Here is a 57671-nt window from a genome sequence, read left to right as displayed (position 1 = left end):
CGGTCAGCACCAGGCCACGCTCGGCGATGTCCGACGCCAGCTCCGGCGGCGACTGTTCCAGGGCGCTCTTGACGGCCTGGACGATGGTCGCCAGCGACTCTTGCAGCGCTTCGAGCACTTCGTTGGAATTGAGGGTAAAGGCCCGTGGAACGCCTTCAGCCAGGTTGCGACCGCGCACGTCGACTTCTCGCACTTCACCGCCCGGGTAGGCCGTACCGATTTCCTGCTTGATACGCTCGGCGGTGGATTCGCCGATCAGGCTACCGTAGTTGCGACGCACATAAGTGATGATCGCTTCGTCGAAACGGTCGCCGCCCACACGTACGGATTCGGCGTAGACCACACCGTTGAGGGAGATCAGCGCGATTTCGGTGGTACCGCCACCGATGTCGACGACCATCGAGCCGCGGGCTTCTTCCACCGGCAGGCCGGCACCGATGGCAGCGGCCATGGGTTCTTCGATCAGGAACACTTCACGGGCACCGGCACCGAGGGCCGACTCACGGATAGCGCGACGCTCTACCTGGGTGGACTTGCACGGAACGCAGATCAGCACACGAGGGCTGGGCTGCAGAAAGCTGTTTTCGTGAACCTTGTTGATGAAGTACTGCAGCATCTTTTCGCAGACGCTGAAGTCGGCGATCACGCCGTCCTTCATTGGGCGAATGGCCGCGATGTTGCCCGGTGTACGGCCCAGCATGCGCTTGGCTTCCGTACCGACAGCCACGACACTCTTCTGGTTACCGTGGGTGCGGATGGCCACGACCGAGGGTTCATTCAGGACGATACCGCGCTCGCGCACGTAAATAAGGGTGTTGGCAGTGCCCAGGTCGATGGAAAGATCGCTGGAAAACATGCCACGCAGTTTCTTGAACATGGGAAAGGGACCCTAGGCAACGCGTGGGTAAAAAAGTGCGGCAAACTCTAACAACGACAGGGATTTTGGGCAAGGCGCCAATATGTTAAATTGGCCGCTTTTCTGTGCACCAAACCCCACAATCGCGGCCGTAAGACCGTAGAAATGCGGTAGTGTTCCGACAATCTAACACACGGACAGACTGCGTCCGTTTTGTTTTCCACTGGAGAATCCCATGGCGCTTGAACGCTCCGACGTGGAAAAAATCGCTCATCTGGCCTGTCTGGGCCTCAATGAAGCCGATCTTCCACACATTACTTCTGCCCTGAACAGCATTCTGGGGCTGGTCGACGAGATGCAGGCGGTCGACACCGACGGTATCGAACCGCTGGCCCACCCACTGGAAGCCAGCCAGCGCCTGCGCGCCGACGTCGTGACCGAGTCCAATCACCGCGAGGCCTACCAGTCCATCGCACCAGCGGTCGAAAACGGCCTGTACCTGGTTCCGAAAGTCATCGACTAAAGGGAAAGAGCCTCTCATGCATCACATGACCCTGGCCGAGATCGCCCGCGGACTCGCCGATAAAAAGTTTTCCTCCGAAGAGCTGACCCAGGTCCTGCTGGCGCGCATCGCCCAGCTCGACCCGCAGCTCAACAGCTTCATCAGCCTCACCCAGGAACTGGCCCTGAGCCAGGCCAAGGCCGCCGACGCCCGCCGCGCCAACGGTGAAACCGGCGCCCTGCTCGGTGCGCCGATTGCCCACAAGGACTTGTTCTGCACCCAGGGCATCCGCACCAGTTGCGGCTCGAAGATGCTCGACAACTTCAAGGCCCCGTACGATGCCACCGTGGTCGCCAAGCTGGCCGCCGCCGGCACCGTGACCCTGGGCAAGACCAACATGGACGAATTCGCCATGGGCTCGGCCAACGAGTCGAGCTACTACGGCGCGGTGAAGAACCCGTGGCACCTGGAACACGTACCCGGCGGCTCGTCCGGCGGTTCCGCCGCCGCCGTGGCCGCGCGCCTGTTGCCGGCCGCCACCGCCACCGACACCGGCGGCTCGATCCGCCAGCCAGCGGCGTTCACCAACCTCACCGGCCTCAAGCCGACCTACGGTCGCGTCTCGCGCTGGGGCATGATCGCCTACGCCTCCAGCCTCGACCAGGGCGGCCCGCTCGCGCGCACCGCCGAAGACTGCGCGATCCTGCTGCAAGGCATGGCCGGCTTCGACCCGAACGACTCCACCAGCATCGATGAGCCCGTGCCGGACTACAGCGCCAGCCTCAACGGCTCGCTGCAAGGACTGCGCATCGGCGTGCCGAAGGAATACTTCAGCGCCGGCCTCGACCCGCGCATCGCCGAGCTGGTCCACAACAGTGTCAAAGAGCTGGAGAAGCTCGGCGCGGTCATCAAGGAAATCAGCCTGCCGAACATGCAGCACGCGATTCCGGCGTACTACGTGATCGCCCCGGCGGAAGCGTCCTCGAACCTGTCGCGCTTCGACGGTGTGCGCTTCGGCTATCGCTGCGAGAACCCGGAAAACCTGATCGACCTGTACAAGCGCTCCCGTGGCGAAGGCTTCGGTGCCGAAGTGCAGCGCCGGATCATGGTCGGCGCCTATGCGCTGTCCGCCGGCTACTACGATGCCTACTACCTCAAGGCGCAGAAAATCCGCCGCCTGGTGAAGAACGATTTCATGGCCGCCTTCAACGAGGTCGACATCATCCTCGGCCCGACCACGCCGAACCCGGCCTGGAAGCTCGGCGCCAAGAACAGCGACCCGGTCGCCGAGTACCTGGAAGACGTCTACACCATCACCGCCAACCTCGCCGGCTTGCCGGGCCTGTCCATGCCGGCCGGCTTCGTCGATGGCCTGCCGGTGGGCGTGCAACTGCTCGCGCCGTATTTCCAGGAAGGCCGCCTGCTCAACGTGGCTCACCAGTATCAGTTGAACACTGACTGGCACACCCGCACCCCAACCGGCTTCTGAGGAGAAACACATGCAATGGGAAGTCGTGATCGGGCTGGAGATTCATACCCAGCTCACCACCCGGTCGAAAATCTTTTCCGGTAGCTCCACCACATTCGGCTCCGAGCCCAACACCCAGGCCAGCCTGGTCGACCTGGGCATGCCCGGCGTGCTGCCAGTGCTCAACGCCGAAGCCGTGCGCATGGCAGTGATGTTCGGCCTGGCGATTGACGCCGAGATCGGCCAGCACAACGTGTTCGCCCGCAAGAACTACTTCTACCCGGACCTGCCCAAGGGCTACCAGATCAGCCAGATGGAACTGCCGATCGTCGGCAAGGGCCACCTGGACATCGCCCTGGAAGACGGCACGGTCAAGCGTGTCGGCATCACCCGGGCGCACCTGGAAGAGGACGCCGGCAAGAGCCTGCACGAAGAATTCAACGGCGCCACCGGCATCGACCTGAACCGTGCCGGCACGCCGCTGCTGGAGATCGTCTCCGAGCCAGACATGCGCAGCGCCAAGGAAGCCGTGGCCTACGTCAAGGCGATCCACGCACTGGTGCGCTACCTGGGCATCTGCGACGGCAACATGGCCGAAGGCTCGCTGCGCTGCGACTGCAACGTGTCGATCCGGCCCAAGGGCCAGGTCGAGTTCGGCACCCGCTGCGAAATCAAGAACGTCAACTCGTTCCGCTTCATCGAGAAGGCGATCAACAGCGAGATCCAGCGCCAGATCGAACTGATCGAGGACGGCGGCAAGGTTATCCAGCAAACCCGCCTGTATGACCCGAACAAGGACGAGACCCGTCCGATGCGCAGCAAGGAAGAAGCCAACGACTACCGTTACTTCCCCGACCCGGACCTGCTGCCGGTGGTCATCGAGGACTCGTTCCTCAATGACGTGCGCGCCACCCTGCCGGAGCTGCCGCCGCAGAAACGTGAGCGCTTCCAGGCGCAGTTCGGCCTGTCGAGCTATGACGCCAACGTCCTGGCCACCAGCCGTGAACAGGCCGATTACTTCGAAAAAGTCGTGAGCATCGGCGGCGACGCCAAGCTGGCGGCCAACTGGGTGATGGTCGAGTTGGGCAGCCTGTTGAACAAGCAAGGCCTGGAAATCGATGAGTCGCCGGTCTCGGCCGAGCAACTGGGCGGCATGCTGGTGCGGATCAAGGACAACACCATTTCCGGCAAGATCGCCAAGATGGTGTTCGAAGCCATGGCCAATGGTGAGGGCAGCGCCGACGAGATCATCGAGAAGCGCGGCTTGAAGCAGGTCACCGACACCGGCGCCATTTCCGCCGTGCTCGATGAAATGCTCGCGGCCAACGCCGAGCAGGTCGAACAATACCGTGCGGCAGACGAAGCCAAGCGCGGCAAGATGTTCGGCTTCTTCGTCGGCCAGGCCATGAAAGCCTCCAAGGGCAAGGCCAACCCGCAGCAGGTCAACGAATTGCTCAAAAGCAAGCTCGAGGGCTGATGGACATGGAGCCAGCCTTGCTGTCTGGCTCAATTCCCTGTGGGAGCGGGCTTACTCCCGCTGGGCTGCGCAGCAACCCCCTGTATCTGGCAGCAGATTGTTGGGGGCCGCTTCGCGCCCCAGCGGGAGCAAGCTCCCTCGCCACAACGCATTCCACAACCACATTGATGTGGGAATCCCCTACATGAAGCGTCTCCTCGGCGCCTGCGCCCTGCTGTCCCTGCTGGCCGGTTGCGCCAGCCAGAGCGGGACGGTCGATCCACACGGCTACGACCAGACCGGCGTCGCCTCTTATTACGGTGCCAGGCACCATGGCAAACGCACCGCCAGCGGCGAGCGTTTCGACCAGCGCGGCCTGACCGCCGCCCATCGCCAGTTGCCGTTCGGCACACGGGTGAAAATCACCAACCTGGGCAACAATAACAGCGTGGTGGTGCGCATCAACGACCGTGGCCCATACTCCCGAGGCCGTTTGATCGACGTGTCCCGCGAAGCCGCCGAGCGACTGGGCATGTTGCGCAGCGGCACCGCACGGGTGCGCGTGCAAGCCCTCGACGATTGATAGACGGAGCCCGGCCATTTCCCTACTCACCGCCCTACCGCTGCTCAGCCTGATCGAATTGTTCGGCGCCCTGCTGTTGCTGATCGGCGGCGCCGAACTGCTGGTGCGCGCCGCCGTGGGCCTGGCGGCACGCTTGCAGGTACGACCGCTGATCATTGGCCTGACCGTCGTCGCCTTCGGCAGCAGCGCGCCGCAAATGGCCGTCAGCCTGCAGGCGACCCTGGCACAGAACGCCGACATCGCCGTGGGCAGCGTGATCGGCAGCGGCATCTTCAACATCCTCGTCACCCTTGGGCTGTCGGCGTTGATCATTCCGTTGCGCGTCTCGCGCCAACTGGTGCGCCTGGACATCCCGCTGATGATCGGTGCCAGCCTGCTGGTGTTCGTGCTGGCCTGGAATGAAGAACTGACCCGGTTGGACGGCGTTTGGCTTCTGCTGGCCCTGGCGGTGTACCTCGGGCTGTTGCTGCGCCAGTCACGGCATTCGGGGCGACCGCACCCGATGGGGGGCGACGTGGCCCAGCTGTCCTGGATCAAGAGTGTGTTGATGATCGCGTCGGGCCTGGCGATGCTGGTTTTCGCCGGGCACCTGTTGCTGGGGGCGGCGGTGGAAGTGGCGACGGACCTCGGGCTCTCGGAACGCATCATCGGCCTGACCATCGTCGCCATCAGCACCTCGCTGCCGGAACTCGCCACGTCGCTGATCGCCGCCTTGCGGGGCCAGCGGGACATCGCGGTGGGCAACGTGATCGGCAGCAACCTGTTCAACCTGCTGGGCGTGCTGGGGGTCACCGCCCTCTCCGCGCCCATGCCTCTGTCGGTCTCGCCGAACGCCCTGGATTTCGACCTGCCGGTGATGCTCGGCGTGGCGGTGCTGTGCCTGCCGGTGTTCTATTCCGGTTATCGCGTCACCCGCGCCGAAGGCTTGTTGTTCCTGGGCTTGTACCTGGCCTACGGGCTGCACGTGGTGTCGTTCACCACCGGCATGCCCCTGGCCGGCCAACTGGAACGGCTGATGCTGTTCTATGTGCTGCCGGCCCTGCTCGCGTTTTTGCTGTTCACCTCCGTGCGCGCCTGGCGCCGCCAACACCACAAGAGGGATTTGCCATGACCGACACTCCAAAGACCGGCCTGGACATGCGTCGCCAGGTCATGGGCGACGCATTCGTTGACCGCGCCCTGGGCAACGCCACCGAGTTCACCCAGCCGTTGCAGGACTTCGTCAACGAACATGCCTGGGGCAGTGTCTGGCAGCGCAAGGGGCTACCGCTGAAGACCCGCAGCCTGATCACCCTCGCCGCCCTCACCGCCCTCAAGTGCCCGCAGGAACTCAAAGGCCATGTGCGCGGCGCGCTGAACAACGGCTGCACGGTGGAAGAAATTCGCGAAGCGTTGCTGCATTGCGCAGTGTATGCCGGCGTACCGGCGGCGATCGATGCGTTTCGGGCGGCGCAGGAAGTGATCGATAGTTATCAAAAACCGGAGTGACCGTTAGATCGCTATCGCGAGCAAGCTCGCTCCCACAGGGGGCATGGGGGAATTTGAATGCATCTGCAAACCACTGTGGGAGCGAGCTTGCTCGCGATTGGCCCTCCAGAACACCGCAAGCCCAAGCCTAGATCCACCCACCCCACTGCAACACAAAGATCCCCAGGTTGGTGGTAATCGCCGCCATCAAGGTGGTGATCACGATGATCGCCGCCGCCAGTTCATGGTTGCCATCGGCCGCCCGGGCCATGACGAAGCTGGCGGCGGCGGTGGGACTGCCGAAGTACAGGAACAGAATCCCCAGTTCCGCCCCGCGAAAGCCCCAGAGCCAGGCACCGAGGGTGGCCACCAGGGGCAGGCCGACCATTTTCACCAGGCTCGAACTCAGGGCCATCTTGCCGCTCTTGCGCAGGGCCGCCAGCGATAGCGTGCCGCCGATGCAAATCAGCGCCAGGGGCAAGGTCATCTGCGACAGGTACTTGGCCGAGGTCTCGAACCAGTTCGGCACGCCGATCTGCCAATAGGCGAACGGCGCGGCGACGATCACGCTGATGATCAGCGGATTGCTGATCACGCTTTTGCAGATGCTCCACGGATCGGACTTGATCACCGGGCTGTAGACCGCCAGCACGATGGTCGACAAGGTGTTGTAGAACAGGATCACCAGTGCCGCAAGAATCGCTCCCAGGGAAATCCCGTAGTCGCCATACATGCTCGCCGCCAGCGCCAGACCGATGACCCCGTTGTTGCCGCGAAACGCACCTTGGGTGTAGATGCCGCGATCTTCCCGCGGGCAACGCCAGATCGCCCAGCCCCAGGCCATCGCAAAGCTCACCAGGGTGGCGATAGAGAAGTAGATCAGCAGGTCAGGCTGCAACGCCGCGTGCAGGTCGGCATGGAGGATGCCGAGGAACAACAGCGCCGGCATGGTGACGTTGAACACCAGGGACGAGGCGATGTGGATGAAGTTGTCGTTGATCCAGTCGATGCGCTTGAGCAACACCCCCAGAAACAGCATGGCGAACACCGGCGCGGTGACGTTCAGGGTTTCGAGGAAAATTGCCAGCATGCCGGGGGACCTTGAGAAGGGTGTGTCGTTAGGTGGCTAATGATAAGCCACTCACGACACTGGCGTCTGGTGAAGTGCTATCGCGAGCACGCTCGCGTCCCTATTTTTTTGGTGAACACAGAACCTGCATTCACCACAAATCCCCTGTGGGAGCGAGCTTGCTCGCGATAGCGGTGTTTCAGCTTGCACTGGTATCGAATGTGCCGCCGCTATCGCGAGCAAGCTCGCTCCCACATTGGTTCTTCAGGGGTCAACAGATCAGGTAATCGGCGCCGGGTTGAACAACGTGATGTCGTTGTACAGCTTGTGCCGCTCAGCCCAGGTCTGCTCCTTGCCGCTGGCCACGTCCAGGTAGTAGTGGAACAGCTCCCAGCCCAACTCTTCGATGGTCGCCCGTCCGGTGGCGATCCGGCCGGCATCGATGTCGATCAGGTCCGGCCAGCGCTGGGCCAGTTCGGTGCGGGTCGAGACCTTCACCACTGGGGCCATGGCCAAGCCGTACGGCGTGCCACGACCAGTGGTGAAGACGTGCAGGTTCATCCCCGCCGCCAGTTGCAACGTGCCGCAGACAAAATCGCTGGCCGGTGTGGCGCAGAAGATCAGGCCCTTTTGCTTGAAGCGCTCGCCCGGGCCGAGCACGCCGTTGATCGCGCTGCTGCCAGACTTGACGATCGAGCCCAGGGATTTTTCGACGATGTTCGACAGCCCGCCCTTCTTGTTGCCCGGCGTGGTGTTGGCACTGCGATCAGCCTCGCCCTTGGCCAGGTAGCGGTCGTACCAGTCCATTTCCCGCACCAGCTCCTGGGCAACTTCCCGGGTTTGCGCCCGGGAGGTCAGCAGGTAGATCGCATCGCGCACTTCGGTGACTTCGGAAAACATCACCGTCGCTCCCGCTCGCAGCAACAGGTCCGAGGCATAACCCAGCGCCGGGTTGGCGGTGATGCCGGAAAACGCATCGCTGCCGCCGCACTGCATGCCCAGGATCAGCTCCGAGGCCGGCACGGTTTCGCGACGGCGCAGGTCGAGTTTCTTCAGGCGGGTCTCGGCCAATTCCATGATCTGCTCGATCATTTCGGTGAAACCGTGACTGGAATCCTGCAAGCGATACAACCACGGCTCGCTGAGGTCCACCGAACTGTCGCCCTCATGCATCACCTGCCCAGCCTGCAATTTCTCGCAGCCCAGGCTGATCACCAATGCCTCGCCTCCCAGGTTCGGGTTGCGTGCCAGGTTGCGCACGGTACGGATCGGGATGTACGCATCGGTGGCGGTGATCGCCACGCCACAGCCATAGCTGTGGGTCAGCGCCACCACGTCATCGACGTTCGGGTACTTGGGCAGCAATTCGTCCTTGATGCGCTTGACCGCATGGTCCAGCACCCCGGTCACGCACTGCACCGTGGTGGTGATACCGAGGATGTTGCGCGTGCCGACGGTGCCGTCAGCGTTGCGATACCCCTCGAAGGTGTAACCCTCCAGCGGCGCATCGGCCACCGGCACGTCGGTGGACAGCGGCAAGCTGTCCAGCGGCGGCGCGGTGGGCATGCGCAGCTGGTCTTCCTTGACCCAACTGCCACGAGGAATCGGTTGCAGCGCGTAGCCAATGACCTGGCCGTAGCGAATCACCTCGCCGCCCTCGGGAATATCTTCCAGGGTGACCTTGTGGCTCTGCGGTACAAAGTCCACGGTAACCAGGCCGTCCGGGAACTCGGTCCCGGCCGGTAAGCCCTGGTCATTGACGACGATCACCACATTGTCCCGCTCATGCAGGCGGATGTAACGGGGCGAATCGGCATGTTCAATCAGTTGCATTGACGCCGCTCCTTCAGGATTTCGCTTCAGACAGGCTGGAGATGCCGGCATCCTTGGCCGTCGGTTCCTTGAGGACCACACGCTTGATCGGCCCTACGATGACCAGGTAACTGAACACCGCCACCAGCGCGTTGCAACCGACGAACACCAGTGCCCACTTGAAAGAACCGGTGGCGCTGATGATGTAGCCGATGACGATTGGCGTGGTGATCGATGCCAGGTTGCCAAAGGTGTTGAACAGGCCACCGCTCAAGCCGGCGATCTGTTTTGGCGACGTGTCGGACACCACGGCCCAGCCCAGCGCACCAACGCCTTTACCGAAGAAGGCCAGGGCCATGAAGCCCACCACCATCCATTCGATGTCGACGTAGTTGCACGCCACAATGCTGCTGGACACCAGCAGGCCGGCGATGATCGGCGCTTTGCGAGCGAAGGTCAGCGAGTGGCCCTTGCGCAGCAGATAGTCGGAAATCACCCCGCCCAGCACGCCGCCGATGAAACCGCAGATCGCCGGCAAGGACGCGATGAAACCGGCCTTGAGGATGGTCATGCCGCGTTCCTGCACCAGGTACACCGGGAACCAGGTCAGGAAGAAGTACGTGATGCCGTTGATGCAGTACTGGCCCAGATAGACACCGAGCATCATGCGGTTGGTCAACAGTTGGCGGATGTAATCCCACTTTGGACCGTCGGTTTTCTTATTCTTGCCTTTGTCCTGGTCCATATCGACCATCGCGCCATTGGCGGCGATGTGATTGAACTCGGCTTCGTTGATCATCGGGTGCTGGCGCGGGCTGTAGATCACTTTCAGCCAGATCAGCGAGAACACGATGCCGATCACGCCCATCACGATGAACACGTGCTGCCAGCCGAAGCGGTAGACGATCCAGCCCATCAGCGGTGCGAACAGCACGGTGGCGAAATACTGCGCCGAGTTGAAGATCGCCGAGGCGGTGCCGCGTTCCGCAGTGGGGAACCAGGCGGCGACGATCCGTGCGTTGCCCGGGAAGGATGGCGCTTCGGCCAGCCCGACCAAGAAGCGCAGCATGAACAGCGCAACCACGGCCGTGGACATGCCGAATTCACCCACATAGCCTTGCAGCACGGTGAACAACGACCAGGTGAAGATGCTCAAGGCATAGATTTTCTTTGACCCGAAACGGTCGAGCAGCCAGCCGCCAGGAATCTGCCCGGCCACGTAGGCCCAGCCGAAAGCGGAGAAGATATAACCGAGGGTGACGGCATCGATGCCGAGGTCTTTTTGCAGGCTGGAACCTGCGATGGCGATGGTGGCACGGTCGGCATAGTTGATCGTCGTCACCAGAAACAGCATGAGCAGGATCAAATAGCGGACGTGTGTCGGCTTGGTCGCTTGCATGTAGATGTACTCCCACTATTTATTTTTATGCGGGTAAATGTCGTGTATGCCCTTGTAGGAGCTGCCGAGTGCAACGAGGCTGCGATCTTTCCCCAGACAATTGAGTCATGAGCGAACACCTCACAAATCAAGGTCAAAAGATCGCAGCCTTCGGCAGCTCCTACAGGGGTTCTGCGGTGTTTCAGGAGCCGATGTAAGAAGTTTTAACCACGGTGTAGAACTCTTGCGCGTAGCGACCTTGCTCACGCGAACCATAGGACGAGCCTTTGCGCCCGCCGAACGGCACGTGGTAATCCACGCCAGCGGTCGGCAGGTTGACCATCACCATGCCCGCCTGGGAATGACGTTTGAAGTGGTTGGCGTACTTCAGCGATGTGGTGGCGATACCGGCGGACAGACCGAACTCGGTGTCGTTGGCCATGGCCAGCGCTGCCTCGTAGTCGGCCACGCGCACGACGTTGGCCACTGGGCCGAAGATCTCTTCGCGGCTGATGCGCATCGACGCTTCGCTGTCGGCGAACAGGGTCGGCGCCAGGAAGTAACCTTCGGTGTCGCATGTCACCAAACCACCACCGCTCACCAGCCGCGCGCCTTCGCTCTGGCCGATGTCGATGTACTTCAAATCCTGGTTGAGCTGGGCTTCGGAAACGACCGGGCCGATGTCGGTGCCGGCCTTCAACGCATGACCGACCTTGATCGATTGCATGCGCTCGGCCATGGCCGCAACGAACTTATCGTGGATGCCGGCGGTGACGATCAGGCGACTGGAGGCCGTGCAACGTTGACCGGTGGAGTAGAACGCGCTCTGCACCGCCAGTTCCACGGCTTGCTTGAGGTCGGCGTCGTCGAGGATGATCTGCGGGTTCTTGCCGCCCATCTCCAACTGCACCTTGGCCTGGCGCGACACGCAGTTGACCGCGATCTGCCGGCCCACACCCACGGAACCGGTGAAGCTGATGCCGTCGACTTTCGGGCTGTTGACCAACACTTCGCCGACGACGCGGCCGCTGCCCATCACCAGGTTGAACGCACCGGCCGGGAAACCGGCGCGGGAAATGATCTCGGCCAGGGCCCAGGCGCAGCCCGGCACCAGCTCGGCGGGCTTGATCACCACGCAGTTGCCGTAGGCCAGGGCCGGGGCGATCTTCCACGCGGGGATGGCGATCGGGAAGTTCCACGGGGTGATCAGGCCGACCACACCGAGGGCTTCACGGGTGACTTCGACGTTGACGCCTGGGCGCACTGACGGCACGTAATCGCCCGACAGGCGCAGGCATTCACCGGCGAAGAATTTGAAGATGTTGCCGGCGCGGGTCACTTCGCCGATGGCTTCAGGCAGGGTCTTGCCCTCTTCCCGGGCCAGCAGTTGGCCGAGTTCTTCGCGGCGGGCGAGGATCTCGCTGCCGACTTTGTCCAGGGCATCGTGACGGGCCTGGATGCCCGAGGTCGACCAGGCCGGGAAAGCGGCGCGGGCGGCTTCGATGGCGGCATTGACTTGCGCTGCGTCAGCCTTGGCGTATTCACCGATGACATCGGACAGATCAGACGGGTTGATGTTGGTGCAATAGTCGGCACCGGCCACCCACTTACCGTTGATGTAGTTATCGAAACGCTTTGAATCTGCCACGGAGCTACTCCTTCTACAAAAGCTGTCTAGGGACGCAAAGCATCCCTGGTGGCATTCCCACGTGGAGCGCGGGAACGAACAAACCTTACGCAAAAAGCCGCTGATTACTCAGCGGCCTTATCGGGTTTGTTACTGCTTGCCTTGCTTGTCGATCAGCGCGGCCAGGGCTTCGTATTCTTCTGGCAGCAAGTCGGTCAACGGCGTGCGCACAGGGCCCGCGTCATAGCCAACGATCTTCGCGCCGGCCTTGACGATGCTCACCGCGTAACCGGCCTTGCGGTTACGGATGTCCAGGTAAGGCAGGAAGAAGTCGTCGATGATTTTGCCGACGGTCTCGTGATCGTCGCGGGCAATGGCGTGGTAGAAGTCCATCGCGGTTTTCGGGATGAAGTTGAACACCGCCGAGGAGTAGACCGGCACGCCCAGGGCCTTGTAGGCCGCGGCGTAGACTTCAGCGGTCGGCAGGCCGCCCAGGTAGCTGAAACGATCGCCGAGGCGACGACGGATCGACACCATCAGTTCGATATCGCCCAGGCCATCCTTGTAACCGATCAGGTTCGGGCAGCGCTCGGCCAGTTGTTCCAGCTGAGTGGCGTTCAGGCGGCAGACGTTGCGGTTGTACACCACCACGCCGATTTTTACCGATTTGCACACGGCTTCAACGTGGGCGGCAACGCCGTCCTGGCTGGCTTCGGTCAGGTAGTGCGGCAGCAGCAACAAGCCCTTGGCGCCCAGGCGCTCGGCTTCTTGAGCGTATTCGATGGCCTGGCGGGTGGCACCGCCAACACCGGCAAGGATTGGCACGCTGGTGGCGCAGGTATCGACGGCGGTCTTGATAACCTGCGAATACTCGCTAGCGGCCAGGGAGAAGAATTCACCGGTGCCGCCCGCTGCGAACAATGCAGAGGCGCCATACGGGGCCAGCCACTCGAGGCGCTTGATGTAGCTGTCGCGATTGAAATCGCCTTGGGCAGTGAAATCGGTGACCGGGAACGACAGCAGGCCAGACGAGAGGATGGACTTCAGTTCTTGTGGATTCATTATTCGAACACCCTGGGACGCAAAATGTGTATGAGATGGTTAAGCTTCGGCCAGAAGTTGTAGGTCATCGTACAACTTAAAATGTAGACGTCAACTGTATTTCGTCCTTTGTCAGGTGTGAGGGCATGGAGGTTGGTCGCGAAGCCTTGTAAATCGGGCCATCCGGCGAAATTGAGAGCCAATGAAACTTGGGAGCGAGTCCCCCGGACCGCTCATCGAGACTGTCAACTCTGTCAGTAGGCGAGATTGCGGGAAGGAGGCATAACGGCAGTGTGGCCGTGCGACGCCCGGCTATGGTCCTTTTCTGAAATCTTTAAAGTGAGTCGCCCGTACGCAACGATCAAGGCCGCCTCACAAGGAGTGACATCATGGCGAAGACGTATGCGAAACCGATGCTCAAGGATTTTCCAGCCACCGGGGAAGTCACGATCAGCTTGGCAAAGACAAAGACGTTAACCGTGAAAATTCCGGATGCAGCTTTCGACCCGTACTCGAACGCCCGACTGACTCTGGGCGTCGGCTCGACGCCTCCCACTCCGGTAGGCGCGTTTACACCTCTGACCGACGGCGAGGAAGGTACGCCACGCAAGGATGTGACAATGACGCTAACCAATACCGACTTGGCAGCTTACGTCGGCCAATTGGTTGAGCTTCGTTATGAGGTTAGCTACGAGAGCTGGGATCCCGATACATCCGAGCCGCAAATGTTGCGGATCAGCGCGTAGGGCTGGCGCTGCGATTTGTCAGACAGGCAAACAGATCGAAAACCGAACACCTTTCTCTTCGGCGAGGGATGTTTTATGTGGCGAGGGAGCTTGCTCCCGCTGGGGCGCGAAGCGGCCCCCTCATTTCCGATGCCAGATACAAGGGACTGCTTCGCAGCCCAGCGGGAGCAAGCTCCCTCGCCACAACAGCATCCCCCCGAACAGGGAGCGACTTCAGCCTTGCGCCTGCGCCTCTTCATGAGCCTGGCGTAGCCGCTCGCGGCTATTGGTCAGGTGCAAGCGCATGGCCGCACGGGCCGCGTCGGAGTCCTGGCGGGCGATGGCTTCGTAGATTTCCTCGTGCTCGCGGCTCAGGCGATCCATGTAGTGCTGGTGGTCGTCGTGGGCCAGGCGCGCCGAGTTCAGCCGGGTACGCGGGATGATGCTGGTGCCCAGGTGGGTCATGATGTCGGTGAAGTAGCGGTTGCCGGTGGACAGGGCGATTTCCAGGTGGAAGGCGAAGTCCGAGGCCACCGCGTCGCTGGCATGGGCGGCGCTTTCCTTCAAGGCGTCGAGGGCGGCGCGCATCGTCGCCAGTTGCTCTTCGCTGCGGCGCTGCGCCGCGAGCCCGGCGGACTCCACTTCCAGGCTGATGCGCAACTCCAGGATCGCCAGCACGTCCCGCAAGGTGACCACGGTGGCCGGGTCGATGCGAAAACCGCTCGGGCTGGGCGTGTCCAGCACGAAGGTGCCGATGCCATGGCGGGTTTCCACCTGGCCGGCGGCCTGCAACCGGGAAATCGCCTCGCGCACCACGGTGCGGCTGACGCCATGGGCTTCCATGATCGCCGACTCGGTGGGCAATTTATCGCCGCGCTTGAGCAGGCCGTCGCGAATCTGCTCGGTCAGCACCGTCACCAGCTCCTGCGCCAGGCTGCGGCGCTTGCGGGGAAGGCGGGGTACGTCGATCGGGTTTTCCATTGTGTCTGTGTCTCGGCAAGCGGCTGAATGACAACATCATAGCGCAACGTGGTTGTACGATCACCGTGGGTGCAGTGGCGTGTCGGGTACTGACACCGAGTCGCCTTCATCGCGAGCAAGCTCGCTCCCACATTGGATCGGTTATAGACATGAACATCCGATTCACCACAAACCCTTGTGGGAGCGAGCTTGCTCGCGATGGCGGTGGGTCAGCCGCTTCAATATCAACTGATACATCGCTATCGCGAGCAAGCTCGCTCCCACAGGTTTTGCGGTGTTTAAGCGGTCACGGTGCGCTCCACCAGTTGGCCATTTTCAATACGCACATGTCGCGGATGGAAACGTTTCAAACTGCTTCGGTGCCCGACGCTGACGATGCTCAAGCCCGGCAACTGGTCGATCAGCGCCTGGTACAGCGTCGCCTCGTCTTCTTCGTCCATCGCCGACGTAGCTTCGTCCATGTACAACCATTGCGGTGCATAAAGCAATGCGCGGGCAAAGGCCAGGCGTTGTTGCTCGCCGGGCGAGAGCATGCGCTGCCAGTGGTTGCTTTCATCCAGCCGCGGGATCAGGTGCGGCAGGCGGCAGGTTTCCAGCACCTGTGCATAACGTTCGTTGGGATAAACGTCGCCAGCCTGTGGATAACTCAACACTTCCCGCAGGCTGCCAATGGGCAGATAGGGCTTTTGCGGCAGGAACAGGTAACGCGCCGCCGGAAGCCGGATCGTTCCGTGCCCCGCAGGCCACAAATGCCCCATTGCGCGAAACAGGGTCGATTTGCCACTGCCGGAACGACCGCTGAGCATGACCCGCTCGCCCGGCGCCACACTCATATCAGCGTTGTCGAGCAGATGACGACCGTCGGCCAGATCCAAGCCGAGGTTATGAACCGCCAACGCGCTCCCCTGATTCTGCACATCGATGGCCGGCACGCGGTCTTCGTTGTCACTCATGGCCTGGCGGAAGCTCAACAGACGATCACAGGTGGCGCGCCACGCGGCAAGGTCGGCGTAGGCGCTGATGAACCAGCTGAAGTTTTCCTGCACATTGCCGAAGGCCGAGTTGATCTGCATGAGCTCGCCCAGCTGGATCTTGCCGGCGAAGTAGCGCGGCGCGGCAACGATGAACGGGAAGATGATCGCGATCTGGCCGTAGCCGGAGGTGAAGAACGTCAGGCGCTTGGACACCCGCATGATGTCCCAGAAGTTATGCCAGACCAGGCCGAAGCGCCCGCTCAGGCGGCGGTTCTCGTTGGGCTCGCCGTTGTACAGCGCAATGCTCTCGGCGTTTTCACGCACCCGGACCATGGAGAAACGCAGGTCGGCTTCGAAGCGTTGCTGGTTGTTGTTCAGGCCGATCAGACGTCGGCCGATCAGGTGCGTCAGCCAACTGCCCACCGCCGCGTACACCAACGCACACCAGAACATATAGCCCGGGATGGTATAGCCGAACACTTCGATGCTGCCCGACACGCCCCACAAGATGATCGAGAACGACACCAGGCTGACCACGGTGCGCAGCAATCCCAGCCCCAGGCCCAGGGTATTGGTGGTGAAACTGTTGAGGTCTTCAGAAATTCGCTGGTCCGGGTTGTCGGTATAGCCGCCCTGCTCCAGCCGGTAGTAATTCTTGTTGCCCAGCCAGCGGGCGAAATGCTGCTCGGTGAGCCAGGCCCGCCAACGAATGGTGAGCATCTGCGTGAGGTACAAGCGGTATACGGCGCCGAGGATCGCCACCGCCGCGATGCCGCAGAAATACAGGATCAACTGCCAGAACGCCGCGCTGTTCTTCTCCTGCAGGGCGTTGTAGAAATCCTTGTACCAACTGTTGATCCACACCGAGATCGCCACGCTGAACAGCGACAGCGCGATGACAGCGATCAACAGCGTCCAGGCCTTGCCCTTCTCCTCACTGCGCCAGTACGGCGTGGTCATTTGCCAGACACGGCGGAAAAACTGCCCGCGCACCGCGTCATTGACCGCGGAATATTCAGCGTTCTGATTCATGGTTAAGGCTCGATAAAGAAAAGAACTAGTGTCATGTTTCGCAAATACGTTTCTTTTTGACGAGTGGCTGTTGTCGTCAGGCAAGGCGCCGCGACGAGTCATAGCCCGCTATGGCGAGGAGCGGCAACGCAGCATGACGGCAACAGACGCCGTCAAAAAGGAACAGTATTTGTGATACATGACGCTGGGGCCGATCATAAAGCAACGGCCCGATGTGTCGCGAGGGTGGACAACACCTGTTCAGCGCAGGTTCAGCGACGCACGGGACGCTTCTGCAATTTGCGCTGCAAGGTCCGCCGGTGCATGCCCAGGGCACGGGCCGTGGCGGAGATATTGCCTTCGTGCTCGGTCAGCACCCGCTGGATGTGCTCCCATTGCAGGCGGTCCACCGACATGGGGTTTTCCGGTACCAGGGTGTCGAGGTCGGCGTGCTCGGACAACAGCGCCGCCAGAACATCATCGGCATCCGCCGGTTTGCACAGGTAGTTGCAGGCACCGCGCTTGATGGCCTCGACCGCGGTGGCGATGCTCGAATAACCGGTGAGGATCACCACACGCATCTCCGGATCCAGCTCCAGCAACTTGGGCAACAGCACCAGGCCCGAATCGCCGTCCATTTTCAGGTCCAGGGCGGCATAGTCCGGCAGGTCGGCCTGGGCGATGGTCAGGCCCTCTTCGGCGGAGCCTGCAGTGCTGACGCGAAAACCGCGGCGGGACATGGCCCGGGCCATGACGCGGGTAAACGTGGCGTCGTCATCCACCAGCAACAGGTGCGGCAGTTCTTCGCCGTCGACTTGGATCTCGTCACTCATGTTTCGTCTCCTCGGTCGGCATGGGGCAAGCGCAGCTCGGTGAGCGTGCCGCCTTCCTCATGGGGGTAGAGTTTCACCGAGCCGCCGGCGCGTGTCACGCTGGCTTTGCTCAAGAACAGGCCCAGGCCGAAACCTTTGCCCTTGGTGGTATAGAACGGCTTGCCGATCTGCTCGGCAATCGCCAGCGGCACACCGGCGCCGTGGTCGCGAATGCAGATGGTCAGCTCATAAGCGTTCCAGTCCAACGCCACTTCCAGGTTATCGGGACAGGCATCGGCGGCATTGTTCAGCAGGTTCAACAGCGCCTGGGTCAGGTCTGGCGGCGGTGCCATGCGCGGCACCACACCCTTGCCCAGGCACTGGAAGCGATAACTGGCTTCCGGGCGCATCAAGTGCCAGCGGTTCAGGGCATCGTCGAGCCAGAAGGTGACCGCCTGCATGTCGATGTCCAGCCGCCGATTGGCCTCGGCGGCACGCACCAGGTATTGCAGGGTTTCCTTGCAGAGCTTGACCTGGTCCTGAAGCACGCTGAGATCGTCCTGCAGTGCCGGGTCGTGATGGTCCTGGCGCATCTCCTTGAGCAGCACACTCATGGTCGCCAGCGGTGTGCCCAGTTCATGGGCGGCACCGGCTGCCTGGGTCGCCACGGCCAGCAATTGCTCGTCCCGCAGGCCCTCTTCACGACGGATGGCCCGCAGCTCTTCCTGGCGGCGCAGCTCCTCGGCCATGCGCGCGGCAAAAAACGTGATGACCGCCGCCGCCAGGGCGAAACTCAGCCACATCCCATAGATCTGCAGGTTTTCCCGGGCGATGGGGAAGGTTTCCAGCGGGTAGAACCGCACCAGCAACAAGGTGTACAGCGCCAGGGCGATGCCGGAAAGGATCAGCGAAAACCGCCACGGCAACGTCACGGCGGCGATGGTCAGCGGCACCAGGTAATAAGAGACGAAGGGGTTGGTGGAGCCGCCGGAGAAATACAGCAGCGCGCTGTGGATAAACAGGTCACACGCCAGTTGCACGGCATATTCCAGCTCGGTCACCGGCCACGAGGCACGCAGGCGAATCGCCGTCAGCGCGCAGAGCACGCTGGAACAGACCAGGGTGATCGCCAACTGCAGCCAGGGTAGCGGCAGCAAGTCGAACCAATAAGCGAGCCCCACGGAGCCGGCCTGGGCCGCCAGGACCAGAATACGGATGAATGTCAGGCGCCAGAGGTTCTGGCGGGAAGCGGAAGTCATTTGCAAAGGGGCGAGCATGAGCTCTCCTGATGAGCGCTCCAGGCGGATCGCACGGAGTATAACCAAGGCGGGGGTTGCAGCGGCAGATATGCGGCAAAGCGCCACAGCTCTCAATGCTGCATATACCCCTTGTGGCGAGGGAGCTTGCTCCCTCGCCACGGGGCTCTTCATTGGCTTCAGGACTCTGTATAGAAGTTGTAACTGTGCGAACCCACCCAGAAAAGCTAGAGTCTTATCCTTCACGCAGGCCCGGACATCACCCCTGCGCCTCATCCCAAGGAGCTTTCATGCACACGTTCAGTCGTCCCGCCGCCCTGCTCGCCCTAAGTCTCGGCACCGCCGCCAGCCTGCCGGCCCTGGCCGCCGATGAGCTTCATTACAACCAGATTTCCCTGCGCGCCGAAGTCAGCCAGGAAGTGGCCCGCGACCTGATGATCGTCACCCTCTACACCGAAGAACAGAACACCGACCCGGCCAAACTCGCCGCCACTGTCAGCACCACGGTGAACAAAGCCATCGGCCAGGCCAAAGAGGTCAAGGACATCACCCTGCGCCAGGGCAGCCGCAACAGCTACCCGATCTACGACAACAAGGGCCAGAAAATCACCGGCTGGCGTGAACGCGCCGAACTGCGCCTGGAAAGCGCCGACTTCGCCGCCCTGTCCAAACTCACCGGCGAGCTGCTGGGCGACATGAAGATGGGCGGCATGGACTTCACCATCGCCACCGCCACCCGCCAGGGCAGCGAAGATGCCTTGCTCAAGGATGCGGTCAACGCCTTCAAGGCCCGCGCTCAACTGGCCACCGAAGCCCTGGGCGGCAAGGGCTACAAGATCGTCAACCTGAACTTCAACACCAACGGCTACCCACAACCGTACATGCGCCCGCAAATGATGATGAAAGGCGCGTCCATGGATGCGGAGTCCGTGACGCCTGACGTGGAAGCGGGCACCAGCAAGGTGACGATGACGGCGGATGGGGTGGTTGAGGTGTTGTTGCAGTGATGGTGGCCTGACAGAGACATCAGCCCAGTGAAGCACCCTTGTGGCGAAGGGATTTATCCCCGCTGGGTTGCGCAGCAACCCCAAAAGCAGCGACTCAATCAACCTGACGCACCGAGGTCAGGTTTAGGTCTGCTTCGCAGCCCAGCGGGGATAAATCCCCTCGCCACAGGCCGGTGCCCGACGTTAAGTGGGCGGGCAGGCCGAACTGGCCGGCGCTTCGATCTGATCCAACGCCTTGTCCACCAGTAACTGGCACAACTCCACCAACTGATGAATCCCCAACGCCACGCTCCGACGCGTGCCCTCCACTTCAAAAGCTAGGTCTTCGGCCATGGCTTTTATCGAGGCCAGGGTTTCGGAAGTGCTGGTGAGCAGCGTATCGGGGTCGGCTTTGGCGGTGACTGAAAACAGGCTATCGATGCGCTGATCGGTGCTTGGCTCTGGTTTTTTTGGATTCAGGTAATGATCGAGGGCGCGCTCGGCGGCGGCGCGGTCTTTTAGGAGGTCTTCGATGGCGTCGAAGCCGGAAAGGGGATTGGTTTTGTTGAACGGTGGGTCGGGGACTGACTTATCCATATCTAATTCTCCTGCTTAAAATTGGAGCCATCCCTGTGTCGTTTCCACGCGACAATAAGGTGGCAGCGGTACGCGGGGTGGAAATACCGGTTAGCAGGACCCGGCCAGACCGAAGTCTGCCCACGCACAGCCGCCAAGACGCAGTTTGCAGACGAAACGAGACGTCGGCAACACGATGTTCAGCCATGCCACTACTAAAAGGTTCAGGTTTCCACACCCGGTCGCTGATTAGGCAGCGACGTTCAAAGGTTAGAGAACCCACTTCCGAGGGACAACCTTAAAAGCTTGTCGGATCTTTCGTTCTGAGGAGCAGATCCGTCCGACACCTCTGAATGATTTATACAGCCTTCCGACCCACCGCAAACCCCGTGGCGAGGGAGCTTGCTCCCGCTGGGCTGCGCAGCAGACCCAACCCAAGCGCCGCGTTGTGTCAGATAAATGGAGTCTCAGCTTTTAGGGCCGCTTCGCGCCCCAGCGGGAGCAAGCTCCCTCGCCACGGGATTAATGTTCGACGAGGACGAGGCGTGTTGCTTCAACCGGTGAATCGGGTACACCCGAAAGAAACAGGTCGGCTACAAGGCCGCCTTCGCGAGCAAGCTCGCTCCCACAATGGATCGACGTACGACCGGAGAACCAGGCCGGCTGTCAGGCCGCCTTCGCGGGCAAGCCCGCTCCCACAGGGGAAACGCGGTCCCCATCAAGAACCAGGTCGGCTATAAGGCCGCCTCGCGGTGGACGTTGATCTCGGCGCCCCGTTAACCACGCTGGCCGAACGCAGGCATTGCGCAGTGGGCATCCCGGCATGGATGCCGGGATAGCCGCGCTGGGCCATGGATGGCCCTTCGCGGCGGGCCCACGGAGCAATGCCGGAGTGAGGGCACACCGAGCCTAGGCGAGGTGCCGAGTGGTGGGGCAAAAAGCGTTTTGCTTACTTTTGCGCTTCTCAAAAGTGAGCCGCTGTAAGAGCGGAACCCTAAGTGGCCGTTACCGCAGCAATGGATATGTACCCGGTCAACAAAATCCAGGCCGGCTGTCAGGCCGCCTCGTAGAAAAGCGCTATACCCAAACCCAACAGCCCCCCTCACTTTTCGATATTTCCAACACCCCCACCCGCAACGCTACTCTCCTGAAAACCTCACCACCCCCCAAGGGATTTCATGGACAGAACCACCCTCAAGCCTTTCCTGCTCGCCCTGGCCCTGATCAGCAGCGCCCCAGTGGCCCAAGCCGCCACCACCCTGGTCTACTGCTCCGAAGCCAGCCCCGCTGGGTTCGACCCCAGCCAATACACCAGTGGCACCGACTTCGACGCCTCGGCCGAAACCGTCTTCAACCGCCTCACCCAATTCAAGCGCGGCGGCACCGAGGTCGAACCCGGATTAGCCACGAGCTGGGACGTATCCCCCGACGGCCTGACCTACACCTTCCACCTGCGCGAAGGGGTGAAATTCCACACCACCGACTTCTTCACTCCCACCCGCGACTTCAACGCCGACGACGTGCTCTTCACCTTCCAGCGCCTGCTCGACCCGCAGCACCCGTTCCGCCAGGCCTACCCCACCGAGTCGCCGTATTTCACCGACATGGGCCTGAACACCACGATCAAAAGCGTCGAGAAAGCCGACGAGCACACCGTGCGCTTCAACCTGAACAACGTCGACGCCGCCTTCGTGCAAAACCTGGCGATGAGTTTCGCCTCCGTGCAGTCCGCCGAATACGCAGCGCAGTTGTTGAAGGAAGGCAAGGCCGGCGACCTCAACCAGAAACCCGTCGGCACCGGGCCGTTCGTGTTCAAGCGCTACCAGAAGGACTCGCAGATCCGCTACGCCGCCAACACGGCGTACTGGAAACCCGAGGACGTGAAGCTCGACAATCTGATTTTCTCCATCACCCCGGACGCCGCCGTGCGCCTGCAAAAGCTCAAGCGCGGCGAATGCCAGGTCAGTGGCTACCCACGCCCGGCCGACATCGAAGTGATCGAACAGGATCCGAACCTGCAAGTGCTCAAGCAGCCGGGTTTCAACCTGGGTTTCCTGGCCTACAACGTGACACACCCGCCCCTGGACCAGCTCAAGGTCCGCCAGGCACTGGACATGGCCATCGACAAGCCGGCGATCATCAAGGCTGTGTACCAGAGCGCCGGGCAGTTGGCGCAGAACGCCTTGCCACCGGCCCAATGGTCGTTCGACCCGAGCATCCAGGACGCGCCCCACGACGTGACCAAGGCCAAGGCGCTACTGAAAGAGGCCGGGGTTGCGCCGGGTACCACCGTCAATTTATGGGCAATGACGGTGCAACGTGCGTCCAACCCCAACGCACGAATGTCGGCACAAATGATCCAGCAGGATTGGGCCAAGATCGGCATCAAGGCCAACATCGTCAGTTATGAATGGGGCGAGTACATCAAGCGTGCAAAAAATGGCGAACATGACGCAATGATCTACGGCTGGACCGGCGATAACGGCGACCCCGACAACTGGCTGGGGGTGCTGTACAGCTGCGCGGCGGTCAAGGGCAGCAACTACGCCAAGTGGTGCGACCCGGCCTACGACCGCTTGATCCAGCAGGCCAAGGTCTCGACCGACCGCCAGCAACGGATCGATCTGTACCGGCAAGCGCAGAAAATCCTCAAGCAACAGGTGCCGATCACGCCCATTGCCAACTCCACGGTCTTCCAGCCAATAAACAGGAAAGTGGTGGATTTCAAACTTAGTCCATTCGGACTGACACCCTTCTACGGCGTGGGTTTGACGAAGTAACACCCGCGCCAAACCGGTGCACCACGATTATCCGGCGCACCGGCAAGGGGCGCTTTTGGCGCCAAAAAAACACCCGCAAACGGTCAACTGCGTCAGAAGTTACACGAATGCGACATTAAGGTACGTTCGTGCCACTGTTTCAGACTTGCAACCGCTCTGGATCTTGCATTGGGTATGGGGCCTGCATAAGTATCCGCAGGACGACTCACGAGGTCGCCCTCAAATCCAAAAATGACAACAAATCATGAGGCCAACATGCTTAAACAAGCGGTCATTCCGTTTTTAGTCGGCGCAAGCTTATTAGCCAGCGCACCTTTCGCCCAAGCCGCGACTAACCTGGTGTTCTGCTCCGAAGGGAGCCCGGCCGGTTTTGACCCGGGTCAGTACACCACCGGAACCGACTTCGACGCCTCTGCAGAGACCATGTTCAACCGTCTGACTCAGTTCGAACGCGGCGGCACCGCTGTGATTCCTGGCCTGGCGACCAAGTGGGATATTTCCGAAGACGGCCTGACCTACACCTTCCACCTGCGTGAAGGCGTCAAGTTCCACACCACCCCGTACTTCAAGCCGACCCGCGAATTCAACGCCGATGACGTGCTGTTCACCTTCAACCGCATGATCAACAAGGACGACCCGTTCCGTAAGGCCTACCCGACCGAATTCCCGTACTTCACCGACATGGGGATGGACACCAACATCACCAAGATCGATAAAGTCGACGACCACACCGTCAAGTTCACCCTCAAGGATGTCGACGCCGCGTTCATCCAGAACATGGCCATGAGCTTCGCCTCGATCCAGTCCGCCGAGTACGCCGCCCAACTGCTCAAGGAAGGCAAGGCACCGGACATCAACCAGAAGCCAGTGGGCACCGGCCCGTTCGTGTTCAAGAGCTACCAGAAAGACTCCAACATCCGCTACACCGGGAACAAAGACTACTGGAAGCCTGATGACGTGAAGATCGACAACCTGATCTTCGCCATCACCACCGATCCGTCGGTGCGCATGCAGAAACTCAAGAAAAACGAATGCCAGATCACCCTCTTCCCACGCCCGGCCGACCTCAAGGCCCTGAAAGAAGACAAAACCCTGAAGATGCCTGACCAGGCTGGCTTCAACCTGGGCTACATCGCCTACAACGTGATGGACAAGATCAAGGGCAGCAACGAGCCGAACGTACTGGCCAACCTGAAGGTCCGCCAGGCGCTGGACATGGCGGTCAACAAGCCGCAGATCATCGATTCGGTCTACCAAGGCGCAGGCCAACTGGCCGTCAACGCCATGCCGCCGACCCAATGGTCCTACGACACCACCATCAAGGACGCCAAGTACGACCCAGAGAAAGCCAAGGAGCTGCTTAAGGAAGCCGGCGTCAAGGAAGGCACCAACATCACCCTGTGGGCGATGCCGGTCCAGCGTCCATACAACCCGAACGCCAAGCTGATGGCCGAGATGCTGCAGTCCGACTGGAAGAAAATCGGCCTGAACGTCAACATCGTCAGCTACGAATGGGGCGAGTACATCAAGCGTTCCAAGGGCGGCGAGAACCAGGCGATGATCATCGGCTGGAGCGGCGACAACGGTGACCCGGACAACTGGCTCAACGTGCTGTTCGGCTGTGATTCGCTGGCCGGCAACAACTTCTCCAAATGGTGCGACAAGAAATTCGACGGTCTGGTCAAGGAAGCCAAGCGCACCACCGACCAGGCCAAGCGCACCGAACTGTACAAACAGGCACAACACGTCCTCAAGGATGCCGTGCCCATGACACCTATCGCTCACTCGACGGTGTATCAACCCATGCGCGCCAACGTGCAGGACTTCAAGATCAGCCCCTTTGGCTTGAATTCCTTCTACGGCGTCAGCGTCAGCAAATAAGGTGACCTGTGGCGAGGGAGCTTGCTCCCGCTGGGCCGGTCCGACGCTTCGGGCGTAGCGGCCTCTCCTGTGAGCGCGATGGCGGTGTACCAACAACGCCATCGCGAGCAGGGCTCGCTCCCACGGCATACCGTTGCTTTGCGCCAGACCTAGGAAAACGCCTACATCCAAAAGCACTGCGTACCACAGCAGTTGGTTTGGGACGTATCGCCTTTTCCCACGAGTCTTTCAGGCATTACGCATTTACCGCCCGGCCCACGGCTCATACCGTCGGCACTTGGACGACTTGCCAGCCCTGCGGCATCGCTACGCAATGGAATGAACCCAGTGCCCCAGACCTGTCCCCGGAAGGACGCCGGTTCACTGTTAAAACACCCCGAACGAGAGAGGGAGCGTCATGCGCCATACCTTGGTTTTATCCGCATTGCTGGGCACCGGCCTGTTGGCCGCGACGTCCGCAGCCCAGGCCGCCGGCGGTAGCCTGGTGTTCTGTTCCGAAGGCAGCCCCGCCGGTTTCGACACCGCGCAATACACCACGGCCACCGACAACGATGCCGCCGAGCCGCTGTACAACCGCCTGGCCGAGTTCGAAAAAGGCGCGACCAACGTCGTTCCAGGCCTGGCAACCCGCTGGGACATTTCCGAAGATGGCTTGAAGTACACCTTCCACCTGCGCGAAGGGGTGAAGTTTCACACCACCGACTACTTCACGCCGACCCGGGATTTCAACGCCGACGACGTACTGTTCACCTTCAACCGCATGCTTGATCCGCAGCATCCGTTTCGCAAGGCCTACCCCACCGAGTTCCCCTACTTCAACGGCATGAGTCTGAACAAGAACATCGCCAAGGTGGAAGCGACCGGGCCATTGACCGTGGTCATGACCCTCAACAGCGTGGACGCCGCATTCATCCAGAACATCGCCATGAGTTTCGCCGCGATCCTGTCGGCCGAATACGCCGACCAGTTGCTCAAGAGCGGCAAGCCGAGCGACATCAACCAGAAGCCGATCGGCACCGGGCCGTACGAGTTCAAGAGCTACCAGAAAGACTCCAACATCCGCTACGTCGCCAACCAGCAGTACTGGGCCCCGGAGCGGGTGAAGCTGAACAATCTGATCTTCTCCATCAACACCGATGCCTCGGTGCGAGTGCAGAAGCTCAAGGCCAACGAATGCCAGATCACCCTGCATCCGCGTCCGGCCGACGTGCCGGCCTTGAAGAATGACCCCAAGCTGCAACTGATCGAGAAGCCCGGCTTCAACCTCGGCTACATCGCCTATAACACCCGCCACAAACCGTTCGATCAGGTCGAAGTGCGCCGGGCGCTGGACATGGCGGTGAACAAGCAAGGCATTCTCAATGCCGTGTACCAGGGCGCGGGTCAACTGGCGGTCAACGCCATGCCGCCGACGCAGTGGTCCTACGACGACACCATCAAGGACGCCGCCTACAACCCGGAAAAAGCCAAGGAGTTGCTCAAGGCCGCCGGGGTCAAGGAAGGCACCGAAATCACCCTCTGGGCCATGCCCGTGCAGCGTCCGTACAACCCCAACGCCAAGCTGATGGCCGAGATGCTCCAGGCCGACTGGGCGAAGATCGGCTTGAAAGTGAAGATCGTCAGCTACGAATGGGGCGAGTACATCAAGCGCACGAAGAACGGCGAACACGACATCAGCCTGATCGGTTGGACCGGTGATAACGGGGACCCGGACAACTGGCTCGGCACCCTGTACAGCTGCGACGCCATTGGTGGCAACAACTACTCCATGTGGTGCGACCAGGACTACGACAAGCTGATCAAGCAGGCCAAGGTCGTCACCGACCGCGACCAGCGCACCGTGCTCTACAAACAGGCCCAGCAATTGCTCAAGCAACAAGTGCCGATCACCCCTATTGCCCACTCCACGGTCAACCAGCCGCTGAGTGCAAAAGTCGAAGGGTTCAAAGTCAGCCCCTTCGGTCGCAATGTCTTTTCGGGCGTCAGCCTGAACCCATAACCGTTAGCCACACAGCGCGGGCTTCCTATGGAAGCCCCACGCCGACGTCTTGCCGTAATTCGCCAATCAGGCATCAAGCAAACGTTTGCAGGCTGTGAATGAGTTGTAAAACCGATAGCCGTATCACCAAAAAAGAACGGCATGAAAAAGAAAGCAAAGGAGCGTTACCGATGAAACTGAGCAACACCGCAATACTGGCCTTGGCCATCAGCAGCATTAGCGCAACAGCTTTTGCAGAATCCCAGAGCCAGGCGGTCACTCCAGTGACCCTCAAGACCACCAGCGAGCAAAGCGAAGCCAAGGGTTTCATCGACGGCCAGTCGATCACTGGCAGTACGCGCAACTGGTACGCCAACGAGCAATTCAAACGCGGCACCAAGCTCACCTATCGCAAGAACGGTGAAGCACGCGAGACCGACCGCCGGATCAACTGGCTGCAAGGCACCATCATCAAGTACAACTCGGGCTTCACCGAGGGCACCGTGGGCTTCAGCACCGAACTGGCCGCCTACAACGCCATCGCCCTGGACCAGGACCGCAAGGACCTGGCGTCCAACAACGGCGGTGCACCGACCACCCGTCCTGGCGCCGGCAACAACCGTACCCTGACCCGCGAAGGCGGCGACGCCGTGGGCCAGTGGAGCAAACTGGGCCTGGCCAACCTCAAGGCTCGCATCTCCAATACCACCCTGACCGCCGGCCGCCAGAATTTCAGCAGCCCGATGGTCGACGTCATCGGCAACCGTGCCCTGCCCTCCAGCTTCCAGGGTGTGAGCCTGCACAGCGAAGAATTCGAAAACCTGGCGTTTGACATCGCCACCTTCGACCGCAACTCGCCGCGTACTGAAGAGAGCCAGCGCAAGTTCCGCTCCGAATACGGTGACAGCAGCGTCGAGACCGATCACGTCAACACCGCCGGTATCACTTACCAGCCACTGGCCAGCCTGAAGACCAGCCTCTGGGCGACCCAGGCCGAGGACATGTGGAACCAGTACTATTTCGGCGCCACCCATGAGCTGGGCGACAGCTCGGTGCTGAGCCTGACCACCGGCCTGAACTACTACAAGACCGTGGACTCGGGCAAAAGCAAGCTGGGCGAGATCGACAACGACACCTACTCCCTGTCGTTCGGCCTGACGCACCAGGCCCACAGCCTGACGTTCTCGTACCAGGAAGTGAACGGTAACGAGTACTTCGACTACCTGCACGAAACCAACGGCATCTACCTGGCCAACTCCCTGCTGTCGGACTTCAACGGCCCGAACGAGAAATCCTTCCAGATCGCCTACGGTCTGAACATGGCTGAATACGGCGTGCCGGGCCTGAAGTTCAACATCTACCAGGCGCGCGGTTGGGGTATCGACGGTACGCACTACAACAGCACCGGCTACAGCGATGTCCGGGCGATGGACGGTGAGCACCACTACGAATACGGCGTCGGTGCGTCCTATGCCGTACAGAGCGGCCCTCTGAAAGCCACCGCTATCCGTGCCACCTACACCGCACACCGCGCCAGCGAAAACCAGGCCGATGGCAGCCTCAACGAGTTCCGCCTCGTTACCACCATCCCGTTCAACATTCTCTAAACTGCCACCGGGCGGTCGACTCACAAGGTTGACCGCCCGGTCTTTTGCCATTGACCCGATTGCAGAGGATTGACGATGAACATGACCCCCCTACGCGCCGCCATCGCCGCCGCATTGCTGAGTGTCGCCGTTGGCGCCACGGCCAAACCCCTGGTGGTTTGCACAGAAGCCAGCCCGGAAGGCTTCGACATGGTCCAATACACGACTGCAGTCACCGCCGACGCCGTGGCGGAAACCATTTTCAACCGCCTGGCCGACTTCAAGCCCGGCACCACCGAGGTGATTCCGGCCCTGGCCGAATCCTGGGACATCAGTGACGATGGCCTGACGTACACCTTCCACCTGCGCAAGGGCGTCAAGTTCCACACCACCGAATACTTCAAGCCGACCCGCGACATGAACGCCGACGATGTGGTCTGGAGCTTCCAGCGCCAGCTGGACCCGAATCACCCGTGGCACAAACTGTCGAGCGTGGGCTTCCCCTACTTTGAAAGCATGGGCTTCAAGGAACTGCTAAAAAGCGTCGAGAAAGTCGACGAGCACACGGTCAAGTTCAGCCTGACCCGCCGCGAAGCGCCATTTTTGGCCGACATCGCCATGGCCTTCTCCTCGATCTACCCGGCCGAATACGCCGACCAGTTGCTCAAGGCCGGCAAGGCCGGCGATCTCAACAGCAAGCCGGTCGGTACCGGGCCGTTCGTCTTCCAGCGCTACAACAAGGACGCCCAGGTGCGCTTCAAGGCCAACCCGGACTACTTCCGTGGCAAGCCACCGGCCGATGCGCTGGTATTGGCCATCGCCACCGACAACAACGTGCGCATGCAGAAGCTCAAGACCAACGAGTGCCAGATCGCGTTGTACCCCAAACCCGATGACATCCCCAGCATCAAGAAAGACCCGAACCTGAAGGTCGCTGAACTGGACGCGATGACCGTCTCCTACACCGCCCTGAACACCAGCCACAAATACATGAGCGACGTGCGGGTGCGCAAAGCCATCGACCTGGCCTTCGACAAGGAAGCCTACGTCAACGCGCTGTTCGGCAAGGGCAACGCCACCGTGGCGGTCAACCCGTACCCGCCGACCCTGCTGGGCTTCAACCACGACCTGAAGAACCCGCCCCGCAACCTCGACAAGGCCCGCGAGCTGCTCAAGGAAGCCGGCGTGCCGGAAGGCACCGTGTTCACCCTGTTCACCCGCAACGGCGGCGGCCCGACCAACCCCAACCCGATGCTCGGCGCGCAGATGATGCAGGCGGACCTGGCGAAGGTCGGGATCAAGGTCGACATTCGCGTGATGGAATGGGGCGAAATGCTCAAGCGCGCGAAAAACGGCGAGCACGACATGGTCTCCGCCGGATGGGCGGGCGACAACGGCGACCCGGATAACTTCCTGACGCCTATGCTCAGTTGCGAAGCGGCCAAGAACGGCGAAAACTACGCGCGCTGGTGCAACGAGAAATTCCAGGCCCTGATCGACCAGGCCCGCGCCACAGTGAACCCTGAGGAGCGTACCAAGCTCTATGAGCAGGCCCAGGTGATTTTCAACCAGGACCAACCGTGGATCAGCATGGCCCACACTCGCATGTTCACAGCAATGCGCAACAACGTAGAGGGTTATGTAATTAGCCCGCTCACCACCAATAACTTCGCCACCACCCAGGTGAAGTAGATAAGAAAACGCCCGGTGGCCCTTACCCAAGGGCTGCCGGGCACGCCTAACCGGCTGATGAGGTACACCTGAAGATGTTTAGTTTTATTGCCCGCCGACTGGGATTATTGATCCCCACGTTCTTCGGCATCACCTTGCTGACCTTCGCGTTGATTCGCATGATCCCCGGCGACCCCGTGGAAGTGATGATGGGCGAACGTCGGGTCGATCCCGAAATGCATGCACAGGCAATGGAACGCCTTGGCCTCAATAAACCGCTGTATGCCCAGTACCTGGACTACATCGGCAAGCTGGCCCACGGCGATCTCGGCGAATCGCTGCGTACCCGTGAAAGCGTATGGACCGAGTTCAGCTCCCTGTTTCCCGCGACCCTGGAACTGTCCATGGCCGCCCTGTTGTTCGCCGGTATCCTGGGCCTGCTGGCCGGGGTGATCGCGGCACTCAAGCGAGGATCCCTGTTCGACCATGGGGTGATGGGCATCTCCCTGGCGGGGTATTCGATGCCGATCTTCTGGTGGGGCCTGATCCTGATCATGTTCTTCTCGGTATCCCTGGGCTGGACGCCAGTGTCGGGACGGATCGACCTGCTTTACGACATCGAGCCGAAAACCGGCTTCATGCTGATCGACACGCTGTTGGCCGACGAGCCGGGCGCGTTCCTCGATGCCCTGCACCACCTGATCCTGCCCGCCATCGTGCTGGGCACCATTCCGCTGGCGGTGATCGCCCGCATGACCCGTTCTTCGATGCTCGAAGTGCTGCGTGAAGACTACATCCGCACCGCCAAGGCCAAAGGCCTGTCGCCGTCGCGCGTGGTGTTCGTGCATGGCCTGCGCAACGCACTGATCCCGGTGCTGACCGTGGTCGGCCTGCAAGTCGGCACGCTGCTGGCCGGTGCGGTCCTGACCGAAACGATCTTCTCCTGGCCGGGCATCGGCAAGTGGCTCATCGAAGCCATCGGCGCCCGGGACTACCCCGTGGTACAGAACGGCATCCTGTTAATCGCCTGCCTGGTGATTCTGGTCAACTTCGTCGTGGACATCCTCTACGGCTTTGCCAACCCACGCATCCGTCACCAGCGCTGAGATCAAAACCATGAGTACTCCAACTACCGCGGTAGCAGTCGATCAAAGCCTGCTGTACCCATCCCCCTACAAAGAATTCTGGCACGCGTTTTCCCGCAACAAGGGCGCCGTGGCCGGGCTGTTGTTCATGATCCTGATCGTGTTCTGCGCGATCTTCGCCCCGTGGGTCGCGCCCCATGACCCGAGCGAGCAATATCGCGACTTCCTGCTGACGCCGCCGGCCTGGCTCGAAGGCGGGCAGATCCAGTTCCTGCTGGGCACCGACGAACTGGGCCGCGATTTGCTGTCGCGCCTGATCCAGGGTTCGCGCCTGTCGCTGCTGATCGGTTTGTCATCGGTGGTGATGTCGCTGATCCCGGGCATCCTGCTGGGGCTGTTCGCCGGGTTCTTCCCGCGCATCCTCGGCCCGACCATCATGCGCCTGATGGACATCATGCTCGCCCTGCCTTCGCTGCTGCTGGCCGTGGCGATCGTCGCCATCCTCGGCCCAGGCCTGATCAACACCGTGATCGCCATCGCCATCGTGTCGCTGCCGTCCTACGTGCGCCTGACCCGTGCCGCGGTGATGGGCGAACTGAACCGTGACTACGTCACCGCCGCCCGCCTGGCCGGTGCCGGCCTGCCGCGCCTGATGTTCATCACCGTGCTGCCCAACTGCATGGCACCGCTGATCGTCCAGGCGACGCTGAGCTTTTCCTCGGCCATCCTCGACGCCGCCGCCCTGGGCTTCCTCGGCCTCGGCGTGCAGCCGCCGACCCCGGAGTGGGGCACCATGCTGGCCTCGGCCCGGGACTACATCGAACGCGCCTGGTGGGTCGTGAGCCTGCCTGGCTTGACCATTTTGCTCAGCGTGCTGGCAATCAACCTGATGGGCGACGGTTTGCGCGATGCGCTGGACCCGAAACTCAAGAATGCCGCCTGAGGAGATTCCCATGTCACTGCTAGAAATCAAGAATCTCAACGTTCGCTTCGGCGATGCCACCGCCGTGCCGGTAGTCGATGGCCTGGACCTGAGCGTGGAAAAAGGCGAAGTCCTGGCGATCGTCGGCGAATCGGGCTCGGGTAAATCCGTGACCATGATGGCGCTGATGGGCCTGATCGAGCACCCCGGCATCGTCACCGCCGATGCGCTGAACTTCGACGGCAAGAACATGCTCAAGCTGAGCAACCGCCAGCGCCGGCAGATCGTCGGTAAAGACCTGGCAATGGTCTTCCAGGACCCGATGACCGCGCTCAACCCCAGCTACACCGTGGGTTTCCAGATCGAAGAAGTGCTGCGCCTGCACCTGAAAATGTCCGGCAAGGCCGCCCGCAAGCGCGCCATCGAATTGCTGGAAAAAGTCGAGATCCCGGGCGCTGCCAGCCGCATGGACGCCTACCCGCATCAGTTGTCCGGCGGCATGAGCCAGCGCGTGGCAATTGCCATGGCCATTGCCGGCGAGCCGAAGTTGCTGATCGCCGACGAACCGACCACCGCCCTCGATGTGACCATCCAGGCCCAGATCATGGACCTGCTGCTGGCCCTGCAAAAAGAGCAGGACATGGGCCTGGTGCTGATCACCCATGACCTGGCCGTGGTGGCTGAAACCGCCCAACGCGTGTGCGTGATGTACGCCGGCCAGGCCGTGGAAGTGGGCCAGGTGCCGCAACTGTTCGACATTCCTGCCCACCCCTACAGCGAAGCGCTGTTGGCGGCGATTCCGGAGCACAGCATGGGCGCCGAGCGCCTGGCGACCCTGCCGGGCATCGTGCCCGGTCGCTACGACCGTCCGCAAGGCTGCCTGCTGTCGCCGCGCTGCCCGTACGTGCAGGACAACTGCCGTCAACAACGCCCGGCCCTCGATCCGAAATCCAACAGCCTCGCCCGCTGCTTCTACCCGTTGAACCAGGAGGTGGCGTGATGGCCGTCGTACTTACCGCCCGTGACCTGACCCGTCATTACGAAGTGTCCCGTGGCATGTTCAAGGGCCATGCGACCGTGCGCGCCCTCAACGGTGTGTCGTTCGAACTGGAAGCCGGCAAGACCCTGGCCGTGGTGGGTGAATCCGGTTGCGGCAAATCCACCCTCGCCCGGGCCCTGACGCTGATCGAAGAACCGTCCTCCGGCTCCTTGAAAATCGCCGGCCAGGAAGTGACCGGCGCCAACAAGGCCGAACGCAAGCAATTGCGCAAAGACGTGCAAATGGTCTTCCAGAGCCCTTATGCGTCCCTCAATCCGCGGCAGAAGATCGGCGATCAACTGGCCGAGCCGTTGCTGATCAACACCAACCTGTCGGCCACCGAGCGGCGGGAAAAAGTCCAGGCGATGATGAAGCAGGTGGGTTTGCGCCCCGAGCATTACCAGCGCTACCCGCACATGTTCTCTGGCGGCCAGCGCCAGCGCATCGCCCTGGCCCGCGCCATGATGCTGCAACCCAAGGTGCTGGTGGCGGACGAACCGACGTCGGCGCTGGACGTGTCGATCCAGGCCCAGGTGCTGAACCTGTTCATGGATTTGCAGCAGGAATTCAACACCGCCTACGTGTTCATTTCCCACAACCTGGCGGTGGTGCAGCACGTGGCCGATGACGTGATGGTGATGTACCTCGGCCGCCCGGTGGAGATGGGGCCCAACGAGTCCATCTACAGCCGCCCGTTGCACCCGTACACCCAGGCGCTGCTATCGGCCACACCGACCATCCACCCGGACCCGAACAAGCCGAAGATCAAGATCGTCGGTGAACTGCCCAACCCGCTCAACCCACCGTCCGGCTGCGCCTTCCACAAGCGTTGCCCGTACGCCACCGAGCGTTGCAAGACGGAAGAACCGGCCTTGCGGCCGCTCGATAACCGCCTGGTCGCGTGTCACTACGCCGAGCGGTTCCTCGACGGCGCGGCGTAAGGCAAAAGGCAGACAGAACACTTGTGGCGAGGGAGCTTGCTCCCTCGCCACAAGGGTACGTTTTCGCTTTTGGTTATGCACTCGTATAAAAAAACCCCTCCAGCCCCGACTGAGTCTCAGTCGGGGCTGGAGGGGTTTTCTTCAGGGCAGAAGTCTACGTCTGGCTATCACCTTCGTCGGCATCGTCGCCCTCACCACTCTCCCCGCCGTCGTCGGGGTCCTGTTCGATCGTCGAGTCATCGCCATCCTGATCACCCGACTCCTGTGTGGTGGTCGCGGCAAGCATCATCTCGCCTTGCGCCACTTGCCCAGTCGACGCCTGCTTCTCATGCTCATCGCATTCGGCCCATGCGGCGGTAGAGCCCAGGGACAGCATCACCAAAACCTTCAGCAAAAACATCATGCGTAGAAGCTTGTTCATAGCCAACTCCTTCTTTTCCGGATGAAGCCGAGGCCGACGGCGCTCAAGAAATCTAGTTCTGAACAGGCCGGTTCACCAGATAGGACGCTGCATGACAGGCAGAAATGCCGCTGCCCGACAGATTGGTTTCGAATAAGGGTTATCTCCAATCCAACTAACCCCCAAAACCCAGTGTGGGAGCGAGCTTGCTCGTGATGACGACAGCACATCCAACATCCAGGCAAGCTGACCCACCGCTATCGCGAGCAAGCTCGCTCCCACAGGGGTTTGAGTGACCGAGAGCTTGAGGATTGGCACAAAACCAATGTGGGAGCGAGCTTGCTCGCGATGACCACAGCACATCCGACATCCAGGCAAGCTGACCCACCGCTATCGCGAGCAAGCTCGCTCCCACAGGGCTTTGAGTGACCGAGAGATTGAGGATTGGCACAAAACCAATGTGGGAGCGAGCTTGCTCGCGATGACGACAGCACATCCAACATCCAGGCAAGCTGACCCACCGCTATCGCGAGCAAGCTCGCTCCCACAGTGGGTCACACTTGATGCTTAGTGGTGCTCGCGAGTCGCGCGGAATTTCACATCCGGCCAGCGCTCTTCCATCAGCGCCAGGTTGACCCGGGTTGGGGCCAGGTAGGTCAGGTGGCCGCCGCCGTCCAAGGCGAGGTTTTCCACAGCCTTGTTGGAGAATTCCTCGAGTTTCTTCTTGTCACCGCATTCAACCCAACGGGCGGAGTACACGGTGATCGGCTCGTAGGAGCATTCGACCTTGTATTCCTCTTTCAAGCGGCTGGCGACCACATCGAACTGCAGCACACCGACGGCGCCGAGGATGATGTCGTTGCTGCGCTCCGGGAAGAACACCTGGGTGGCGCCCTCTTCGGCCAGTTGCTGCAGACCCTGGCGCAGTTGCTTGGACTTGAGCGGGTCCTTCAGGCGTACGCGGCGGAACAGTTCCGGGGCGAAGTGCGGGATGCCGGTGAAACCCAGGGTTTCGCCTTCGGTGAAGGTGTCGCCGATCTGGATGGTGCCGTGGTTGTGCAGGCCGATGATGTCACCGGCGAAGGCTTCTTCCAGTTGTTCGCGTTCCGAGGAGAAGAAGGTCAAGGCGTCGCCGATGCGCACGTCCTTGCCGGTGCGCACATGGCGCATCTTCATGCCCTTGTCGTATTTGCCGGAGCAGATGCGCATGAAGGCGATGCGGTCGCGGTGTTTGGGGTCCATGTTCGCCTGGATCTTGAACACGAAGCCCGAGAATTTCTCTTCCACCGGTTCCACGGTGCGCTCGTTGGCGACGCGTGGCAGCGGGCGCGGGGCCCAATCGACCACGGCGTCGAGTACATGGTCCACGCCGAAGTTGCCCAGGGCGGTACCGAAGAACACCGGGGTCAGTTGGCCGTCGAGGAATTCCTGCTGGTTGAACTCATGGCAGGCGCCCTGCACCAGCTCCAACTGCTCGACGAAACGATCGTATTCATCGCCCAGGTGCGCGCGGGCCTCGTCGGAGTCGAGCTTCTCGATGATCTTGACGTCGGTGCGCTCGTGCCCGTGACCGGCGGTGTAGACGATGATGTAGTCGTCGGCCAGATGGTACACGCCCTTGAAGTCGCGGTAGCAACCGATCGGCCAGGTGATCGGCGCCGCCTTGATCTTCAGGACCGCTTCGATCTCGTCGAGCAGTTCGATCGGGTCACGGATGTCGCGGTCGAGTTTGTTGATAAAGCTGACGATCGGCGTGTCCCGCAGGCGGCAGACGTCCATCAGCGCGATGGTCCGTGGCTCGACGCCTTTACCGCCGTCGAGGACCATCAAGGCCGAGTCCACTGCCGTCAGGGTGCGGTAGGTGTCTTCGGAGAAGTCTTCGTGGCCCGGGGTGTCGAGCAGGTTGATCATGTGATCGCGATACGGGAACTGCATGACCGACGTGGTAATGGAGATACCCCGTTGTTTTTCCATTTCCATCCAGTCGGAGGTGGCATGGCGGTCGGACTTGCGAGACTTCACCGTGCCGGCGACCGCAATCGCCTTGCCCATCAGCAAGAGCTTTTCGGTGATGGTGGTCTTACCGGCATCGGGGTGGGAAATAATGGCGAAAGTGCGGCGTTTCGCGACTTCGGCGGCCTGTTTGGTCATGGGAAATCGCCTGGCAGGTGATTCAAAAAAGGGCGGCGATTATAGCTCAACTTGTGCCAGGAACCGAACCGTTGAGCACATCCAAGGTGGCCAGATCATCCCTTCCATGGGAACCTTTTGCCGCGTGGAGGCGTCCACCCCCCTGATACGAGCAACCGTCAGGGTCTGAAAAATCAGCAAGTTAGCCTGACGAGGCTGCGCTCATGGCTCACTTCGACGGCCGTTTACCGGCCTCGAAAAGAGCTGCTTCTCGCGAACGTTTTTCCGGCAACCAGTGATGGTTTGCCGCCCGGGAAAGCGTGCGCCGACTGAAAGACAAAGGAGTCCGCCTGTGGCTATCCGCTATGGCAAAGGGCTTATCGGGGGTGCGGTCGTCGTCGCGCTCCTGGCCCTGTTGATCCACTGGATCGGCATCGATACGATCCAACGCTACCGCGACGATCTGCTGTTTTACCTGCAAGCGCACCTGATGCTTGTCTTGGCCTCCATGCTGGCGGCCCTGGTTGTCGGCATCCCCGCCGGCATCGCCCTCAGCCGCCCCAGCCTGGTCGGGCGCGCCGAACGCTTCATGCAAGTGTTCAACATCGGCAATACCGTACCGCCCCTGGCCGTGCTAGCCATCGCCCTGGGCATCCTGGGCATCGGCAGCGGGCCTGCCATCTTCGCCCTGTTCCTTGCCTCGCTGCTGCCCATCGTGCGTAACACCTATGAAGGCCTGAAGAATGTCCAGGGCTCCCTCAAGGAGGCCGCCGTCGGTATCGGCATGACCCCACGCCAGGTGCTGTGGAAAGTCGAGTTGCCCAACGCCGTACCGATCATTGTCGGTGGCGTGCGCGTGGCCCTGGCGATCAACGTCGGCACCGCGCCCCTGGCGTTCCTGATCGGCGCCAACAGCCTTGGCAGCCTGATCTTCCCCGGCATCGCCTTGAACAACCAGCCGCAGCTGTTGCTCGGCGCGGCCTGCACCGCCCTGCTGGCGTTGTTGCTCGACGGCCTGGTGACACTGGCCAGCCGCCTCTGGCTGGAACGCGGTCTGCGACCGTCATAAGCCGGCTGGAAAAAGGAAATCGTTTATGAAGAAGTTGAGCTTGATATTGGGCTGTGTCCTGCTGTTCGCAGGGTTCGCCCAAGCCGCTGAAAAACCGCTGATCCGCCTCGGCGCCCGGGTATTCACCGAGCAGACACTGCTGGCGGAAATCACTGCGCAATATTTGCGCGCCAAGGGCTACGACGCGCAGATCACCGGCGGCCTGGGCAGCAACCTGGCCCGCAGCGCCCATGAAACCGGGCAACTGGACCTGTTGTGGGAATACACCGGCGTGTCGCTGGTGGCCTACAACCACGTCACGGAAAAACTCGACAGCGCCCAGTCCTACGCCCGGGTGAAGGAACTCGACGCCCAAAAGGGCCTGGTCTGGCTGACACCGTCGAAATTCAGCAACACCTACGCCTTGGCGCTGCCGGAAAAAGTCGCGAAACAATACCCACAGATCAACTCTATCAGCCAGTTGAACACGGTGTTGCAGGCCGAAGCCGATGACAATCATCTGGTGGCCCTGGACACCGAATTCGCCAACCGTTCCGACGGCCTGGCGGGCATGGTCGAGCAGTACGGCATGAACCTGACCCGCAAGAACATCCGGCAGATGGACGCGGGCCTGGTCTACACCGCCCTGCGCAACAGCCAGGTGTTCGCCGGCCTGGTCTATACCACCGACGGCCGGCTGAACGCGTTCAAGTTGAAGTTGCTGGAAGATGACAAGCACTACTTCCCCGACTACACCGCCGCGCCGGTGGTGCGCCAGGCGTTCCTCGACGCGCACCCGCAACTGGCCGCGCAGCTCAAGCCCCTGGCCGAGCTGTTCGACGATGAAACCATGCGCCAGCTCAACGCCCGCGTGGACGTCGATCATGAAAGCCCCTCCGCCGTTGCCGCCGATTTCCTGCGCCAACATTCGCTGCTCTCAACCCAATGACCTGGAGGAAAAGCCATGGATTTTCTTGACGCCTTTTCCCATCTGGACTGGCCGCTGGTGCTGCATCTGACCTGGCAGCACATCACCCTGGTGGGCATCGCCGTGACCCTGGCGATTGTCGTCGGCGTGCCCCTGGGTATTTTCATGACCCGCTTCCCGGCGCTCGCCGGCCCCTTGCAGGCCAGCGCCACGGTGCTGTTGACGATTCCGTCGATCGCGCTGTTCGGCCTGTTGTTGCCGTTCTACTCCAAGTTCGGCCAAGGCCTGGGCCCGATGCCGGCGATCACCGCGGTGTTTCTCTATTCGCTGTTGCCGATCATGCGCAACACCTACCTGGCCTTGAGCGGCGTCGAACCGGGTATCCGTGAAGCCGCCCGCGGCATCGGCATGACCTTCGCCCAGCGCCTGCGCATGGTCGAACTGCCCATCGCCGTGCCGGTGATCCTGGCCGGCGTACGCACCGCCGTGGTCATGAACATCGGCGTCATGACCATCGCCGCCACCATCGGCGCCGGTGGCCTGGGCGTGCTCATCCTCGCTTCCATCAGCCGCAGCGACATGTCGATGCTGATCGTCGGCGCCGTGCTGGTCAGTCTCCTGGCCATCTTCGCCGACCTGCTTCTGCAATGGCTGCAACGCTCGCTGACCCCAAAAGGACTATTGAAATGATCGAACTTCAAAACCTCAGCAAAACCTTCAAGAGCAACGGCAAGGACGTCAAGGCCGTGGACTCGGTGAACCTGATCGTCAACGAAGGCGAGATCTGCGTGTTCCTCGGGCCGTCGGGTTGCGGCAAAAGCACCACGCTGAAGATGATCAACCGCCTGATCCCGCCCACCTCGGGCAAGGTGTTGATCAACGGCGAAGACACCACCGGCCTGGACGAAGTGACCCTGCGCCGCAACATCGGCTACGTGATCCAGCAGATCGGCCTGTTCCCGAACATGACCATCGAGGAAAACATCACCGTGGTCCCGCGCCTGCTGGGCTGGGACAAGCAGAAATGCCACGACCGTGCCCGCGAATTGATGAGCATGATCAAGCTCGAGCCCAAGCAGTACCTGCATCGCTACCCTCGCGAGCTGTCGGGCGGCCAGCAGCAACGGATTGGCGTGATCCGGGCCCTGGCGGCCGATGCGCCGTTGTTGCTGATGGACGAACCGTTCGGCGCGGTGGACCCGATCAACCGCGAGATGATCCAGAACGAGTTCTTCGAGATGCAACGGGCGCTGAACAAGACCGTGATCATGGTCAGCCATGACATCGACGAGGCCATCAAGCTGGGGGACAAGATTGCGATCTTCCGCGCCGGCAAGCTGGTCCAGTTCGATCATCCGGATACCCTGCTGGCGCATCCGGCCGACGAGTTCGTCAGCAGTTTCGTCGGCCAGGACAGCACGCTCAAGCGCCTGCTGCTGGTCAAGGCCGAAGACGCGGCCGACAACGCGCCTTCGGTCAGCCCCGAAACCCCGGTGGGCGAGGCGCTGGAGCTGATGGACGAACATGACCGTCGCTACGTGGTGGTCACCTGCGCCGAGAACAAGGCCCTGGGTTATGTGCGACGGCGCGACCTGTACCGTCAGAGCGGCACCTGCGCGCAGTACTTGCGTGAATTCAACGCCACCGCGGCCTACGACGAACACCTGCGCATCCTGCTGTCGCGCATGTACGAGTTCAACCGCTCGTGGCTGCCGGTGATGGACGCCGAGCGGGTGTTCCTCGGCGAGGTGACCCAGGAATCCATCGCCGAATACCTCAGCTCCGGACGCTCGCGCGGCGGCAAGACCAGCATTGTCTCGCCGGCCGAGACCGCGCAGGCCTGATCGCCCCAACGAACCCTGTGGGAGCCGAGCTTGCTCGCGATAGCGGTGGGTCAGTTGGCGGTAGTGTTGGCTGTGCCGCAGCTATCGCGAGCAAGCTCGGCTCCCACAGTTTCCGGGGCGGTCACCAAAATGTCTCTGCCCGAAACGCCCCGATTTTCCATCCAGCGGGAACATCAATCTGTCACGCAGGTCGGTTACATCATGAGCTGTCGCGGGCCGCACGACGGATGTGTGCAAAAACGCGACATTTTTAGTTGATCTCAGGCCCCTCACGCCCTAAAGTTCGCGCCGAACGTCCATGCTGGAAACGATCCATCCGGCTCAAGTACTGACGACGAGACAGCAAGGCCAAGGGAATCATGTATCCCATGGCCTTTTTGCTTTCGGCGACATGCCTTGGGAAGTAGGCGAACCAAAGTGGGGATACGGAGGACGTTCACGAGGGCTGCTTGCCCTCACACCCATTGATCCTGATGTTTGCCAGTAGGAGTCCCAAGTATGTCGATCCAGGTCGAAGATTATTTCGCGCGCGAAACTTTCCAGAAAATGAAAGCGTTCGCCGACAAGCAGGAAACCCCGTTCGTGGTGATCGACACCGCGATGATCTCCCAGGCCTATGACGACCTGCGCGCCGGTTTCGAATTCGCCAAGGTCTACTACGCCGTCAAGGCCAACCCGGCGGTGGAAATCATTGACCTGCTCAAGGACAAAGGCTCGAACTTCGACATCGCCTCGATCTATGAGCTGGACAAGGTCATGAGCCGTGGCGTGGGCCCGGACCGGATCAGCTACGGCAACACCATCAAGAAATCCCGCGACATTCGCTACTTCTACGAGAAGGGTGTGCGCCTGTACGCCACCGACTCCGAAGCCGACTTGCGCAACATCGCCAAGGCCGCGCCGGGTTCGAAGGTTTATGTGCGGATCCTCACCGAAGGCTCCACCACCGCTGACTGGCCGTTGTCGCGCAAGTTCGGCTGCCAGACCGACATGGCCATGGACCTGCTGATCCTGGCCCGCGACCTGGGCCTGGTGCCGTACGGCATTTCGTTCCACGTCGGCTCGCAACAGCGCGACATCAGCGTCTGGGACGCGGCCATCGCCAAGGTCAAGGTCATCTTCGAGCGTCTGAAGGAAGAAGACGGCATCGTCTTGAAGCTGATCAACATGGGTGGCGGCTTCCCGGCCAACTACATCACCCGCACCAACAGCCTGGACACCTACGCCGAGGAAATCATCCGCTTCCTCAAGGAAGACTTCGGCGACGACCTGCCGGAAATCATCCTGGAGCCGGGCCGTTCGTTGATCGCCAACGCCGGTATCCTGGTCAGCGAAGTGGTATTGGTGGCGCGTAAGTCCCGTACCGCTGTCGAGCGTTGGGTGTACACGGATGTGGGCAAGTTCTCTGGCCTGATCGAAACCATGGACGAAGCCATCAAGTTCCCGATCTGGACCGAGAAGAAAGGCGAGATGGAAGAAGTGGTCATCGCCGGGCCGACCTGCGACAGCGCCGACATCATGTATGAAAACTACAAGTACGGTCTGCCGTTGAACCTGGCCATTGGTGATCGCCTGTACTGGTTGTCGACCGGGGCCTATACCACCAGCTATAGCGCGGTGGAATTCAATGGCTTTCCGCCGCTGAAATCGTTTTACGTGTAATGCGTTCGGGCGCTTGAACGTCCATCGTTCCGGCCTTGCTGCGTAATAGAAAAACGGCGCTTTTCCAGAAATGGAAAGCGCCGTTTTTTTGTTTTTGTTCTCGATGAAACCGCGTTTCCCCTGTGGGAGCGAGCTTGCTCGCGATAGCAGTGGGTCAGCCGACAGTGATGTGGCTGGCAGGCCGCTATCGCGAGCAAGCTCGCTCCCACAGGACTTTGTCGCTCACCTCATCACAGATCGGCACCTTTTAGGCGTGTTTATGAATGCTTCTCGATAACACACGGCATAATGCGCACCGTGATGAACAGTAATAGATGAACAAGGCGGGCGACGTGTTGAAGAAAACCCTGTTCCAGTTGCACTGGTTTTTCGGCATCAGTGCCGGGCTGGTCCTGGCGTTGATGGGCGTTACCGGGGCGGTGGTGTCGTTTCAGGATGAAATCCTGCGGGCCTTGAACCCGCAGGTGCTGACGGTCGAGAAGCAACCGGCCGGCGTCTTGCCGCCCGCCGAGCTGGTGGAGCAGATCGAAGCCGCCTCCGGCAAGACCGTCGCCCTGCTCTGGGTCGAGACCGACAGCGGCAACGCCGCGCGGGTGATCTTCGCGGCGCCTCCCGGAGAAAAACGTGATGCCATGCGCTATTTCGACCCCTACACCGCACAGTTCATGGGAGAGGTGACCGGCCAGGATTTCTTTGGCCTGATGCTCAGGCTGCATCGCGTCCTGACCCTGGATGACGTGGGCCGGCAAATCACCGGGGCCTGCACGCTGATCCTGGTCTTCTTCTGCCTGTCCGGGCTGTACCTGCGTTGGCCGCGCCAATGGAAAAGCTGGCGCGCCTGGCTGACCCTCGACTGGAGGAAAAAAGGTCGTAGCTTCAATTGGGACCTGCACTCGGTGGCGGGCACCTGGTGCCTGGTGTTCTATCTGCTGGCGGCACTGACCGGGCTGACCTGGTCCTACGAGTGGTACAACAAAGGCGTGACCCGCCTGCTCTCCGATTCGCCGGAAGAGGAGCGGGTACGCAGTCGCGGCCCGGCGCCAAGCGGCCCACTGCCCGTGGCCGATTACCGGGCCATGTGGAGCAGCATCTACAGCGCCGCCGGCCCGGGCCTGTCCGCCTACAACGTGCGCATGCCGCCCGTGGCCGGGCAGCCGGCGACCGTGTTCTACCTGCTGAAAAACTCACCTCACGACCGGGCGCTGAACCAGCTCATCCTCGACCCGACCACCGGCGTCATCAGCCGGCATAGCCGCTACAGCGACAAGAGCCTCAAGGCGCAGTTGCTGACCAGTGTCTATGCCCTGCATATCGGCAGCTACTTCGGCCTGGTCGGGCGGATCCTGGTGACCGTCGCCGCGCTGACCATGCCACTGTTCTTCATCACCGGCTGGTTGCTGTACCTGGACCGTCGCCGCAAGCAACGCCAGGCCAGAAACGCCCGCCAGGCCCTGAGCGCCAACCCGACCGATGCGCCGGCCTGGCTGATCGGCTTCGCCAGCCAAAGCGGTTTCGCCGAGCGACTGGCCTGGCAGACTGCCGGCCAACTCCAGGCCGCCGGCTTGCCCGTGAAGGTCCAGCCATTGGCCGGTGTTCGCGAGCACGACCTGAACACCGCCACCCACGCGCTGTTTGTGGTCAGCACCTTTGGCGACGGCGAAGGGCCGGACAGTGCCCGCGGCTTCGAACGCAAGGTGCTGGGCCAGGCCTTGAGCCTGGAGCGCTTGCAGTATTCGGTGCTGGGCCTGGGTGACCGGCAATATGAACACTTCTGCGGCTTCGCCCGGCGCCTGCACGCCTGGCTGGCGGAACACGGCGGCAAGACGCTGTTCGCGCCGGTGGAAGTCGACAGCGGCGACCCTTACGCCCTGCGTCACTGGCAACAACAACTGGCCGAGCTGACCGGGCAGGCGCCTGCCGACACCTGGCAGGCCCCCAGTTTTGAAAACTGGACCCTCAGCCAACGCACCCTGCTCAACCCCGACAGCAGCGGCTCGGGCGTGTACCTGCTGGGCCTCACCGCCCCCGGGCCGAGCAGTTGGCTGGCCGGCGACCTGGTGGAAATCCTGCCGCGCAATGACCTCTGGGCCATCGAACATTTCCTCGATGGCCTCGGCCTCTCCGGCCAGGCGCGTGTGCAAGTCGATGGCCTGCCCCAGAGTCTCAATCAGGCCCTGGCAACCCGCCAACTGCCGGAAAACCGCGCCCACCTGGTCGGCCTGCATGCCCAGGCGCTGGTGGAGGCGCTGGCACCGCTGGCGATGCGCGAATACTCCATCGCCTCGATCCCGGCCGACGGCGTGCTGGAGCTGATCGTGCGCCAGGAACGTCACGTCGACGGCAGCCTGGGCGTCGGGTCCGGCTGGCTGACCGAACACGCGCCGCTGGGCAGCGCCATCAGCCTGCGGCTACGCCGTAACAGCAGCTTCCATCTGCCGCCCCAGGGCGTGCCGATGATCCTGCTGGGCAACGGCACCGGCCTGGCGGGCCTGCGCAGCCTGCTCAAGGCTCGCGTCACCGAGGGCATGCAGCGCAACTGGCTGCTGTTTGGCGAGCGCAACCGCGAGCACGACTTCCACTGCCGCGATGACTTGCAGGAATGGGTGACCTCCGGCGACCTGGAACGCCTGGACCTGGCCTTCTCCCGGGATCAGAAGCAGAAAATCTACGTCCAGGACCGTCTGCTGGAATCGGCCGCGCTGCTCAAGCAATGGGTGGCCGACGGCGCGGCGATCTATGTTTGCGGCAGCTTGCAGGGCATGGCATCCGGGGTGGATCACGTGCTCAACAACGTGCTGGGGCGCGAGGAAGTGGAGCGCCTGATCGAGCAGGGGCGGTATCGGCGGGATGTCTACTGATCCTGACCGCAACATCAACCCTGTGGGAGCGGGCTTGCTCGCGATAGCGGATCTTCAGTCAACACTTCATTGACTGACACACTGCTATCGCGAGCAAGCTCGCTCCCACATGGGTTTTGTGGCGGGCTTTAGATTCAAACCGGCTGCAACTTCTTCTCGAACACCGCCACCCCTTCCAGATCCCGCAACACCACACTCATCTCCCCGCTCGGCCCATCGATGTTCACCTCGCCAAAGAATTGATACCCGGCGAACGGCGAGCTGTTCTGGGTCGGGGGCGCTTTCTGGAACACCACCTCAGGACCGAAGGTCTTGTCCAGGGTGTTGGGCCCGAAGCTGCCGGCGTTCAAGGGCCCGGCGACGAACTCCCAGAACGGTTCGAAATCCTGGAACGCGGCGTGTTCGGGGTGGTAGTGATGGGCGGCGCAATAGTGGACGTCGGCGGTGAGCCAGACGTAGTTGCGCACCTGATGCTTGCGCAGGTAACCCAACAGTTCGGCGATCTCCAGTTCACGCCCCTGGGCCGCGCCCGGGTCACCGTTGGCGACCGCTTCCCAACGCGGCACGCCGGGGCTGACCTCGCCATCCGGCACACCCAGGCCAATAGGCATGTCGGCGGCGATGACTTTCCACTGGGCGCGGGATTGCTTCAACTCATGCTTGAGCCAATTCAATTGCTCACGCCCCAGGAACGGTTTGGCCGCGCCGAGGTTGGCGTCGTTGGCTTCACGGTAACTGCGCATGTCCAGCACGAACACATCCAGCAGCGGCCCGTAACCGAGCTTGCGGTAGATCCGCCCGCCGCCGTCGGCCTTCTGCCGGCGCATCGGCGCGTATTCCAGCCAGGCCTGCCGCGCACGCCCCACCAGGCTGTGGATATCCTTGGTCTGGTAACGCTCGTCCAGTTGCTTGCCCGGCGACCAGTTGTTGACCACCTCGTGGTCGTCCCACTGCCAGATCTGTGGTACTTCGGCATTGAAGCGGCGTACGTTTTCGTCCATCAGGTTGTAGCGATAGTTGCCGCGATACTCATCCAGGGTTTCGGCGACCTTGCTCTTGGCGTCGGAGGTGATATTGCGCCAGATGCGCCCACCCTCGACGGTGATTTGCGCCGGCACCGGGCCGTCGGCGTAGATGGTGTCGCCGCTGTGTATAAAGAAATCCGGCAGGCGCAGACGCATGGCTTCGTAAATGCGCATGCCGCCGATGTCCGGGTTGATCCCGAAACCCTGGCCGACGGTATCGCCACTCCAGACAAAACGGATGTTGCGCTTGAACTGCGGCACGCTGCGCAGGTGGCCAAGCCAGGGCTCGCTGGCAACCCCGCTTTGGACATCTTCGAAATGCACACGGTAGAAAATCGCCTGGTCGCGGGGCAACCCGGTCAGTTCGACCCGGGCAGTGAAATCACTGCGGGCGTCGGCCACGGGCGAGACGAAGCGACGGGGATTGCTGAACTTGCTGCGGGTGTCCCACTCCACCACCATTCGCGCCGGACGGTCGCTGCGGCTCCAGATCATCGCCCGGTCGCCCTGCAGGTCGCCAGACTGCACACCGTCGGTGAGCACCGGACGATCCTTGACCGAAGCCATCACCGCCGGCGCCAGCCCCGGCAACAACAACCCCGCCCCTACGGCTTGCATCACCCGACGACGTCCCAGGTCGAATTCGCTCATGGTGTTCTCCCTTGAAATGGGAAAACTTAAGCATGGCTGTGTGAAGTGGGTGTGACAGGGATTTTATGCCCGCCCCAGCCCCCCCTGTGGGAGCGAGCTTGCTCGCGAAGGCGGAGTGTCAGGCAACCAAGTGGTCGACTGATACACCGCTATCGCGAGCAAGCTCGCTCCCACAGGGGGATTTCATTGCTTCAAAGAAGCGATCAGGCCTTGGCCGGCTCCAACGCCATCTCCACCACCTCAGGCCGCTTGAGCAGTGCGTACGCCACTGCCGTCAGCAGGCTCCCCGCCACGATCGCCAGCAAGTACAACAACGCATGGTTGATGGCGTTGGGGATCAGCATCACGAACAGGCCGCCGTGGGGGGCCATGAGCTTGCAGCCGAAGTACATCGACAGCGCGCCGGTCAGCGCCCCGCCGGCGATACTCGCCGGGATCACCCGCAGCGGATCCTTGGCCGCGAACGGGATCGCGCCTTCGGAGATGAAGCACAGTCCCAGCACCAGTGCCGCTTTGCCGGCCTCGCGCTCGGTCTGGGCAAATTTTCGCCGGGCGATGAACGTGGCGATGCCCAGGCCAATGGGCGGCACCATGCCGGCGGCCATGGCCGCGGCCATCGGTGCATAACTCTGCGAAGCCAGCAGCCCCACCGAAAACGCATAGGCGGCCTTGTTGATCGGTCCACCGAGGTCGACGCACATCATCGCCCCCAGCAGCACGCCCAACAGAATCGCATTGGTGGTGCCCATGCTGTCGAGGAAGTGGGTCAAGGCTTCGAGCATGCCCGCCACCGGTTTGCCGACGATGTAGATCATCACCAGGCCGGTGAACAGGCTCGCCAGCAGCGGGATGATCAGGATCGGCTTGAGCGCTTCCAGGCTCTGGGGCAAGCGCGCGTAGCGGTTGATCGCCTTGGCCGCGTAACCGGCCAGGAAACCGGCGATGATCCCGCCAATGAAGCCGGCGCCCAGGGTGCTCGCCAGCATCCCGCCGATCATGCCTGGCGCCAGGCCCGGCCGATCGGCGATGGAATAGGCGATGTAGCCGGCCAGCAACGGCACCATCAACTTGAACGCGGTCTCGCCGCCGATCTGCATCAGCGCGGCCGCCAGGGTGCCAGGCTCCTTGAAGGCCTCGATGCCGAACACGAACGACAAGGCGATCATCAAACCACCAGCCACCACCATCGGCAGCATGAAGGACACGCCCGTCAGCAGGTGCTTGTAGGCGCCGGTCTTCTCCGACTTGGCCGGGGCGCTGGCGCCGCTCGACGCGCTTTCCTGGCGACCTTCGACCAGCGCTTTGTTCAGCGTCGCCTCGGCCTGTTTCAGGGCGACGCCCGTGCTGCAACGATAGATCTTCTTGCCGGCAAACCGCTCGGTGGCGACTTCAATGTCGGTCGCCAGCAGCACCACGTCCGCTTCGGCGATGGCCTCGGCGCTCAACGGATTGCGGGCACCGACCGAACCCTGGGTTTCCACTTGCAGGTCGTAGCCCAGTTTCGTCGCCGCCTGCTGCAAAGCCTCGGCGGCCATGAAGGTATGGGCGACACCCGTTGGACATGCCGTGATGGCGACCAGGCGCGGGGCTCGCTCGGCCGACGCCGCCGGCTCTTGTGCGAACGCGTCTGCCTCGCCCAGAACCTCAGCCTCTACGGCGCCACGACGCAGCACCGCATCAACGTCCTGGAGGGCCAGGGCCGGTGTGCTGCGGAACACCCGCTTGCCGACGAACCGCGACAGATCCACCGGGCCGCTGGCGACCAGCAACACCCACTCGGCCGCCTCGAGGGTCGCCGCCGACAGCTGGCGTTCCGGATGGGCCGCGTCATGGACCTCGACACTGGTGCTCCAACCCTGGCGCTGCGCCGCGGCGTCCAGCAGGCGGGCGCACAACACACTGGTAACCATGCCGTTCGGGCAGGCCGTCACAATGGCTAGTTTCATTCTTGCGAACCCTCTTATTGTTCTGTCAGGGGGCGCACGCGCACGCCCTGTTCAAGCGACGCCAGCAACGCGGTGTCGTGGATGCCAAAACCGATCTGCGTGACCGCCATGGCGGCGATGGCCGTGGCAGTGCGCAGTGTCTGTTCCGGGGTGTCGGCGCTGAGCAGACCGTGGAGCATGCCCGCCAGCAGCGAATCCCCGGCGCCCACGGTACTGGCGACGCTGACCTTGGGCGGCGAGGCATGCAACGCCGCACCGACACTGAACCAGTTCACGCCATCGGCACCGTGGGAAATCACCACATGCTCGACACCCTGGGCATGCAGGCGCTGCGCCGCTTGCGCCTGGGCCGCTTCGCTCACCACCTCGCACCCCAGCGCATCGGCCAGTTCCTCGGTGTTCGGCTTGATCAGCCACGGCCCCGCCGCCAGGGCAACGCGCAAGGCTTCGCCGCTGGTGTCGAGGGCCACGTTCAGGCCGAGTGTCTTAAGACGGACGATCAACGCCTGCAACCACTGCGGGCTGACGCCCCGGGGCAAGCTGCCCGCCACCACGACCACGTCGTGGCCGGGGGCGATCTGCTCCAAACGCGCCAGCAACGCCTGCTGTGCGGCGGCATCGACCACCGGGCCCGGCCCGTTGAGGTCAGTGATGCGCCCGTCCTGCTCGGCCAGCTTGATGTTGCTGCGGGTCTCGCCGGGGACACGGATGAAGGCGTCGACAAACCCCCGCTGGGCGAACAGCGTCTCGAACACCTGGGCATTGTCTTCGCCCAGAAAGCCACTGACCGTCAGCGTATGACCGAGGTCAGCCAGCACCTGGGCCACGTTCACGCCTTTGCCGGCGGCATGGGTGTGCATGTCGTCACTGCGGTTGACCTGCCCTGGTTCCAGGCGCGCCAGTTCCACCGTAAGGTCAAGCGCCGGGTTGAGGGTCAGGGTAAGAATCTTCGCCATTACAGCGCCTCCACTAATGCGCGCACGTCATCGGCGCTGCCCACGGCCAAGGCCGCCTGGGCCAGGGTTTGGACTTGCGCCAGGTTCAGTTCGCGAACCCGCGCCTTGACCTCGGCAATGCTACGGGCGGAGACACTCAACTCGTCCACGCCCAGGCCCACCAGCACCGGCACCGCCAGCGGATCGGCCGCCAGTTCGCCACACACACCGACCCATTTGCCATGGGCATGAGCGGCGCGCACGGTGATGTCGATCAGTTGCAGCACCGCCGGGTGCAAGCCATCGGCCTGGGCCGAAAGGGTCGGATGCCCCCGGTCGATGGCCAGGGTGTATTGCGTCAGGTCGTTGGTGCCGACGCTGAAGAAGTCAACTTCCTTGGCCAGCACCGGCGCCAGCAACGCAGCGGACGGCACTTCGATCATGATCCCCAGTTGCAGGTCCGCCACGGGGATTTCCCGGCGCAGGCGCTCGGTCATGTCCCGGGCCTGACGCCACTCGTCGACGCTGCCCACCATCGGGAACATGATCCGCAGCGGACGGCTGTCCGCCGAGCGCAACAAGGCCCGCAATTGCGCTTCCATGACTAGCGGGCGCTGCAAAGTCAGGCGAATGCCACGCACGCCGAGGAACGGGTTTTCTTCTTTCGCGATCGGCCAGTACGGTAGCGGCTTGTCACCGCCCACATCGAGGGTGCGCACCACCAGCGGCCGACCGGCCAGGCCATCGAGCACCTTGCGGTATTCGGCTTCCTGGGTCGCTTCGTCCGGCGCCTGGTTGTGGGCCATGAAAATCAGTTCGGTACGCAACAGGCCAATGCCTTCGGCGCCCTGCTCCACCGCGCTGGCGACGCCGGCGCTTTCGCCGATGTTGGCGAACACTTCCACGGCATGCCCATCACGGGTCAGCGCCGGCTCGTGGCGCTGCTCGGCAGCGACCTTGAGGCGCTGTTCGCGGGTGTCGCGTTCTTCCCTGGCGCGCTGCAACGTGGCGGCGTCAGGGTCCACGTGCAGGCGACCGCGCTGGCCATCCAGCAGCAGGGACGTGCCCGGCGCCAGCAGCAATACCGCCGCACCAGCGCCCACCAGCGCCGGAATACCCAGGGCGCGAGCGACGATGGCGCTATGGGCGGTGGCGCCACCACGGGCGGTGAGAATCCCCGCTACACGGGTCGGGTCCAGGCGGGCCACGTCGGACGGGCCGACTTCGTCCATGACCAGGATGTAGGGTTGATCGGGCTCGTTCGGGGTTTCGACGCCACACAGTTGCGCCAGCACCCGACGACCGACGTCACGCAGATCGGCGGCCCGTTCGGCCAGCAAGGCATCCTGCAAGGCTTCCTGCTCTTTGGCGGCGGCTTCGATCACGCCCATCCACGCCGCTTGCGCACTCTCGCCCAGCTTCAAACGGGTGTCGACTTCGTCGGTCAGCTCCGGGTCGTCGAGCATTTCCTGGTGGGTGATGAAGATCTCGCGGATAGCCTTGGCCTTGGCGCGTTCGATCAGGCCTTGGATGTCTTGGCGTACCTGGTTCAAGGCGTTCTGCAGGCGCTCACGCTCGATAGCCGCCGATTCACCGCGCAGCGGATAGTCGATGGCCTGCAATACCTGGATGTGGGCCGGGCCGATGGCGATGCCCGGGGCGGCGGCGACGGCCTGGATCAGGCTGCCGGATTCGGGCGCCAGCATGACGGTCGCGACCTCGGCCATCACGGTTTCCCGTGGGGCACTCGGTGGCGGCAGCGGTTCGACCTCTTCGCCCAGGCCTTCTTCGATGGCGGCCAGCAGTGCCGGCAACGCGTCGTTGGCAATGCTCGGTTCGGCGATGAACTCCAGGACTTGGCCACGACGGGCGCCCAGGCTCAGCAGTTTGCTCAAGCTCTTGGCCGACACGGCGCTGTCCTGGCCGTCGACAATGCGCACGCGGATTTCGCCGTCGAAGCTTTTCGCCAACTGGGCGAGGATCTTCGCCGGGCGTGCATGCAGACCATGGGCGTTGGCCAGGCCGATGCGCGCGCTGGGCCAGTCGGCGGGCAATTCGCCGCCGAGCACTTCCAACACCTTGCGGCTGCTGGTGGCGCGACCCAGTTCGTGGCCGCGGCCTTCGATCAACAAGGCGCAGAGCCTTTCCAGCAAGGCCTGGTGGGCCTCGCCGAGGCTGGCGAGGCAGAACAGACCGCTCAACGGTTGGCCCAGGTAACGGATAGGCTTGTCCGGGGTGACGAAGGCCAGGCCCGGGCGCTTGACGGTCTGTTCGCTGTGCAGCCACCACAAGCCATCGCCCAGGGGCAGCGCATCGACTTGCTGCAACACGCCAGCAAAGCCGTTGCTCACACAGTCGGCCTGGCGCAACAGGCGGGCGCCGCGCCATACCAGCTCTTCAAAATCGTCAGCCGACACACCGAGGCCGATCATCTGGGCATCCAGGGCCAGCTCCTGCGGCGCGCCTTGCAGCAGCTTCAGCAAGGCTTCGGCGGAACCGGCGCGGCGCAAGGCCTGGCCCAGGTCTGTCTCGCCGAGGGCGCGGGTCAGCAGTTGCAGCAGGCGCAGGTGTTCGTCGGACTTGGCGGCGATGCCGATGGCCAGGTAGACAATCTGACCATCGCCCCAGTCCACGCCTTCGGGGAATTGCAGCAGGCGCACACCGGTGGAATAGACCAGCTCGCGGGTCTGCGGGGTGCCGTGGGGGATGGCAATACCTTGGCCAAGAAAGGTCGAACCCTGGGCTTCACGGGCCTGCAAGCCAGCGAGGTAACCCTCGGCTACCAGACCATCGGCCACCAGTTTGTCGGCGAGCAGTTGCAGTGCAGCGTCTTTATCCACAGCCGTCTGCGCCATGGATATCTGCTCTAGAGTGAGCTCGAGCATGCTTTCTCCTTTTTGGCGTCCGGGTTGGCGCCAGGTATTGTTTTGAATGAATCAGCTTAGCGTTACAGGGCGGCTTTGGGCGGTATCGCGGCAGCACGGCCAAAAATCCTGCTAGCCTTGAAAATACGCTTGCTGAAACGTTTAATCTAGAAAGATTGGCACGTTACTCGATAATCTCTCATCGTTGAAGTGCAACTTGTCGTAAGCGCTTGGGCGGTAACCGTCAGCTTGAATCGGGTAGGATGGCCCTTAATCCTCGGGACTCACTCGAAAAAACAAGGAAAACCGGGTTGAAACTCAGTGATATTGCTCAATTGGCCGGTGTGTCCGTAACCACCGCCAGCTATGTCATCAATGGCAAGGCCGAACAGCAACGCATCAGCAGCGCCACTGTCGAACGGGTGCGGGCGGTGGTCGAGGAACATGGCTTCACGCCCAATCCCCAGGCCGCCGGGCTGCGCAGCCGGCACACCCGCACCCTGGGCTTCATCCTGCCAGACCTGGAAAACCCCAGTTACGCACGCATCGCCAAGTTGCTGGAACAAGGCGCCCGGGCACGGGGCTATCAGTTACTGATCGCCAGCTCCGATGATGCGCCCGACAGTGAACGGCAGCTATTGCAATTGTTCCGCGCCCGGCGCTGCGATGCGCTGATCGTCGCCAGTTGCCTGCCGGCCGGCGACGACAGCTACCAGCAGTTGCAGGCCAAGGGCATTCCGATCATCGCCATCGACCGGGTGATGGAACCGGCGCATTTCTGCTCGGTGATCAGCGACGACCGCCAGGCCAGCCTGCACCTGACGCGCAGCCTGCTGGAGACCCACCCTCGACAAATCGCCTTGATCAGCGCCCGCCCCGAATTGAGCATCAGCCAGGAACGGACCGCAGGTTTTCGTGAAGCCTTGGCCGGGTTCGAGGGCCAGGTGTTGATCGAGCATGGCGAGTCGTTCAGCCGTGAATGCGGCCGTCAGTTGATGGATGAAATGCTCGCGCGCCTGGGGCATCTGCCCGACGCGCTGATCACCACCTCCTATGTGCTACTCCAAGGGGTGTTCGACGCCCTGCATGATTTCCCGCTCAAGTCGCGGCCATTGCGCCTGGGCACGTTTGGTGACACGCAGTTGCTGGATTTCCTGCCGCTGCCGGTCAATGCCATGTCCCAACAACATCAGTTGATCGCCGACAAAGCCCTGGAACTGGCCCTGGCAGCCATCGAAAACGATGACTACCAGCCTGGCGTGCAGGCCATCGCCCGGACGTTCAAGCAGCGGATCCACCAGGGCTGACGTTTCCTCAGGATTGATGCATGGAGTTGATCGACACCCACACCCACCTGGACTTCCCGGACTTTGACGCGGACCGCCCGGCGCTGCTGGCCGAAAGCCGCGCCTTGGGTGTGCGGCAAATGGTGGTGCTGGGCGTGTACCGGGACAATTGGCAGCGGGTCTGGGACCTGGTGCAAAGCGACCCGGACCTGCATGCCGCCCTGGGCCTGCACCCGGTGTACCTCGACCAGCATCGACCCGACGACGTGACGCTGTTGCACGACTGGCTGAGCCGCCTGGCCGGGCACCGGCAATTGTGTGCAGTGGGCGAGATCGGCCTGGACTATTACATCGAGACCCTGGACCGTGACCGCCAGCAAGCGCTGTTCGAAGCGCAGTTGGAACTGGCCGTGGCGTTCGAACTGCCGGCACTGATCCACGTGCGCCGCAGCCATGCCGCCGTGATCGCGACCCTCAAGCGCATCAACCCCACCCGGGCGGGGATCATCCACGCCTTCGCCGGCAGTTTTGAAGAGGCCCGCGAATACCTCAAGCTCGGCTTCAAACTCGGCCTCGGCGGTGCGGCGACCTGGCCTCAGGCCCTGCGCATGCACCGGGTGCTGGCGAAACTGCCGCTGGATGCGGTGGTGCTGGAAACCGACTCACCAGACATGGCCCCAGCCATGTTTCCTGGACAACGCAACAGCCCGGCGCACTTGCCGGCGATTTGCGAGGCGCTGGCCGGGATCATGGCGGTGACGCCCGAGCGACTGGCCGAGGCCAGCACCGCCAACGCCCGCCAACTGTTCAACTGGTAAAAAAACCTGTGGGAGCGGGCTTGCTCGCGATAGCGGTGTATCCGTCGAAAAAACAGGTAGCCTGACACTCCGCTATCGCGAGCGAGCTCGCTCCCACAACGGCCTACACCCGGAACGCATTGATCAGTTGCTTGAGCTGCACCACCTGGGCAGACAGCTCACGGCTGGCGTTTTCGGTCTGGTGCGCGCCTTCGGCCGTGCGTTCGCCAGCGCGGTTGATCTCGACGATATTCTGGTCGATGTCATGGGCCACGGCTGTCTGCTGCTCCACGGCGGCGGCGATCTGCTGGTTCTGGTCGACGATCATGCCGACGGCACCGAGGATATTTTCCAGGGCCTGCTGGACCTTTTCCGATTGACCGACCGTGCCATTGGCCATCTCATGACTGGTACCCATTGCCTTGACGGCGGCACCGACACCGCCGTGCAGGCGGGTGATCATCGCTTCGATTTCTTCGGTCGATTGCTGGGTCCGCTTGGCCAGGGTCCGCACTTCATCGGCCACCACCGCAAAACCCCGACCTTGTTCACCGGCCCGGGCGGCTTCGATGGCGGCATTGAGAGCCAGCAGGTTGGTCTGCTCGGCGATGCTCTTGATCACATCCAGCACGCGGCTGATGGCCTGGCTGTCGGTCGCCAGTTGGTTGATCACCTGCACCGACTGATCGATCTCACTGGCCAAGCGGGCGATGCTGCCCTGCTGCGACTCCACCAGCCCGCGTCCGCTGAGGGTCTCGTCGTTCACGCTGTGGGCACTGCTCACGGCAGCGGCGGCACTGCGAGCCACTTCCAGGGCCGTAGCCGACATCTGGTTCATCGCCGTGGCCACCAGTTCGATCTGGCTGCGCTGGCCGGCGACGGCCTGATTGCTCTGGGCCGATACCGTTTCCACCTGCCCGGCCTGGCGTTCGACTTCCGCGACGGTGCGGCTGACCTGTTCGATCAGGTCATGGATCTTCGCCACCGTACCGTTGAACACTTCACCCAACTCGCCCAGTTCATCCTTGCTGCGCGCCACGAAATTGACCGTCATGTCCCCCGCCGCCACTTTGTCCATCATCTGGCCCAGGTGCTGGAGGGTGGTGCGGGTCGACGCGTAGAAGCCGGCGTACAGGTAAAAAATCAACAGGAACACCGCCACCAGCGCCACGGCTTGCAGCACCATGTGGCTACGATTCTGCTCAAGCCGCTGCTGCAACTGCACACCGAGAAAGCCCTGGGTCGCCTCGTTCAACCGATAAGTTTGCTCCATCAGGCCGCTGACCTGCTCAAAGAACGCCGGCCACGGAGCATCGAGGGTGTCGGCCATCACCACTTGCTCCTCGATCAGCTCCGACGCTTTCTTGAGGGTGCTCTTGCTGCCGTCGGCCTGGGCGCCAAGGGTTTGCCCGGCGGCCTTGCTGGAGCCGAGGGCGTCCTGCAGTTTCAAGTCGTACTCGCCCTGGAGCTTTTCGATCTGCGCCAGCAACTCGTCGAAGCGGGTGCTCGATGCCGAATTGAGAAACCCCTGTCCCAACGAGGACGCGCCCAGCGCCCGACCATCGCCGAGGATCTGGGTGACCTTGGGGGTGGTGGCGATGATCAATTCGCTGAGTTGGCGGATGTCGCTCTGATTATCGCGGCTCAGCCCCGCCTGGCTGGCGATGATCTGACTGAACATTTGGGCGCTGTTGAGCAACTTGCCGATCAGCGCACTTTTGCTCTGCAGGGAGCTTTCCGCCTGCTGGGCTTTGAAAGCACCGATCATCTCGTCGCGCTTGGCCTCGAAAGCACTGACCTGCTCAGGCTCGATGGCCATGGCGGTCATGCCTTGCAGGCGCGTGAGGACTTGTTGCTCCAGGCTGCCGATCTTCGCTTCGACATCACCAGCCTTGCCGGACTGGCCCAGGCTAGCGTTGATCTGCACCAGGTTGTTGAGGGTTTCCAGGTCCCGGCGCAGGGTCAGGCTGCTGCCCAGCAGGTCGAGGCTTTGCAGCTCCACTTGGGTGCCCTGGAATTCCCGATAGGAATCACGCACCAGAAAGAAGTTGGTCACCAGCATCGGTAGCAGGAACAGCACGCTGATCAGGCTGAACTTCATGCCGAAGCTCAGGCGGTTCATCAGCGCGACGGCGGGCCAGAGCAAACTCTTCACAAGGAAGTCTCCCGGTAGTGTTCTTATTGTTATGAGCTCGCGCACAGAGACAGCAGAAAGCCACTATTCGGGCGCTGTCCCTGTATAGCCTAAATCGGCGGGAAGATTTGTAACTTAAGGTTAACGACGTAGGAGCGGTGTAGGAGCTGACGAGTGCAACGAGGCTGCGATCTTTCCCCCGACGCTTGAATCCCAAGCGAAAGATCAAAAGATCGCAGGCTTCGCCAGCGCCTACAGAGCCGAGCGGGAGCAAGCTCCCTCGCCACAGAAAGCACCTTGACGACAGCTGTCAGGCCAACACCGTCCACAACGCAAACCCGGAATACCAGAGCACCGCCGCACGCAGCAGCAATTCCCACAGGCGGTCCAAGCTATTGATGCCATCCGGCCCGGCGACAGGCTTGGGAATTTCGCCGGCCACCAGGCCGACCTTGTCGATAAGGTCGGCGGCGCTGATGTTCCAGTTCAACAGCTCATGCAGCATGACCCGGCTGACCGCGACGAAATTGCCCACCAGGGCGAAGCTTGCCGCCAGCAACCGCACCGGCACCCAGTCGAAGGCATGGCGCATCTGCGCGGCCCGCTCGGCCACACCGGGGTTCTGGCTATGCTCGGCGGCCAGCGCCAGCAGTCGATAGCTCAAGGCCGCGACCGGGCCCAACACGAAGTACCAGAAAAT

44 protein-coding genes (2 of these 44 running past the window's edge) are annotated in these 57671 nt (G+C 62.1%); 25 read left to right on the top strand and 19 right to left on the bottom strand.

Annotated features, from left to right (window positions below):
• Positions 1 to 877 carry the 5' portion of a rod shape-determining protein MreB gene (mreB, locus tag AB7M32_RS08810; protein ID WP_002555108.1) on the bottom strand. It extends 161 nt beyond the left edge of the window, so the window shows 877 of its 1038 coding nt (coding positions 1–877); it begins with the start codon at positions 875 to 877; its stop codon lies off the left edge, out of view.
• Positions 878 to 1091: 214 nt separating this feature from the next.
• Here mreB and gatC point away from each other — a divergent pair, with 214 nt between their 5' ends.
• From gatC to AB7M32_RS08780, 6 genes are all read left to right on the top strand, one after another.
• Positions 1092 to 1379, top strand: coding sequence for an Asp-tRNA(Asn)/Glu-tRNA(Gln) amidotransferase subunit GatC (gene gatC / locus AB7M32_RS08805; protein WP_020297123.1), 288 nt, complete (start codon positions 1092 to 1094; stop codon positions 1377 to 1379).
• Positions 1380 to 1395: 16 nt separating this feature from the next.
• Complete coding sequence (gene gatA / locus AB7M32_RS08800; RefSeq protein WP_454249678.1) at positions 1396 to 2847, top strand: Asp-tRNA(Asn)/Glu-tRNA(Gln) amidotransferase subunit GatA; 1452 nt, start codon at positions 1396 to 1398, stop codon at positions 2845 to 2847.
• A 10-nt stretch (positions 2848 to 2857) separates the two neighbouring features.
• Entirely contained in the window at positions 2858 to 4303 is a 1446-nt protein-coding gene (gene gatB / locus AB7M32_RS08795; protein WP_092204993.1) for an Asp-tRNA(Asn)/Glu-tRNA(Gln) amidotransferase subunit GatB, read from the top strand.
• Positions 4304 to 4487: 184 nt separating this feature from the next.
• A complete protein-coding gene (locus AB7M32_RS08790; RefSeq protein ID WP_454249677.1) occupies positions 4488 to 4865 on the top strand; it encodes a septal ring lytic transglycosylase RlpA family protein in 378 nt (125 codons plus the stop codon).
• A gap of 49 nt (positions 4866 to 4914) precedes the next feature.
• Positions 4915 to 5976, top strand: a complete 1062-nt coding sequence (locus tag AB7M32_RS08785; protein ID WP_454252115.1) for a calcium/sodium antiporter — start codon at positions 4915 to 4917, stop codon at positions 5974 to 5976.
• A complete protein-coding gene (locus AB7M32_RS08780; RefSeq protein ID WP_454249676.1) occupies positions 5973 to 6353 on the top strand; it encodes a carboxymuconolactone decarboxylase family protein in 381 nt (126 codons plus the stop codon). Before AB7M32_RS08785 ends, AB7M32_RS08780 begins: the two co-directional genes overlap by 4 nt.
• A gap of 127 nt (positions 6354 to 6480) precedes the next feature.
• Here AB7M32_RS08780 and AB7M32_RS08775 read toward each other — a convergent pair whose 3' ends face one another.
• The 5 genes from AB7M32_RS08775 to kdgD all read right to left on the bottom strand — a co-directional run bounded on the left by AB7M32_RS08775 (position 6481) and on the right by kdgD (position 13280).
• Positions 6481 to 7422, bottom strand: coding sequence for an AEC family transporter (locus tag AB7M32_RS08775; protein WP_454249675.1), 942 nt, complete (start codon positions 7420 to 7422; stop codon positions 6481 to 6483).
• Between the two features lie 258 nt (positions 7423 to 7680).
• Positions 7681 to 9234 (bottom strand): galactarate dehydratase, encoded by a 1554-nt coding sequence (gene garD, locus AB7M32_RS08770; protein WP_454249674.1) that lies wholly within the window; start codon positions 9232 to 9234, stop codon positions 7681 to 7683.
• 13 nt (positions 9235 to 9247) lie between these two features.
• Complete coding sequence (locus tag AB7M32_RS08765; protein ID WP_454249673.1) at positions 9248 to 10612, bottom strand: MFS transporter; 1365 nt, start codon at positions 10610 to 10612, stop codon at positions 9248 to 9250.
• A 181-nt stretch (positions 10613 to 10793) separates the two neighbouring features.
• Positions 10794 to 12239, bottom strand: a complete 1446-nt coding sequence (locus AB7M32_RS08760) for an aldehyde dehydrogenase family protein (RefSeq protein WP_454249672.1) — start codon at positions 12237 to 12239, stop codon at positions 10794 to 10796.
• Positions 12240 to 12368: 129 nt separating this feature from the next.
• Positions 12369 to 13280: a 5-dehydro-4-deoxyglucarate dehydratase gene (gene kdgD, locus AB7M32_RS08755; protein ID WP_014336610.1), complete on the bottom strand. Its 912-nt coding sequence runs from the start codon at positions 13278 to 13280 to the stop codon at positions 12369 to 12371.
• A gap of 368 nt (positions 13281 to 13648) precedes the next feature.
• Here kdgD and AB7M32_RS08750 point away from each other — a divergent pair, with 368 nt between their 5' ends.
• Positions 13649 to 14005 carry a hypothetical protein gene (locus AB7M32_RS08750; protein ID WP_092171489.1) on the top strand — a complete coding sequence of 119 codons (357 nt, stop codon included), beginning with the start codon at positions 13649 to 13651 and terminating at the stop codon, positions 14003 to 14005.
• 213 nt (positions 14006 to 14218) lie between these two features.
• Here AB7M32_RS08750 and AB7M32_RS08745 read toward each other — a convergent pair whose 3' ends face one another.
• The 4 genes from AB7M32_RS08745 to AB7M32_RS08730 form a co-directional block, all read right to left on the bottom strand.
• A complete protein-coding gene (locus AB7M32_RS08745) occupies positions 14219 to 14965 on the bottom strand; it encodes a FadR/GntR family transcriptional regulator (RefSeq protein ID WP_092171484.1) in 747 nt (248 codons plus the stop codon).
• A 278-nt stretch (positions 14966 to 15243) separates the two neighbouring features.
• Positions 15244 to 16971: an ABC transporter ATP-binding protein/permease gene (locus AB7M32_RS08740; protein ID WP_072410830.1), complete on the bottom strand. Its 1728-nt coding sequence runs from the start codon at positions 16969 to 16971 to the stop codon at positions 15244 to 15246.
• A 251-nt stretch (positions 16972 to 17222) separates the two neighbouring features.
• Positions 17223 to 17783, bottom strand: coding sequence for a response regulator transcription factor (locus AB7M32_RS08735; protein WP_003177957.1), 561 nt, complete (start codon positions 17781 to 17783; stop codon positions 17223 to 17225).
• Entirely contained in the window at positions 17780 to 19039 is a 1260-nt protein-coding gene (locus AB7M32_RS08730; protein ID WP_072410828.1) for an ATP-binding protein, read from the bottom strand. The genes AB7M32_RS08735 and AB7M32_RS08730 overlap by 4 nt, the downstream gene beginning before the upstream one ends.
• 269 nt (positions 19040 to 19308) lie before the next feature.
• Here AB7M32_RS08730 and AB7M32_RS08725 point away from each other — a divergent pair, with 269 nt between their 5' ends.
• Positions 19309 to 20025 (top strand): SIMPL domain-containing protein, encoded by a 717-nt coding sequence (locus AB7M32_RS08725; RefSeq protein ID WP_454249671.1) that lies wholly within the window; start codon positions 19309 to 19311, stop codon positions 20023 to 20025.
• Positions 20026 to 20208: 183 nt separating this feature from the next.
• Here the strand turns inward: AB7M32_RS08725 and AB7M32_RS08720 are convergent, their stop codons facing one another.
• The gene (locus AB7M32_RS08720) at positions 20209 to 20601 is read right to left on the bottom strand and encodes a DUF6124 family protein (protein ID WP_454249670.1); all 393 of its coding nucleotides are present in this window, start codon (positions 20599 to 20601) and stop codon (positions 20209 to 20211) included.
• Between the two features lie 1157 nt (positions 20602 to 21758).
• Between AB7M32_RS08720 and AB7M32_RS08715 the strand changes: the two genes are divergently transcribed.
• The 9 genes from AB7M32_RS08715 to AB7M32_RS08675 all read left to right on the top strand — a co-directional run bounded on the left by AB7M32_RS08715 (position 21759) and on the right by AB7M32_RS08675 (position 34463).
• Positions 21759 to 23360 carry an ABC transporter substrate-binding protein gene (locus AB7M32_RS08715; RefSeq protein ID WP_454249669.1) on the top strand — a complete coding sequence of 534 codons (1602 nt, stop codon included), beginning with the start codon at positions 21759 to 21761 and terminating at the stop codon, positions 23358 to 23360.
• Between the two features lie 255 nt (positions 23361 to 23615).
• Positions 23616 to 25241: an ABC transporter substrate-binding protein gene (locus AB7M32_RS08710; RefSeq protein ID WP_454249668.1), complete on the top strand. Its 1626-nt coding sequence runs from the start codon at positions 23616 to 23618 to the stop codon at positions 25239 to 25241.
• Positions 25242 to 25638: 397 nt separating this feature from the next.
• Entirely contained in the window at positions 25639 to 27240 is a 1602-nt protein-coding gene (locus AB7M32_RS08705; protein ID WP_454249667.1) for an ABC transporter substrate-binding protein, read from the top strand.
• Positions 27241 to 27410: 170 nt separating this feature from the next.
• Positions 27411 to 28826 carry an OprD family porin gene (locus AB7M32_RS08700; protein WP_454249666.1) on the top strand — a complete coding sequence of 472 codons (1416 nt, stop codon included), beginning with the start codon at positions 27411 to 27413 and terminating at the stop codon, positions 28824 to 28826.
• Positions 28827 to 28901: 75 nt separating this feature from the next.
• Complete coding sequence (locus tag AB7M32_RS08695; RefSeq protein WP_454249665.1) at positions 28902 to 30497, top strand: ABC transporter substrate-binding protein; 1596 nt, start codon at positions 28902 to 28904, stop codon at positions 30495 to 30497.
• Between the two features lie 74 nt (positions 30498 to 30571).
• Positions 30572 to 31582, top strand: a complete 1011-nt coding sequence (locus tag AB7M32_RS08690) for an ABC transporter permease subunit (protein WP_030139822.1) — start codon at positions 30572 to 30574, stop codon at positions 31580 to 31582.
• A 10-nt stretch (positions 31583 to 31592) separates the two neighbouring features.
• On the top strand, positions 31593 to 32504 hold the full coding sequence (locus AB7M32_RS08685) for an ABC transporter permease subunit (RefSeq protein WP_072411260.1): 912 nt from the start codon (positions 31593 to 31595) through the stop codon (positions 32502 to 32504).
• 10 nt (positions 32505 to 32514) lie between these two features.
• Complete coding sequence (locus tag AB7M32_RS08680; RefSeq protein WP_014336599.1) at positions 32515 to 33483, top strand: ABC transporter ATP-binding protein; 969 nt, start codon at positions 32515 to 32517, stop codon at positions 33481 to 33483.
• Positions 33483 to 34463, top strand: a complete 981-nt coding sequence (locus tag AB7M32_RS08675; RefSeq protein WP_454249664.1) for a peptide ABC transporter ATP-binding protein — start codon at positions 33483 to 33485, stop codon at positions 34461 to 34463. Before AB7M32_RS08680 ends, AB7M32_RS08675 begins: the two co-directional genes overlap by 1 nt.
• A 154-nt stretch (positions 34464 to 34617) precedes the next feature.
• Here the strand turns inward: AB7M32_RS08675 and AB7M32_RS08670 are convergent, their stop codons facing one another.
• Together AB7M32_RS08670 and AB7M32_RS08665 are read right to left on the bottom strand one after the other, a co-directional pair.
• A complete protein-coding gene (locus AB7M32_RS08670; protein ID WP_454249663.1) occupies positions 34618 to 34884 on the bottom strand; it encodes a hypothetical protein in 267 nt (88 codons plus the stop codon).
• Between the two features lie 546 nt (positions 34885 to 35430).
• Positions 35431 to 37014: a peptide chain release factor 3 gene (locus AB7M32_RS08665; protein WP_092202163.1), complete on the bottom strand. Its 1584-nt coding sequence runs from the start codon at positions 37012 to 37014 to the stop codon at positions 35431 to 35433.
• Positions 37015 to 37345: 331 nt separating this feature from the next.
• Here AB7M32_RS08665 and AB7M32_RS08660 point away from each other — a divergent pair, with 331 nt between their 5' ends.
• The 6 genes from AB7M32_RS08660 to AB7M32_RS08635 all read left to right on the top strand — a co-directional run bounded on the left by AB7M32_RS08660 (position 37346) and on the right by AB7M32_RS08635 (position 45333).
• Positions 37346 to 38062, top strand: coding sequence for an ABC transporter permease (locus AB7M32_RS08660; RefSeq protein ID WP_072411270.1), 717 nt, complete (start codon positions 37346 to 37348; stop codon positions 38060 to 38062).
• 25 nt (positions 38063 to 38087) lie between these two features.
• Positions 38088 to 38990, top strand: coding sequence for a glycine betaine ABC transporter substrate-binding protein (locus AB7M32_RS08655; RefSeq protein WP_454249662.1), 903 nt, complete (start codon positions 38088 to 38090; stop codon positions 38988 to 38990).
• Between the two features lie 15 nt (positions 38991 to 39005).
• On the top strand, positions 39006 to 39659 hold the full coding sequence (locus AB7M32_RS08650) for an ABC transporter permease (protein WP_454249661.1): 654 nt from the start codon (positions 39006 to 39008) through the stop codon (positions 39657 to 39659).
• Positions 39656 to 40813 (top strand): osmoprotectant ABC transporter ATP-binding protein OsmV, encoded by a 1158-nt coding sequence (locus tag AB7M32_RS08645; RefSeq protein ID WP_454249660.1) that lies wholly within the window; start codon positions 39656 to 39658, stop codon positions 40811 to 40813. Before AB7M32_RS08650 ends, AB7M32_RS08645 begins: the two co-directional genes overlap by 4 nt.
• Before the next feature lie 498 nt (positions 40814 to 41311).
• Entirely contained in the window at positions 41312 to 42475 is a 1164-nt protein-coding gene (locus AB7M32_RS08640) for a type III PLP-dependent enzyme (RefSeq protein ID WP_072411286.1), read from the top strand.
• A gap of 332 nt (positions 42476 to 42807) precedes the next feature.
• Entirely contained in the window at positions 42808 to 45333 is a 2526-nt protein-coding gene (locus tag AB7M32_RS08635; protein WP_454252114.1) for a PepSY domain-containing protein, read from the top strand.
• Between the two features lie 134 nt (positions 45334 to 45467).
• On the opposite strand, the gene AB7M32_RS08630 is transcribed toward AB7M32_RS08635, so the two are convergent.
• The 4 genes from AB7M32_RS08630 to ptsP form a co-directional block, all read right to left on the bottom strand.
• A complete protein-coding gene (locus AB7M32_RS08630) occupies positions 45468 to 47009 on the bottom strand; it encodes an alkaline phosphatase D family protein (protein ID WP_454249659.1) in 1542 nt (513 codons plus the stop codon).
• Between the two features lie 203 nt (positions 47010 to 47212).
• Positions 47213 to 48955, bottom strand: coding sequence for a PTS fructose-like transporter subunit IIB (locus AB7M32_RS08625; protein ID WP_454249658.1), 1743 nt, complete (start codon positions 48953 to 48955; stop codon positions 47213 to 47215).
• A 14-nt stretch (positions 48956 to 48969) separates the two neighbouring features.
• Entirely contained in the window at positions 48970 to 49911 is a 942-nt protein-coding gene (gene pfkB / locus AB7M32_RS08620) for a 1-phosphofructokinase (protein ID WP_454249657.1), read from the bottom strand.
• Positions 49911 to 52775 carry a phosphoenolpyruvate--protein phosphotransferase gene (gene ptsP, locus AB7M32_RS08615; RefSeq protein ID WP_454249656.1) on the bottom strand — a complete coding sequence of 955 codons (2865 nt, stop codon included), beginning with the start codon at positions 52773 to 52775 and terminating at the stop codon, positions 49911 to 49913. The genes pfkB and ptsP overlap by 1 nt, the downstream gene beginning before the upstream one ends.
• A 290-nt stretch (positions 52776 to 53065) precedes the next feature.
• Here ptsP and cra point away from each other — a divergent pair, with 290 nt between their 5' ends.
• Both cra and AB7M32_RS08605 read left to right on the top strand, forming a co-directional pair.
• Entirely contained in the window at positions 53066 to 54061 is a 996-nt protein-coding gene (gene cra, locus AB7M32_RS08610) for a catabolite repressor/activator (protein WP_454249655.1), read from the top strand.
• A 20-nt stretch (positions 54062 to 54081) separates the two neighbouring features.
• Entirely contained in the window at positions 54082 to 54858 is a 777-nt protein-coding gene (locus AB7M32_RS08605) for a TatD family hydrolase (protein WP_454249654.1), read from the top strand.
• 103 nt (positions 54859 to 54961) lie between these two features.
• On the opposite strand, the gene AB7M32_RS08600 is transcribed toward AB7M32_RS08605, so the two are convergent.
• Both AB7M32_RS08600 and ampE read right to left on the bottom strand, forming a co-directional pair.
• Complete coding sequence (locus AB7M32_RS08600) at positions 54962 to 55666, bottom strand: methyl-accepting chemotaxis protein (protein ID WP_410055826.1); 705 nt, start codon at positions 55664 to 55666, stop codon at positions 54962 to 54964.
• Positions 55667 to 57281: 1615 nt separating this feature from the next.
• On the bottom strand, positions 57282 to 57671 hold the 3' end of the coding sequence (ampE, locus tag AB7M32_RS08595; RefSeq protein ID WP_454249653.1) for a regulatory signaling modulator protein AmpE. It continues 447 nt past the right edge of the window; 390 of the gene's 837 nt are visible here — the last part of the coding sequence; the start codon falls outside the window, past its right edge; it ends in the stop codon at positions 57282 to 57284.

It is taken from the genome of Pseudomonas sp. R151218B TE3479 (assembly GCF_053629195.1).
This window is presented reverse-complemented; position numbering and strand designations above follow the sequence as displayed.

Coding starts and splice junctions, on each gene's coding strand:
- gatC (WP_020297123.1), top strand. CDS start 1,092: ATGGCGCTTGAACGCTCCGACGTGGAAAAAATCGCTCATCTGGCCTGT.
- gatA (WP_454249678.1), top strand. CDS start 1,396: ATGCATCACATGACCCTGGCCGAGATCGCCCGCGGACTCGCCGATAAA.
- gatB (WP_092204993.1), top strand. CDS start 2,858: ATGCAATGGGAAGTCGTGATCGGGCTGGAGATTCATACCCAGCTCACC.
- AB7M32_RS08790 (WP_454249677.1), top strand. CDS start 4,488: ATGAAGCGTCTCCTCGGCGCCTGCGCCCTGCTGTCCCTGCTGGCCGGT.
- AB7M32_RS08780 (WP_454249676.1), top strand. CDS start 5,973: ATGACCGACACTCCAAAGACCGGCCTGGACATGCGTCGCCAGGTCATG.
- AB7M32_RS08775 (WP_454249675.1), bottom strand. CDS start 7,422: ATGCTGGCAATTTTCCTCGAAACCCTGAACGTCACCGCGCCGGTGTTC.
- garD (WP_454249674.1), bottom strand. CDS start 9,234: ATGCAACTGATTGAACATGCCGATTCGCCCCGTTACATCCGCCTGCAT.
- AB7M32_RS08765 (WP_454249673.1), bottom strand. CDS start 10,612: ATGCAAGCGACCAAGCCGACACACGTCCGCTATTTGATCCTGCTCATG.
- kdgD (WP_014336610.1), bottom strand. CDS start 13,280: ATGAATCCACAAGAACTGAAGTCCATCCTCTCGTCTGGCCTGCTGTCG.
- AB7M32_RS08750 (WP_092171489.1), top strand. CDS start 13,649: ATGGCGAAGACGTATGCGAAACCGATGCTCAAGGATTTTCCAGCCACC.
- AB7M32_RS08745 (WP_092171484.1), bottom strand. CDS start 14,965: ATGGAAAACCCGATCGACGTACCCCGCCTTCCCCGCAAGCGCCGCAGC.
- AB7M32_RS08740 (WP_072410830.1), bottom strand. CDS start 16,971: ATGAATCAGAACGCTGAATATTCCGCGGTCAATGACGCGGTGCGCGGG.
- AB7M32_RS08735 (WP_003177957.1), bottom strand. CDS start 17,783: ATGAGTGACGAGATCCAAGTCGACGGCGAAGAACTGCCGCACCTGTTG.
- AB7M32_RS08730 (WP_072410828.1), bottom strand. CDS start 19,039: ATGCTCGCCCCTTTGCAAATGACTTCCGCTTCCCGCCAGAACCTCTGG.
- AB7M32_RS08725 (WP_454249671.1), top strand. CDS start 19,309: ATGCACACGTTCAGTCGTCCCGCCGCCCTGCTCGCCCTAAGTCTCGGC.
- AB7M32_RS08720 (WP_454249670.1), bottom strand. CDS start 20,601: ATGGATAAGTCAGTCCCCGACCCACCGTTCAACAAAACCAATCCCCTT.
- AB7M32_RS08715 (WP_454249669.1), top strand. CDS start 21,759: ATGGACAGAACCACCCTCAAGCCTTTCCTGCTCGCCCTGGCCCTGATC.
- AB7M32_RS08710 (WP_454249668.1), top strand. CDS start 23,616: ATGCTTAAACAAGCGGTCATTCCGTTTTTAGTCGGCGCAAGCTTATTA.
- AB7M32_RS08705 (WP_454249667.1), top strand. CDS start 25,639: ATGCGCCATACCTTGGTTTTATCCGCATTGCTGGGCACCGGCCTGTTG.
- AB7M32_RS08700 (WP_454249666.1), top strand. CDS start 27,411: ATGAAACTGAGCAACACCGCAATACTGGCCTTGGCCATCAGCAGCATT.
- AB7M32_RS08695 (WP_454249665.1), top strand. CDS start 28,902: ATGAACATGACCCCCCTACGCGCCGCCATCGCCGCCGCATTGCTGAGT.
- AB7M32_RS08690 (WP_030139822.1), top strand. CDS start 30,572: ATGTTTAGTTTTATTGCCCGCCGACTGGGATTATTGATCCCCACGTTC.
- AB7M32_RS08685 (WP_072411260.1), top strand. CDS start 31,593: ATGAGTACTCCAACTACCGCGGTAGCAGTCGATCAAAGCCTGCTGTAC.
- AB7M32_RS08680 (WP_014336599.1), top strand. CDS start 32,515: ATGTCACTGCTAGAAATCAAGAATCTCAACGTTCGCTTCGGCGATGCC.
- AB7M32_RS08675 (WP_454249664.1), top strand. CDS start 33,483: ATGGCCGTCGTACTTACCGCCCGTGACCTGACCCGTCATTACGAAGTG.
- AB7M32_RS08670 (WP_454249663.1), bottom strand. CDS start 34,884: ATGAACAAGCTTCTACGCATGATGTTTTTGCTGAAGGTTTTGGTGATG.
- AB7M32_RS08665 (WP_092202163.1), bottom strand. CDS start 37,014: ATGACCAAACAGGCCGCCGAAGTCGCGAAACGCCGCACTTTCGCCATT.
- AB7M32_RS08655 (WP_454249662.1), top strand. CDS start 38,088: ATGAAGAAGTTGAGCTTGATATTGGGCTGTGTCCTGCTGTTCGCAGGG.
- AB7M32_RS08650 (WP_454249661.1), top strand. CDS start 39,006: ATGGATTTTCTTGACGCCTTTTCCCATCTGGACTGGCCGCTGGTGCTG.
- AB7M32_RS08645 (WP_454249660.1), top strand. CDS start 39,656: ATGATCGAACTTCAAAACCTCAGCAAAACCTTCAAGAGCAACGGCAAG.
- AB7M32_RS08640 (WP_072411286.1), top strand. CDS start 41,312: ATGTCGATCCAGGTCGAAGATTATTTCGCGCGCGAAACTTTCCAGAAA.
- AB7M32_RS08630 (WP_454249659.1), bottom strand. CDS start 47,009: ATGAGCGAATTCGACCTGGGACGTCGTCGGGTGATGCAAGCCGTAGGG.
- AB7M32_RS08625 (WP_454249658.1), bottom strand. CDS start 48,955: ATGAAACTAGCCATTGTGACGGCCTGCCCGAACGGCATGGTTACCAGT.
- pfkB (WP_454249657.1), bottom strand. CDS start 49,911: ATGGCGAAGATTCTTACCCTGACCCTCAACCCGGCGCTTGACCTTACG.
- ptsP (WP_454249656.1), bottom strand. CDS start 52,775: ATGCTCGAGCTCACTCTAGAGCAGATATCCATGGCGCAGACGGCTGTG.
- AB7M32_RS08605 (WP_454249654.1), top strand. CDS start 54,082: ATGGAGTTGATCGACACCCACACCCACCTGGACTTCCCGGACTTTGAC.
- AB7M32_RS08600 (WP_410055826.1), bottom strand. CDS start 55,666: ATGTCGGCTACGGCCCTGGAAGTGGCTCGCAGTGCCGCCGCTGCCGTG.